General features: G+C 53.1%; 40 protein-coding genes (1 of these 40 running past the window's edge). 13 read left to right on the top strand and 27 right to left on the bottom strand.

Annotated elements, in window-relative coordinates:
* Positions 1–324 precede the first annotated feature (324 nt).
* From SynSYN20_RS14330 to SynSYN20_RS14315, 4 genes are all read right to left on the bottom strand, one after another.
* Entirely contained in the window at positions 325–1,323 is a 999-nt protein-coding gene (locus SynSYN20_RS14330) for a hypothetical protein (protein ID WP_186524214.1), read from the bottom strand.
* A gap of 96 nt (positions 1,324–1,419) precedes the next feature.
* Positions 1,420–2,478 (bottom strand): threonine synthase, encoded by a 1,059-nt coding sequence (gene thrC, locus SynSYN20_RS14325; RefSeq protein ID WP_186525723.1) that lies wholly within the window; start codon positions 2,476–2,478, stop codon positions 1,420–1,422.
* Between the two features lie 113 nt (positions 2,479–2,591).
* Complete coding sequence (locus SynSYN20_RS14320; protein ID WP_186524213.1) at positions 2,592–3,161, bottom strand: alpha/beta hydrolase; 570 nt, start codon at positions 3,159–3,161, stop codon at positions 2,592–2,594.
* A gap of 22 nt (positions 3,162–3,183) precedes the next feature.
* Complete coding sequence (locus SynSYN20_RS14315; RefSeq protein WP_186524212.1) at positions 3,184–5,049, bottom strand: AarF/ABC1/UbiB kinase family protein; 1,866 nt, start codon at positions 5,047–5,049, stop codon at positions 3,184–3,186.
* A gap of 74 nt (positions 5,050–5,123) precedes the next feature.
* Between SynSYN20_RS14315 and recN the strand changes: the two genes are divergently transcribed.
* From recN to SynSYN20_RS14295, 4 genes are all read left to right on the top strand, one after another.
* The gene (gene recN, locus SynSYN20_RS14310) at positions 5,124–6,812 is read left to right on the top strand and encodes a DNA repair protein RecN (RefSeq protein ID WP_186524211.1); all 1,689 of its coding nucleotides are present in this window, start codon (positions 5,124–5,126) and stop codon (positions 6,810–6,812) included.
* Positions 6,813–6,858: 46 nt separating this feature from the next.
* A complete protein-coding gene (gene uvrA, locus SynSYN20_RS14305; protein WP_186524210.1) occupies positions 6,859–9,852 on the top strand; it encodes an excinuclease ABC subunit UvrA in 2,994 nt (997 codons plus the stop codon).
* Positions 9,849–11,363: an alpha/beta fold hydrolase gene (locus SynSYN20_RS14300; RefSeq protein WP_186524209.1), complete on the top strand. Its 1,515-nt coding sequence runs from the start codon at positions 9,849–9,851 to the stop codon at positions 11,361–11,363. Before uvrA ends, SynSYN20_RS14300 begins: the two co-directional genes overlap by 4 nt.
* Positions 11,364–11,627: 264 nt before the next feature.
* On the top strand, positions 11,628–13,778 hold the full coding sequence (locus tag SynSYN20_RS14295) for an HAD family hydrolase (RefSeq protein ID WP_186525722.1): 2,151 nt from the start codon (positions 11,628–11,630) through the stop codon (positions 13,776–13,778).
* Here SynSYN20_RS14295 and purT read toward each other — a convergent pair.
* Positions 13,763–14,932, bottom strand: coding sequence for a formate-dependent phosphoribosylglycinamide formyltransferase (gene purT, locus SynSYN20_RS14290; RefSeq protein WP_186524208.1), 1,170 nt, complete (start codon positions 14,930–14,932; stop codon positions 13,763–13,765). The two genes, SynSYN20_RS14295 and purT, sit on opposite strands and share 16 nt — an antisense overlap.
* Before the next feature lie 45 nt (positions 14,933–14,977).
* Between purT and SynSYN20_RS14285 the strand changes: the two genes are divergently transcribed.
* Positions 14,978–15,139, top strand: a complete 162-nt coding sequence (locus SynSYN20_RS14285; protein ID WP_006854947.1) for a hypothetical protein — start codon at positions 14,978–14,980, stop codon at positions 15,137–15,139.
* Here SynSYN20_RS14285 and SynSYN20_RS14280 read toward each other — a convergent pair whose 3' ends face one another.
* Positions 15,140–15,403: a hypothetical protein gene (locus tag SynSYN20_RS14280; protein WP_186524207.1), complete on the bottom strand. Its 264-nt coding sequence runs from the start codon at positions 15,401–15,403 to the stop codon at positions 15,140–15,142. It lies immediately after the preceding gene.
* 332 nt (positions 15,404–15,735) lie between these two features.
* Here SynSYN20_RS14280 and SynSYN20_RS14275 point away from each other — a divergent pair, with 332 nt between their 5' ends.
* Positions 15,736–16,458 (top strand): MauE/DoxX family redox-associated membrane protein, encoded by a 723-nt coding sequence (locus tag SynSYN20_RS14275; protein WP_186524206.1) that lies wholly within the window; start codon positions 15,736–15,738, stop codon positions 16,456–16,458.
* A gap of 281 nt (positions 16,459–16,739) precedes the next feature.
* Here SynSYN20_RS14275 and mraY read toward each other — a convergent pair whose 3' ends face one another.
* Together mraY and SynSYN20_RS14265 are read right to left on the bottom strand one after the other, a co-directional pair.
* Positions 16,740–17,852: a phospho-N-acetylmuramoyl-pentapeptide-transferase gene (gene mraY / locus SynSYN20_RS14270; RefSeq protein WP_370586689.1), complete on the bottom strand. Its 1,113-nt coding sequence runs from the start codon at positions 17,850–17,852 to the stop codon at positions 16,740–16,742.
* A 23-nt stretch (positions 17,853–17,875) separates the two neighbouring features.
* Entirely contained in the window at positions 17,876–18,139 is a 264-nt protein-coding gene (locus tag SynSYN20_RS14265) for a DUF3134 family protein (RefSeq protein ID WP_186524204.1), read from the bottom strand.
* Positions 18,140–18,201: 62 nt separating this feature from the next.
* Here SynSYN20_RS14265 and SynSYN20_RS14260 point away from each other — a divergent pair, with 62 nt between their 5' ends.
* Positions 18,202–18,447, top strand: a complete 246-nt coding sequence (locus SynSYN20_RS14260; RefSeq protein WP_255476299.1) for a hypothetical protein — start codon at positions 18,202–18,204, stop codon at positions 18,445–18,447.
* Complete coding sequence (locus SynSYN20_RS14255; protein ID WP_186524202.1) at positions 18,447–19,652, top strand: argininosuccinate synthase; 1,206 nt, start codon at positions 18,447–18,449, stop codon at positions 19,650–19,652. Before SynSYN20_RS14260 ends, SynSYN20_RS14255 begins: the two co-directional genes overlap by 1 nt.
* Positions 19,653–19,654: 2 nt before the next feature.
* Here SynSYN20_RS14255 and SynSYN20_RS14250 read toward each other — a convergent pair whose 3' ends face one another.
* From SynSYN20_RS14250 to SynSYN20_RS14235, 4 genes are all read right to left on the bottom strand, one after another.
* Positions 19,655–19,969 carry a hypothetical protein gene (locus tag SynSYN20_RS14250; protein WP_186524201.1) on the bottom strand — a complete coding sequence of 105 codons (315 nt, stop codon included), beginning with the start codon at positions 19,967–19,969 and terminating at the stop codon, positions 19,655–19,657.
* 41 nt (positions 19,970–20,010) lie between these two features.
* Positions 20,011–20,376, bottom strand: a complete 366-nt coding sequence (gene rpsF, locus SynSYN20_RS14245; RefSeq protein ID WP_186524200.1) for a 30S ribosomal protein S6 — start codon at positions 20,374–20,376, stop codon at positions 20,011–20,013.
* Between the two features lie 78 nt (positions 20,377–20,454).
* Positions 20,455–20,919 (bottom strand): Tic20 family protein, encoded by a 465-nt coding sequence (locus tag SynSYN20_RS14240; RefSeq protein ID WP_006854938.1) that lies wholly within the window; start codon positions 20,917–20,919, stop codon positions 20,455–20,457.
* 38 nt (positions 20,920–20,957) lie between these two features.
* Entirely contained in the window at positions 20,958–21,851 is an 894-nt protein-coding gene (locus SynSYN20_RS14235; protein ID WP_186525720.1) for a shikimate dehydrogenase, read from the bottom strand.
* A 131-nt stretch (positions 21,852–21,982) separates the two neighbouring features.
* Between SynSYN20_RS14235 and dnaK the strand changes: the two genes are divergently transcribed.
* Positions 21,983–23,896, top strand: coding sequence for a molecular chaperone DnaK (gene dnaK / locus SynSYN20_RS14230; protein ID WP_186524199.1), 1,914 nt, complete (start codon positions 21,983–21,985; stop codon positions 23,894–23,896).
* 88 nt (positions 23,897–23,984) lie between these two features.
* Here the strand turns inward: dnaK and pstS are convergent, their stop codons facing one another.
* The 3 genes from pstS to psbQ all read right to left on the bottom strand — a co-directional run bounded on the left by pstS (position 23,985) and on the right by psbQ (position 26,650).
* Positions 23,985–24,989 carry a phosphate ABC transporter substrate-binding protein PstS gene (gene pstS, locus SynSYN20_RS14225; protein ID WP_186524198.1) on the bottom strand — a complete coding sequence of 335 codons (1,005 nt, stop codon included), beginning with the start codon at positions 24,987–24,989 and terminating at the stop codon, positions 23,985–23,987.
* 81 nt (positions 24,990–25,070) lie between these two features.
* Positions 25,071–26,177, bottom strand: coding sequence for an FAD-binding oxidoreductase (locus tag SynSYN20_RS14220; protein WP_186524197.1), 1,107 nt, complete (start codon positions 26,175–26,177; stop codon positions 25,071–25,073).
* A gap of 14 nt (positions 26,178–26,191) precedes the next feature.
* A complete protein-coding gene (gene psbQ, locus SynSYN20_RS14215; protein ID WP_186524196.1) occupies positions 26,192–26,650 on the bottom strand; it encodes a photosystem II protein PsbQ in 459 nt (152 codons plus the stop codon).
* Between the two features lie 100 nt (positions 26,651–26,750).
* Here psbQ and purU point away from each other — a divergent pair, with 100 nt between their 5' ends.
* Together purU and SynSYN20_RS14205 are read left to right on the top strand one after the other, a co-directional pair.
* A complete protein-coding gene (gene purU / locus SynSYN20_RS14210; RefSeq protein ID WP_186524195.1) occupies positions 26,751–27,605 on the top strand; it encodes a formyltetrahydrofolate deformylase in 855 nt (284 codons plus the stop codon).
* On the top strand, positions 27,602–28,897 hold the full coding sequence (locus SynSYN20_RS14205) for an O-antigen ligase (protein ID WP_186525718.1): 1,296 nt from the start codon (positions 27,602–27,604) through the stop codon (positions 28,895–28,897). Before purU ends, SynSYN20_RS14205 begins: the two co-directional genes overlap by 4 nt.
* On the opposite strand, the gene SynSYN20_RS14200 is transcribed toward SynSYN20_RS14205, so the two are convergent.
* The 5 genes from SynSYN20_RS14200 to SynSYN20_RS14180 form a co-directional block, all read right to left on the bottom strand.
* On the bottom strand, positions 28,833–30,437 hold the full coding sequence (locus tag SynSYN20_RS14200; protein ID WP_255476434.1) for a radical SAM protein: 1,605 nt from the start codon (positions 30,435–30,437) through the stop codon (positions 28,833–28,835). The two genes, SynSYN20_RS14205 and SynSYN20_RS14200, sit on opposite strands and share 65 nt — an antisense overlap.
* 193 nt (positions 30,438–30,630) lie before the next feature.
* Positions 30,631–34,332, bottom strand: coding sequence for a S8 family peptidase (locus SynSYN20_RS14195; protein WP_186524194.1), 3,702 nt, complete (start codon positions 34,330–34,332; stop codon positions 30,631–30,633).
* 810 nt (positions 34,333–35,142) lie between these two features.
* Entirely contained in the window at positions 35,143–36,525 is a 1,383-nt protein-coding gene (locus SynSYN20_RS14190; protein WP_186524193.1) for a ClC family H(+)/Cl(-) exchange transporter, read from the bottom strand.
* A gap of 19 nt (positions 36,526–36,544) precedes the next feature.
* Complete coding sequence (gene acnB / locus SynSYN20_RS14185) at positions 36,545–39,127, bottom strand: bifunctional aconitate hydratase 2/2-methylisocitrate dehydratase (RefSeq protein WP_186524192.1); 2,583 nt, start codon at positions 39,125–39,127, stop codon at positions 36,545–36,547.
* Positions 39,060–39,242, bottom strand: a complete 183-nt coding sequence (locus SynSYN20_RS14180; protein WP_186524191.1) for a hypothetical protein — start codon at positions 39,240–39,242, stop codon at positions 39,060–39,062. The genes acnB and SynSYN20_RS14180 overlap by 68 nt, the downstream gene beginning before the upstream one ends.
* On the opposite strand from SynSYN20_RS14180, the gene SynSYN20_RS14175 reads away from it, so the two are divergent.
* Positions 39,241–40,299 (top strand): 3-deoxy-7-phosphoheptulonate synthase, encoded by a 1,059-nt coding sequence (locus SynSYN20_RS14175; protein ID WP_186524190.1) that lies wholly within the window; start codon positions 39,241–39,243, stop codon positions 40,297–40,299. The two genes, SynSYN20_RS14180 and SynSYN20_RS14175, sit on opposite strands and share 2 nt — an antisense overlap.
* Positions 40,300–40,320: 21 nt before the next feature.
* Here SynSYN20_RS14175 and SynSYN20_RS14170 read toward each other — a convergent pair whose 3' ends face one another.
* The 5 genes from SynSYN20_RS14170 to SynSYN20_RS14150 form a co-directional block, all read right to left on the bottom strand.
* Entirely contained in the window at positions 40,321–40,932 is a 612-nt protein-coding gene (locus SynSYN20_RS14170) for a diacylglycerol/polyprenol kinase family protein (protein ID WP_186525711.1), read from the bottom strand.
* A gap of 43 nt (positions 40,933–40,975) precedes the next feature.
* A complete protein-coding gene (locus SynSYN20_RS14165; protein ID WP_186524189.1) occupies positions 40,976–41,998 on the bottom strand; it encodes an RpoD/SigA family RNA polymerase sigma factor in 1,023 nt (340 codons plus the stop codon).
* A gap of 192 nt (positions 41,999–42,190) precedes the next feature.
* Positions 42,191–44,320, bottom strand: coding sequence for a polyphosphate kinase 1 (gene ppk1 / locus SynSYN20_RS14160; protein ID WP_255476298.1), 2,130 nt, complete (start codon positions 44,318–44,320; stop codon positions 42,191–42,193).
* 60 nt (positions 44,321–44,380) lie between these two features.
* Positions 44,381–45,604: an MFS transporter gene (locus SynSYN20_RS14155; protein WP_186524188.1), complete on the bottom strand. Its 1,224-nt coding sequence runs from the start codon at positions 45,602–45,604 to the stop codon at positions 44,381–44,383.
* 19 nt (positions 45,605–45,623) lie between these two features.
* Positions 45,624–46,697 carry an anthranilate phosphoribosyltransferase family protein gene (locus SynSYN20_RS14150; protein ID WP_186525704.1) on the bottom strand — a complete coding sequence of 358 codons (1,074 nt, stop codon included), beginning with the start codon at positions 46,695–46,697 and terminating at the stop codon, positions 45,624–45,626.
* 515 nt (positions 46,698–47,212) lie between these two features.
* Here SynSYN20_RS14150 and cynS point away from each other — a divergent pair.
* Positions 47,213–47,653 carry a cyanase gene (gene cynS, locus SynSYN20_RS14145; protein WP_186524187.1) on the top strand — a complete coding sequence of 147 codons (441 nt, stop codon included), beginning with the start codon at positions 47,213–47,215 and terminating at the stop codon, positions 47,651–47,653.
* Positions 47,654–47,707: 54 nt separating this feature from the next.
* Here the strand turns inward: cynS and SynSYN20_RS14140 are convergent, their stop codons facing one another.
* Together SynSYN20_RS14140 and SynSYN20_RS14135 are read right to left on the bottom strand one after the other, a co-directional pair.
* Positions 47,708–48,421 carry a HEAT repeat domain-containing protein gene (locus SynSYN20_RS14140; RefSeq protein WP_186524186.1) on the bottom strand — a complete coding sequence of 238 codons (714 nt, stop codon included), beginning with the start codon at positions 48,419–48,421 and terminating at the stop codon, positions 47,708–47,710.
* An 11-nt stretch (positions 48,422–48,432) separates the two neighbouring features.
* A protein-coding gene (locus SynSYN20_RS14135; RefSeq protein WP_186525702.1) for a formate/nitrite transporter family protein crosses the window boundary here: on the bottom strand, positions 48,433–48,734 show its 3' end. The gene runs 586 nt beyond the window's last position; 302 of the gene's 888 nt are visible here — the last part of the coding sequence; its start codon lies beyond the right edge, outside the window; it ends in the stop codon at positions 48,433–48,435.

The raw sequence follows: 48,734 nt of genomic DNA, 5'->3' as shown, positions 1-48,734 counted from the left end.
CAAACCCACCCCGCACTCACTGTTTTTGAAGCCGGTAGGTTGTGGAACTCAAGGAGAGCGATGGGGAGAATTGATCCGTTTCCCCAGTCCCCACAGCCTGGGGAATACCCGCAACTATTGAAGGGGGTGAGTTGTCCCTGGTTTTCCACGATTTAAAAGCAAGACAATTCGCGGATTCCTCAGGCACTTTGTGATCTGAACTCAGCGCATTTGCTTGCTATCGAAGGCTCAACGAGAGGATCCACTCCTCCTTTCGTCGTGAGCGCATCAGTCGCTCTTGGAATCTTTTCTTTGAAGTCTTTTGGGAATTCATCCGCCGCCGAGTCAAATCAGAGTCTGAATACCAAGCGCAACCCCGAGGCTCACCACAAGGCCGACGAAGGCCTTCCAAAGGTCGTTACCAATGATCCTGCCGAGGTTTCCGCCCTCACGATTGGTGAATACAACCTCAAACTCTTTTTCCTTGATCCGTAGGGCAATCTCTCGGCCACCGATCAAACCCAGAAACACCCATGTGGTGCTGAGGGGGAACGAGGACAGGAACGCTTTATAGAGAAGGCAGAGACCAAAGAAGAAATCAATCACCGTGGCTGACCTCAAATCGGAGGTGTTGGTTTTGGTGCGTAAGACGGCCTGGAGCGGGCCGCCGCCGGTGGCAACCAACACACACAGGCCCACGCAAAGCACCGCCGTGCAGATGGCCATGGGGAAGAACTCAAGTTGGCGAGGTAGGAAGACAAAAATGTTGGCGAGGTCCTGCACCAGCCACATGCTCCAAAGAAAACCGGTGGAGAGCCACTGCAGGCCAAACCAGATCCTGTTGATCTCTTTGCCTTCCTGCGTGCGCCGAAACACCCAGCGCTCCAGTAGCCACATGCCGAGGCCGTAGGCGATCAGACCAACGCCAAACGCCACCAAGTAACCCGTAAGAGAGCTGTTCAGCAGCTGTCCAATATTCGTTGGATGGAACGAGGAGAGCACGAGAAAGGATGTACTCACGGGTGCACCCCACTGAGTCAGAGCCAGCACGGCAAGGGGAGGAAGGATGTAGACCCAGGTGAAGGGTTCAGGAAGCGGAAACTCTTTACCGGGAACACTGAGTCGACCCCAGGCCGGATCACCGTTCTTGAGAAACCAGCCGAGCATCAGCACCGCAACCGTGATCGTGCAGATGAAGAGCATCTGGACCCCTTTAGGGCTGCGTGTCTTGTTGGAAGAGATGTAAGTGCCGAGGGTTTGAAGTGAGTCGTTGGCAACAACCGAATAGGCCGCCAATAAGAAGCCAACGATCATCCAGGTGTTGACATCCATGAATCCACTCATTCCGATGGCATCAACCTCTTTAAAGGGCTTTTAGACCCTATGAAGGTGCTGCAGACAACCACAGCCTGTGGTGTGGATCTTCCATGGAGCTCCGATTTAAAAGCCCATCACCTTGGCGACGGTGCTCAGATCGGGATCAAGATCGGCGTAGAAAGAGGCGTCGTTGTTGTTGATGGCGCAGTCCGGATCTTTGAGACCATTTCCGGTCAATACACAGACCACCGTTGCTCCGTCCGGAACCTCTGCTGCACGTTTGATTAAGCCCGCCACAGAGGCTGCACTGGCGGGTTCACAGAAGATTCCTTCTTGGCCACCGAGCAGTTTGTAGGCCTCGATGATTTCCGCATCGGTGACATCCAGGAAAGCACCTTTGCTGGCCTGACGGGCTGCGATGGCTTTCTCCCGGTTCACGGGATTGCCGATGCGAATCGCGGTAGCGATTGTTTCCGGATTGCTCACGGTGGTTTCATTCACCAGTGGAGCGGAGCCACTGGCTTGGAAGCCCATCATTCGCGGCAAACGCCGGCTGCGACCAGCTTGCTGATATTCCTGGAATCCCATCCAGTAGGCCGTGATATTTCCAGCGTTTCCCATCGGGATGCACAGCCAGTCGGGAGCATCTCCTAGGGCATCGACGATTTCAAAGGCAGCGGTTTTTTGTCCCTGTAGTCGGTAAGGATTTACCGAGTTCACCAAGGTGATCGGGTATTTCTCAGCTGCTTCGCGAACGATGTCGAGAGCACGGTCGAAATTGCCCCGGATCGCCAGCACTTCAGCCCCATAAACCAGAGCTTGCGCCAATTTCCCTTGTGCGACGTATCCGTCTGGGATCAATACGAAGGCCCTCATTCCGCCACGACGGGCATAGGCGGCAGCGGCAGCACTGGTGTTGCCCGTGCTGGCACAAATCACCGCTTCACAGCCGGCTTCTTTGGCCTTGCTGATCGCCATGGTCATTCCACGGTCTTTGAAGGATCCAGTGGGATTAAGACCGTCGTACTTCACGAAAACCTTCACTCCGCGGCCAATGCGTTCCGCCACAGATGGGACCGGAATGAGTGGCGTTGCACCCTCGTGCAAGGTGATGACTGGAGTGGCAGACGAGACGGGAAGCCAAGATCGATAGGCCTCGATGAGCCCGGGCCAGTCCTGCATGACCGGTTTGGCCGTGAAACGCCGGCGGAGGTTCTTGAGTACGGACACCCGCAGAGAGCAACAACTTCAGAAATCTATGTGTCTGGACCGAGTGGTCGGGTTTTGCGAACGCTTTATTTCAACCCGTCGAGTGGTGAATCGGAGAAGAATTTCACTAAGCCAGCAATGGATTCAGCTTTTTCGATCAAACCGAGCAGAGCAGGAATATTCACTTCCATGACGTCTGCCGGATAGGCATCCAGAAAATTAATCACTGTGAGGCCACCTTCCTCTTTTTGTAAACCATTAATCACGCCGGCTCGGATTGCAGGAACACTCACTGAGGGATCAGGCACTTTGAGGGGATAAATAATCGCTGCGACACGGCGAATGATGACGTCTCCAATGCGAGTGGACATCAATCGACTGGTTAGAACTAAAGGAAGATCAAGCTTCTGATTCAGTAATTTGGCGACCTCTTTGGGATCCTGTTTTCCGAGGCGAAGAACATCCGAGAGAATGCCCCTGGCTTTGCCAGTGTCTGCAAGATAGACAATGTCACTGACAGAGATTGAGCGTTTGTAGGCCCCGCTTACGAGAGCAACATCCTTGGCTGCAAGGGCCGGTTGCAGCGCAGATGAGATACTGAGACCGATTGCGGCACCAAGCGCCAGGATGGTTTGGCGGCTGGATCTGCGGAGCATGAACTTGATCTTTTGCAAGAATCTAATTCGGACTTCCTGCAGCTGCTTTAACGAGGCGAACAACTCCGCGTTCGGCTAATCCCTGCGCTAAGGCAACTCCCATTTGTCTTGCATCCCGTTCACGAATCAAGCGAGGAAGTCGACTAAACACAAGATCAGGATTGAAACCTGGCAATTGCTGTAAAACGCCGATGAGTTGCCGGATTGGCTCCAGGTCGAGATAGCTGTCTTCGTTGAGGGATGGGCTGGCATCAAGCAGCAGCGTTGGTTGAAGAGGCCGCGGCAAGCGGCGCCCGAAGCGTTGTAGGGCTGTCCAACCAATGGCATCCAAACGATCCGCTACTGCCTCAACCAATTGATTGCGGAGCATGCCGCCGTTGGCTGAAAACAAAAAGTCGAGCACTTGATCGAGCAATGACTCGAGATCTAATTGGCTTTGACTCCCTGCACTTGCAACAAGACCTTCCAATCTTGTCCAACGGAAGGCATCACCTTCGAACAACATCTCTTTCAGACTTTGACGCAATTGAGGATCAGGATCTTCCATCAAACGTCTGGCGAAATAAGGGTAAGCAGCACCCAGGATTTTGAATTCCGAATCCACACTGAGCGCGATGCCTTCAAGGGTGACAAGAGAGCGGAGAATTAGGGCGTAATAAGGAGGAACGCGGAAGGGAAATTTGTACATCACTCCGGACATATCGTCGGTGACACTTTTAAAATCCATGCGATTCACGCCCATCTCGATGGCTTGACTAAAAACGGATTCAAAAGCAGGCACGATCGGCTCCAAATTCACGTCTTCTGCTAAAAATCCGAGCGTGACGAAATCTTTGGAGAGTTTTCCGAAATTGCGATTGACAAGATGAACAACAGCTTGGATCAGTCCAGTTCTGGATTCACGGCTGACTTCACTCATCATTCCGAAATCGAGGTAGCAAAGTCGACCATCGGCCATGGCTAGAAGGTTTCCAGGATGGGGATCAGCGTGGAAAAACCCGTGTTCGAGGAGCTGTTGCAAGCTGCAGCTCACTCCCACTTCAACCATGTCATTGGGATCAATTCCTAACTCCCGAACAGCTTCGAGGTTGGTGAGTTTGACACCATCAATCCATTCCATTGTGAGCACCCGTCTACTGGTGGCATCTTCGAAAATTTCAGGAACGGCAATCCGTGGATTTTGTTTGTGTAATTCACGGAATTTATTTGCATTAGCCGCTTCATTTAGATAATCCATCTCTTCAAACACTCGGCTCCCTAATTCATCGATTAGTGCAACAAGATCGCTACGAATAAGGCCGATGTTTGTATTAAGCCATGCAGCAATGTTGCGAACGATATAAAGATCAAGCGTGATTTGTTCTCGTAAACCAGGTCGTTGCACCTTGACGGCGACTTTTTGGCCGCTCTTGAGATACCCCTGGTGCACTTGGCCAAGAGATGCTGCGGAGATCGGTTCTCGATCGAGTTCCGCATAGATGCTGTCGACTGGTGCACCGAGGTCGTCCTCGATGCAGGCCATGGCAAGGTCGCTATCGAAGCCAGGAAGTTGATCCTGGAGTTGGGCCAGTTCCTCGAGCAGCACAGGAGGAACGATGTCTGGACGCGTGGAAAGCGCTTGGCCAGCCTTGATGAATGCAGGACCGAGATCAACGAGCAAATTGGCACATTCCCTGGCTCTCGTGCGGGCTCGCTCTTGATTGCTCAGCAGTCCTAGGAGTTTGTCAACACCAACTCCGAGCAGTAAAAGCCCTATGGGGACAAGGGTTTGCCAGAGGCGGCGTAGTAAGCGCTGCGGATGGCCGGCATAGATCCGCGTGATCGCAGCCGGGTCGTACTCGAGCAGACCGGCGGCCTCAATGAAATCTCCTAACTCGTGTTGTGCCACACCGCCACTGCGTTGGTGATCCCTTCTAAACGACCGAAGCCGTCGCTACGGTTTGTTGAACCTTGGGGTTCGCCGTGCTGACCGGTCTGAGACTGGACAACATCGCACTGATCGAGCGCTTGGAGCTGGCGTTCGACCATGGTTTTTCTGTGCTAACTGGTGAGACAGGGGCAGGCAAGTCGCTGTTGTTAGATGCCCTCGATGCCCTCCTTGGTGGCATGCAGGGAACGTCCGCGGGTCGGTTGGTGCGGACGGGTTGTGATCGCGCCGTGATTGAAGCGACCTTCACTCCGGACGATGCCGCGCGGCGTTGGCTTCAAGAGCATCAACTGGACGATGACGGGGGTGATTTGATCTTGTCGCGGGAGTGGCGGCGTCAAGACGAACGCTTGAGCAGCCGCTCAAGACTGAACGGCACTGTCGTGAACCGGCAACAATTGCTTCAGCTCAGGCCTTTGCTGATCGACCTCACGGTGCAGGGTCAAACCCAACAGCTTGCTTATCCGGGTCAGCAACGACGTTGGATTGATCGACTGGGCGGTGAGCAATTAGCGCAGTGCGCACAAACCGTGCGTGAGTGTTGGCAGGTTTGGCAGAACTGCCATGCCGAGGTTTTGAAGGTGGAGACCGATCGTCTTCGCCTTCAAGAACAGCAAGAGGAACAAGACGCGTTCTTGATGGAACTCGAGGCCGCCTCGCTAGACGATCCCGCTGAAATTCAACAGCTGGAACAAGAGCAAGACCGCTTGGTTCATGGTGTGCGTTTGCTCGAAGGTCTTGCTGCGTTGATTGGCAGGCTTCAAGACGGCGCTGAACAGGCTCCATCAGCTTTGGATCACCTCACGGCCTGCTGCCATGAGTTGCAGCAAATGCAGATTCTTGATGCCTCCCTTAGCTCTTCTGCAGAGAAATGCCTGGATATGGAGGCTGGTTTATTCGATTTGATTCGGGGCCTTGAAGCCTATGGAGCGTCCTTAGAGAGCGATCCAGAGCGATTAGGTGTCTTGCAGGAACGGCTCGCTTTGCTGAAACGCTTAGAGCGGCGTTATGGGGTTGAACTCAAGGTCTTAATAGAGCGGCGCGATGTGCTGCGTGATCAACGGGCAGCGGGTGGTGCGGACGCGGCTTTGGAGGCGTTGCGCCACCGGGAGCAGGAGGCTCGCCAGCATCGAGATTCCTGCAACCAGTCACTCACGCTGTTGCGACAGGCTTCCGCAGCTTCCCTGGAGGAGCGATTAATGACCCATTTGCGGCCGATGGGTCTTGAAAACGTGCGTTTTCAGGTGGATTTCTCTGCCGTTGAGCCGATGGATCTAGGCGCCGATGCCATCTGTTTTTTGTTTTCGGCGAATCCAGGCCAGCCCCTTGCTCCTCTAGCTGAGGTGGCATCAGGAGGGGAGATGTCGCGTTTTCTATTGGCGCTTAAAACCTGCCTGTCGGATGTGGATGGATCCAGCACCTTGTTGTTTGACGAGATCGACAGTGGTGTGAGCGGTCGCGTGAGTGGAGAGATGGCCAACTTGCTGCGAACCATGGCCAAGCATCGCCAGGTGTTTTGTGTGACCCATCAACCGTTAGTGGCTGCAGCAGCAGATCATCACTTCCGCGTCAGTAAGGAGGTAGTGGACGGAGAAACCTGCTCGCGAGTGTCCCATCTGCGGGACACTCAGGCCAGACGCCAAGAGTTGGCTGAATTGGCTGGAGGGGATTTTGAGGATGCTCAAGCCTATGCAGCAAGTTTGTTGGAGCAAAGAGCAGCCTGAACAGCAGCAGTCTCCTTAGACTTCTTGGCTGCTGAACACACTCCGTATGGGGCGCCCTGCTCCGACCGCAAAGGATGATTCCGCTTCGACGAAGGCTGCTTCGACGAAGGCTGTGAATTTGAGTGGGGGGTCCCTAGAGGAGGTGATTCGGGTGCGAGGCGCCCGTCAGCACAACCTTAAAAACGTGGACGTCACGATTCCGCGCAACAAATTGGTGGTCTTCACCGGTGTTAGTGGCAGCGGTAAAAGCTCGTTGGCATTCGACACGATCTTTGCGGAAGGACAGCGTCGCTACGTGGAGAGCTTGTCTGCGTATGCCCGTCAGTTTCTTGGTCAGGTGGATAAACCTGATGTGGATGCCATTGAAGGGCTTTCACCTGCGATTTCGATTGATCAGAAATCAACGAGCCACAACCCTCGCTCCACCGTTGGCACGGTGACGGAGATTCAGGACTATTTGCGATTGTTGTTTGGTAGGGCAGGAGAACCTCATTGCCCGCAGTGCAATCGAGCGATTCGACCTCAAACCATTGATGAAATGGTCGATCAAATTCTCACGCTTCCGGAAGGGACCCGTTATCAGCTTTTAGCCCCGGTGGTCCGTGGCAAAAAAGGAACCCATAGCAAATTGATCAGTGGGTTGGCTGCGGAGGGTTTCGCTCGCATCCGGATTGATCGTGAGGTGCGTGAGCTCGCGGACAATATTGAACTTGATAAAAACCATCTGCACAGCATTGAGGTTGTTGTGGATCGTCTTGTCGCTCGCGAAGGAATTCAGGAACGGTTGAATGATTCTCTGCGTACGGCTTTGAAACGTGGAGATGGTTTGGCGATTGTGGAAGTGGTTCCTAAAAAGGGTGAGGGATTACCAGAGGGAGTGGAACAAGAGCGACTTTATTCAGAGAACTTTGCTTGTCCAGAGCACGGATCTGTTATCGAAGAGTTGTCGCCGCGCTTGTTTTCATTTAACAGTCCCTATGGGGCTTGTGATGATTGTCATGGATTAGGTCATCTTCGTAAATTCACACCAGAGCGCGTGGTTCCAGATCCATCCCAACCGGTTTACTCCGCTGTTGTTCCATGGGCCGAAAAAGATAACTCCTATTATTTTTCGCTTTTGTATTCCGTTGGTGAAGCTTTCGGATTTGAAATCAAGACTCCTTGGAAGGATCTCACTGATGAACAAAAAGATATTTTGTTGAATGGAAGTCGCGAGCCGATTCAAATTCAGGCAGATAGCCGTTATCGAAAGTCTCAGACTTCCATGAGACCTTTTGAGGGGATTTTGCCGATTCTTGAGCGTCAACTTCGTGATGCCAGTGGAGAGGCGCAGCGGCAGAAGCTTGAAAAATTCCTTGAGCTTGTTCCGTGTGCCAGTTGCGCAGGTCTGCGCTTGAGACCCGAGGCGCTTGCGGTGAAAGTTGGTCCGTTTCGGATCACTGAGCTCACGGCCGTCAGCGTCGGTCAAACTCTTGAACGGATTGAGCACTTGATGGGGGTGGGCAGCCATGAAGGTTCCGAGCCACTCCTGAACTCTCGTCAGATTCAAATTGGTGATCTCGTGTTGAGAGAGATCCGGATGCGCCTGCGCTTTTTGCTCGACGTGGGTTTGGACTATCTGAGCTTGGACCGACCGGCGATGACACTCTCAGGAGGAGAAGCACAGAGGATTCGTCTTGCGACTCAAATTGGTGCAGGGCTCACGGGTGTTCTTTACGTGCTCGATGAACCGAGCATCGGCTTGCATCAGCGCGACAACGATCGCTTATTGGCCACGCTCGAACGTTTGAGGGATTTAGGCAACACCTTGGTGGTGGTTGAGCACGACGAAGATACGATCCGCGCTGCAGACCATCTTGTCGATATTGGCCCTGGAGCCGGAGTGCACGGTGGTTATATCGTGGCGGAGGGATCGATTGATGACTTATTAAGCGCTGAAGACTCTCTAACTGGTGCCTATTTAAGTGGGAGGAAGAGTATTCCGACTCCAGCAGAGCGGCGTAATCTTGGTACCCGGAGTTTGAAACTTCTCGATTGTTCCCGCAATAATCTTGAGGGATTAAATGTGGAGTTTCCGCTAGGACGACTGGTTTCAGTCACTGGTGTGAGCGGTAGTGGAAAGAGCACTCTGGTGAATGAACTTTTGCATCCAGCACTGGAGCATGGACTTGGCCATAAGGTTCCTTTCCCACAAGGGTTGGGTGAACTTCGTGGTCTCAAATCGATCGACAAGGTGATTGTGATTGATCAGTCTCCGATCGGTCGTACCCCCCGCTCGAATGCGGCTACATATACCGGTGCTTTTGACCCTATTCGTCAGATTTTTGCTGCAACGGTGGAGGCAAAAGCCCGTGGCTATCAGGTTGGACAGTTCAGCTTCAATGTGAAGGGTGGCCGTTGTGAGGCTTGTCGTGGCCAGGGCGTGAACGTTATTGAAATGAATTTTTTACCTGATGTTTATGTGCAATGTGATGTCTGTAAAGGTGCTCGGTTCAATCGCGAAACGCTTCAGGTCACCTACAAAGGACACACGATTGCTGATGTTCTGGAAATGACAGTGGAACAGGCTGCTGATGTGTTTTCTGCAATCCCCCAGGCCGCTGATCGACTCTGGACTTTGGTTGATGTTGGTTTGGGGTATGTGAAACTTGGTCAGCCAGCTCCCACCCTTTCTGGAGGTGAAGCTCAGCGCGTGAAACTTGCGACTGAACTCTCGCGTCGAGCAACCGGAAAAACGCTTTATTTAATTGATGAACCAACCACCGGACTCAGCTTTTATGACGTCCATAAATTGATGGATGTGATGCAGCGTCTTGTGGATAAAGGAAACTCAATCATCTGTATTGAGCATAATTTAGATGTAATACGTTGTTCCGATTGGATTATTGATTTAGGTCCAGAGGGTGGTGATAAGGGCGGTCATGTGGTGGTGACTGGAACGCCTGAGAAGGTAGCCCAGCATAAAACCAGTCATACCGGCCGCTACCTCAGCAAGATTTTGGAGCAACATCCACCTGAATCCATCGAGGTGGCGGCATGACTTTTTTCTCTGATCGTTGGAGTGATGGTGTTCGTTCCGCTGCGTTGGCGTCCGTACTCAGTGTTTCATTTGCTGGATCCGTTTCAGCAGTCGAACGACTCACGATTGATCTGCCACTTTTGGATGTGAATGTCTCTCTGAATCTGAAGGGGGCACGCACAACGGTGGAGTTGATTGAGGCCAACCCTGATCTGCAGGAATTAGATCAAGCGGGCGATGGTTCTGTGTCCCGCTTGCTTGGCCAGTTCCTTACTGCACCACTTCCCCAGCGCACATTAAGCGTGTTGGAACAATCGGTGGGCCATCCACTGCTTGAGCAAGCTTTATTGACGGCCTCCCAGTTGGTGAAGGTGGAGGGTTTGCCGGCCGATACCAGCGGACAAGTGTTGTCGGATGCTCTGCAAGCCGCCTATCGCGATGCAGAGCCCAATTTGTTGGGCTTGCTTCGTCGCGTCCCGGGTGAGTCGTTATCCATCGACTTTCAGTCCCTGGCTTTTAACGCCAAACGCTTACGGGACAATCAGGATGATGCCCGCGCACTGGTTCAGAAAGGAACAGCGATGACCCCAGCGCCAAAGTCGTTGGCTGAATCAGGGGCTGAGGGTTGGACACGGGCAGAGATTCGCTTTCCTGTGGCCCATCGCTCTGAAGCTCTTGACATCACTGTTTTGACGCCAGAGGGAACCTCGAACGGGAAGCTTGTGGTGATTTCCCATGGCTTGTGGGATGAGCCAGAAAGTTTTGAAGGTTGGGGCCGCTTGCTTGCTGCCAATGGATACACCGTTTTATTGCCGAGTCATCCTGGGAGTGACGCTGATCAGCAAAAAGATCTCCTCAGTGGTGCTGCAGCACCACCAAATCCTGAGGAGCTACGGTTCCGCCCTCTGGATGTCTCAGCTCTATTGGATGGAGTGGAGGCTGGAACTCTGTTGGTGGGAGAACAGATCGCTATTGATGACGTAGCGGTTGTCGGTCATTCATGGGGTGCCACGGCAGCGATGCAATTGAGTGGTTTACAAACCACAAGTCGGAAGCTGAAAACGCGGTGTCAGGATCTTCGTGATCCAGCTCGAAATCTCAGTTGGGTGTTGCAATGCAGCTGGTTATCGGGAGCTGATCAGGGATCATTGGCTGACCCTCGGGTCAAGGCAGCCGTCGTGGTGAGTCCACCCATGAGACTTCTTTTTGATGAGTCGAGCGGCCCCTCCCTTCAGGCCAAGGTGTTGTTGGTGAGTGGAACCAAAGACTGGGTGGTTCCCTCCGATCCTGAGGCTGTGGAGCCATTGAAGGGAGGGAACCCACTGGCCAATGGGCATCGCCTTGTGCTCGCCTCAGGTGGCACTCATTTCAATCTATGGGCGCCTGTGGATCAGAAGGAAGCCCCGATTCTTGGGCCGCTCATTTTGGCTTGGATTAACGAACAGCTGACTGTTCCCTCCTCCCATACTTTTAGCGGCGGTGGTTGGGGCCATGCGTCCGTCCCCTTGGTGGATGTCACTGGACAGCTCTAAAAACCCCCTTTTCTTAAAGCGTTGTCTTCAAATGATCAGAACAAGCTGATCGATCTCCACGATGCTGCGTTGCATTTCATCATCAGTTTGCATGGTCTTGTTGCTGCGTTACCAGCCAAAGATCCTGACTCAGCCAGGCTTTTAACCGAAGCAAATGCTTCTAGCTGCTGATTTCTAAGGATCTCTTCAGTTTTGAACGTGTTTGAACGCCTTAACCCTTAATCAAGACATGCATCTGATGTCTTGTTCCGTTGAGGGTTGATTGTGGGTTTTCGGCTTCTTCATCTCCATCTTCATGGACTGTTCCGCTCCCATGATCTGGAGCTGGGAAGGGACGCCGATACCGGAGGTCAAACCCTCTATGTGCTCGAACTGGTGCGCAGCCTTGCGGCTCGGGCTGAAGTGGATCGCGTTGACGTGGTGACGCGCCTGATTCAAGACCGGCGGGTTTCAGCTGATTACGCCCAGCCCGTTGAAGCGATTGCTGCCGGTGCAGGCATTCAGCGTTTTGCCTTCGGTCCTAAGCGCTACCTCCGCAAGGAATTGCTTTGGCCCTATCTCGAGGATCTCGCTGATCAGCTTGTGGTGCATCTTCAGAAGCCTGAACATCGACCGGATTGGATTCATGCGCACTACGCCGATGCTGGTTATGTCGGGGCCCTGCTGAGTCGTCGTCTTGGCATTCCCTTGGTGTTCACAGGCCATTCCCTTGGTCGTGAGAAGCAGCGTCGACTCTTAGCTGCAGGTGGGGACCATCAACAGCTCGAGCAGACCTATTCGATCAGCCGTCGCATTGATGCGGAGGAATTAGCACTGGCTCATGCCGATCTGGTGATCACCAGTACGCGCCAGGAATGTGATCAGCAGTATTCCCGTTACGGCGGATTTCGTGCTGATCGGGCTCAGGTGGCTCCTCCCGGTGTGGACGCACGCCGCTTTCACCCTGGTTCGGTGGACGCAGAATTGAGTGACGTTGAGGGACTCTTAACGCCTTTCTTGCGTCAGCCTGAGCTTCCACCGCTGTTGGCGATTTCTAGGGCTGTTCGTCGCAAGAATATTCCCGCTCTGGTTGAGGCGTTCGGCCGGTCTGCTGTCTTACGGCAACGCCACAATTTGGTGCTGGTGCTGGGCTGTCGGGAGGATCCCCGGCAGATGGAGAAGCAGCAGCGCGATGTGTTTCAGCAGGTGTTTGATCTTGTTGATCGCTATGACCTTTACGGCCGTATTGCCTACCCCAAGCAGCATCGTCGCGATCAGATTCCTGCCATTTATCGCTGGGCTGCCGAGCGCCGTGGCCTCTTTGTGAATCCTGCGTTGACGGAGCCGTTTGGACTCACCTTGTTGGAAGCTGCTGCTTGCGGACTGCCGATGGTGGCGACCGATGACGGAGGTCCACGGGACATCCTGGCGCGTTGTGACAACGGCCTACTGGCCGATGTGACGGATCGAGAGGCCCTTCAAGATGCACTGGAGTGTGCGGGTTCTGATCTCCAACGCTGGAGCCGCTGGAGTGACAACGGCGTGGAGGCGGTGAGTCGCCATTTCAGCTGGGATGCCCACGTTTGCTCTTACTTGGCCTTGATGCAGGAGCGTCTGAAGGCGGTGACCCAGCCAGTTGCGCTTCCATCCAGTCCGACCTCCTCCATTGGAGGTTTCCAGCCATTGGGCGATCGCTTGCTGTTGCTTGATCTCGACAGCAGTTTGGAACAGCCCGACGGTGATGCGCTCAAGCTTTTGCGTGCGCAGCTCGAGCGCTGTGCTTTAGGGATCCTGTCAGGCCGTTCGTTGCCTGCTGCCAGACAACGTTTTGCGGAGTTGTTGTTACCGGAACCGAAGGTGTGGATCACTGGGGCTGGTACGGAGATTCACTACGGCCAGGAAAGTGAGCCTGATTTGTTTTGGTCGGCTCAGATTGGCGTGGATTGGGATCGTGCAGGCGTGGAACGTGCATTGGCAGACCTCACCGATCACATCGAATTGCAGCGACCTGAGCAGCAAGGTTCGTTCAAGCTGAGCTACACGATTCGCGATGCTGGAGAAGAGATCCTTCCCTTGATCCGGCAACGTCTGCGCCAGCGACACCAGGCCGCGCGTCCCCAGCTTCGCTGCCATTGGTTTCTAGATGTGCTGCCCCTGAGGGCATCCCGCAGCGAAGCAATCCGTTTTCTCGCTCTGCGCTGGGGGCTTCCCCTGGAACAGATGTTGGTTGTCGCCAGTGAACAGGGAGATGGCGAGTTGGTTTGTGGTCGACCCGCCACCGTTGTTTTGGGCGATCACGATCCTTGTTTGGATGATTTTCGACAGCAACAGCGTGTGTACTTTGCGAGTCGCTCCCAATTGCCTGGCGTGCTGGAGGGCATCCAGCACTATCGGTTTTTGGGCGGACGAGCCCGGCATGATCAGTCCTTCACCTGAACCTTCACTGCTGCTGCGCAGCGATCTGCCTTAGCTAAAGCTTCGTTGAGATCAGTGCCGCGGGCCAAAGCCACGCCCATCCGACGTCCTGGCCGAGCCTCTTGTTTGCCAAAGAGCAGAAGGTTGGTCTCTGGCTCCGAGAGGGCTTGTTCCACGCCACTGAATGCAACCTCGTTTCCCTGGCTCTCGGCCAGGATCACGCGGCTGGCCGCAGCATCGGCAGCAGTGATCGAGGGGATGGGAAGCCCCAACACGGCACGGAGATGCAGGTCGAATTCGCTTAAATTTTGGCTAATCAGAGTCACGAGACCAGTGTCATGGGGTCTTGGGGAGAGCTCGGAAAACACCACCTCATCGCCGCATAAGAAAAACTCCACCCCAAATAGACCTACGCCGCCAAGGTTGTCTGTGACAGTGCGGGCCATCGTTTGCGCTTGTTGCAGTTGGCTTGGCGAAATTGACGCGGGTTGCCAACTGCATTGGTAGTCGCCATTGGCTTGTTGATGACCGATCGGTGGGCAAAACAGGGTGGTTCCATCGCGTTGACGGATGGTGAGCAGCGTGATTTCAAGATCAAACTCAAGAAATTCCTCCACGATGACCTGGGCGGAGCTGCCTCGTGCTCCTGCCATGGCAATCTCCCAGGCCTGATCTAATTCAGCAGCGGAGTGAACCACGCTTTGGCCTTTCCCTGATGAACTCATCACTGGTTTGACGACGACAGGCCAACCCAACGGTGCGGCGGCACGGTGGAGCTCCTGCGCATCGGAGGCATAGGCAAAGCGTGCGGTCCGTAGCCCGAGTTCACCAGCAGCAAGATTTCTGATTCGGTCACGGTTCATCGTTACGGCAGTGGCCCTGGCGGTGGGAATTACGCAGATGCCGTTGTCTTCCAGATCTTGTAGGGCGTCCACGGCCAGCGCTTCGATTTCCGGGATCAGCACATCCGGCTGATGTGCGTTCACAACAGCCTTTAGGGCGTTTGGATCGGTCATGGTCAGCACCTCGGCCTGATCTGCGACCTGCATGGCTGGCGCACCCGCATAACGGTCGCAGGCGATGACATGGCAACCCAATCTCTGGGCAGCGATCGCCACCTCTTTGCCCAGTTCGCCGCTACCGAGCAGCATCACTGTCTTTGGGAAGTTCGACATGGGGGGTTTCAAGGCAGCATGGCTTGATCCTCTCGCTCTGCCCTCATGCCTTTGCCGCTCGCGTTTACAACGGCTGGAGACGCGGCCAATGGTCTGCTTTTTGGTTGGGAGATCGCCACCGTTCAGAAGTGGGCCTTGATCTACCTGGGGTTGTCTTCCTTTTTGTTTGTCCTGGTGTGGGTGATCGGTGGCTTTCGCCGTAGGTGATTAAGACCCGGGCGACTCGGTGGATGGATCGCTGATCAAGGTGAGCTGGCGGAAGGCAGGTTCTTCATTGACAAAACCCCAAGATTCAAAGACGTCGGCATCGCTGTGGGTGATCTGTTGTTGACGTCCTTTTGCGTTGAGCTCAAAGCCCTGTTGTGCCATTCGGCGCATCAGGCTGGCTGCTTCTTCAAAGCGGGAGGCCATCGCTTCAAGGCTGGTGCAATCACGCGTGAGACCAGCTTCTTTCCAAGTGAAGTAAGACACGTATGGCTGTGGGCATGGTATCGGTCAAAGATTTAGCAGAGGATTGAAATTGCTTTAGAGATGCCTCCTGGTTGATGTAGAAGCATGTTTTTAATTGTCTTGGATTTAAGCTAATCAATTGTTGTGTTGATTTTATGGTTGTCGCAAGTGAAATACTTAATCAAATTGTTGAAGATCTTTGAATACAGGAGATTTGTGTAACAGTGAACTCTTGGTGATTGGAATTGCTAATTGCTATTCATCCGAAGGATAATCTCTAAATTGTTTTTCCGCAATAGTTGTAGTCGATTTGAAAAGGTATGGCTACGATCTATACAGAGTCTGGATCAGTGATGTCTTCTCAGTTGTTAAGTGATGTTCAACTTTATCGAATGTCGATGCCAGATCATGAATGTCCATGGGGTCTGAAAGCGATTGAGTTGTTGCAAAAGCGACAGATCCACTTCGAAGATCATCATTTGACCAGTCAGGAACAGGTTGATGCTTTTAAGCAGCGTTATGGAGTCCCTACGACGCCACAGATTTTCAGTGGTACAGAACGAATTGGTGGTTACAGCGATTTAGCAGCTTTACTTGGTGAGGATGTGCAAGGGGTTGATTATTCCTATACACCGGTGATAGCCGTCTTTGGCACGGCTTTGCTGATGGCCATTGTTCTTGGCGACAGCGTGATCCAGCACTTTATGGGTTTTTCCATCTGTGCTTTAGCGATGCTCAAGCTGATGGATGTTGAATCCTTTGCCAATAGTTTTGTGAAATATGATCTTCTCACCCAGCGTTTACCCATATGGGGAAAGCTTTTCCCAGGGGTCGAGTTACTCATTGGTTTAGGATTTTTATATGAACCTCCCCTTTTGATTGCAGGTTGGGTTGCTTTTATTGTTGGTGTACAGGGAATGGTATCTGTTATAAAAGCTGTTTATATTGATAAGTTGGCTTTGAATTGTGCTTGTGTAGGAGGTAATACCAAAACACCCCTTGGAATTGTAAGTTTTACAGAATATGCGATTCAGAGTGTAATGGGTTTCATTGTGGCCTTTCAAATAGTATTCTGAGATGTTACGGTTTAAATTGTTTTTCGATTTTAGTGTTGTTGGGTAATAATTTCTCGGTTTCTTAGGTTGTTGTTTTGTGATGTTTAGATGTTTAGTTGGATTGTTTTCGTGGATTTTGGTGTAGTTTGGGTGTGAATTTTAAGTGCCGATATCTTTTGATTGTTTTTAAGGTATAAAAAATAATGAATTCTCTGGCTGTTCTAAATTTTATTTCACCTTCTGTTGGCTTGTTGATGGCTGGCTGAATTGTGATCTGAATCGCAACCACTGGATGCAGACCATCACAGAGGTCGAAGCATGATTCCGATGAGGACAAGAGCCGCTGTTGCGATCCAAAATCCAGGCACCACGAGTTGCTCTGGTGTACCCCCTAATTCGAAGTGGTGGTGAAGGGGTGACATGCGGAATACTCTTCGCCCAACTCCATCAGCACCTTTGGTTGCTTTAAAAACCCACACTTGAATGATTACGGAGAGAGATTCCGCCAGGAAGACTCCACCCATCACCAACAAAGGCCAAAGGCTGTTTGTCAGCAAGGCCACAGCGGTGAGAGCCGCTCCCATGGCCAGAGACCCGGTGTCTCCCATGAACACTTTGGCTGGATTGCGATTGTGCACAAGAAAACCAAGCCAACAGCCCGCCATGGCCATGCAGAACCCAGCAAGGCTTGGATCTCCGCTGTTTCCTCGCAGTGTGAGCTGAAGTGCCATCCCGGTGAACACCAGGGCCCCGCAGCCGGCAGCAAGACCATCCAAGCCATCGGTGAGGTTGGTGGCGTTGCTTTCAGCTAAAAACACAAAGACAGCAAGCGGCCAAATCAACCAGCCCAAGGGAAGGGTGATATCAAACGGCAAGGCCACATCACCACTGATCCAACCGCGCATTCCGGCCCAGATCAGAAAGATCACGGCCGCCAAGGCTTGAAGAAGTAATTTGCCGCGTGGCGTTAAACCGGTGTTGGTGTGTTTGGTGAGACTGCGCCAATCGTCAATTCCACCCACCACCATGTAGGCGAGCGTGATGAACGCCACAGCTAAAAGTTGTTCAGCGGCTTGACCGCTCCAGCTGATGAGGCTGCCTACGATCACGCCGACCGGCACCACCAGGAGTCCGCCCATCGTTGGGGTTCCAGATTTGCTGAGGTGGGCCTGTGGTCCCTCTTCTCGAATCACTTGCCCGAGCTTTAAGCCTCGAAGCTTGGGCACACCCCACCAGGTCACTATTGCAGCGATCAGCGCTGCAATCAGTAAGGGGAGGCTCAACAGGCTGTTGGGGATCCAGCGGTCTGATGCAAACGCTGCTGCAACCACAACAACGGCAAGTACACCAGCAGAGACTTTCCCCTCTAGGGGTGTGGAAGTCTCTTGTGCGTCGTTCACGTCCCGTTCCTTCAACGGCTTAGGGCAGGGACCTTAAATCAATCTTCCCAATTCTCTTCTGTTTGCTCATCGGCAGCGTTGTAATCCTCTTTTTCGCCCATGAGTGCAGAGAGCTCTTCTTCTTCCACCGTGCTGACTTCAGCTGTGCTGGACTCTTCGTCTTCCACAAGCCGACCGCTGGTTTCAAGCCAGCTCAGCAAATCGGGCTCTTCGCGCAAGGGCAACACCGGTGCGAGTTCTTTCCGCCCGTAACGCGTGAGAGCTGGATTGATGTTGTCGAGGGCGCTCAACTCAGACGACACTGTCCAGATCCGTAATCGATCATCATAGGTGAGTGCAGTCCTGAGGACGTCTTTTGGTCAAGGTGTGGCTGCTTCTCTCTGTGTGGGGCGGGGCTTTGTTGCTGAGTTTTGGTCTGTGGAAGTGGGGGCGCTTGCATCCAGATCCGTTGGTGGTGTCTACGGTTCCAGTGCTTGTGCTGTTGTTTGTTCCTGCCTTTTTAATGGCGCTTTGGCTGTTTTGGCTTGCTCGGCTGGCTCCACAGCCGCTCCAGCGGGCCGGCGGGAGTGGAGAATCAGTGCAATCTGATTCAGAGCAGGAGTCCACCTGATGGGACGCGCAACCAAGGTCGTTCTCGCCTATTCCGGTGGGGTGGACACCAGCGTCTGCATCCCTTACCTCAAGCAGGAATGGGGTGTTGAGGAGGTGATCACCTTCGCCGCTGATCTCGGTCAGGGCGATGAACTGGAACCGATACGACTCAAAGCACTCGAGGCTGGAGCCAGTCAGTCTTTGGTTGGTGATCTGATTAAGCCCTTCATCGAGGACTTTGCCTTTCCGGCGATTCGCGCCAATGCTCTTTATGAGGGTCGTTATCCCCTCTCAACCGCCCTTGCTCGCCCCTTGATTGCCCGTCGCCTAGTGGAGGTGGCACGGGAGGTAGGAGCTGATGCTGTGGCCCATGGTTGTACGGGCAAGGGAAACGATCAGGTGCGATTTGATGTGGCGATTGCATCGCTTGCCCCCGACTTAAAGGTCTTAACCCCAGCCCGTGAATGGGGCATGAGCCGAGAGGAAACGATCGCTTATGGCGAGCGATTTGGCATGCCGTCTCCCGTGAGCAAAAAATCTCCTTATTCGATCGATCTCAACCTGCTCGGGCGCAGCATTGAAGCTGGTCCCTTGGAAGATCCGATGGTGGCGCCACCAGAAGAGGTCTTTGCGATGACCCGTTCCGTGGATCAAGCCCCTAACGATGCCGAGGAGATCGAGATCCAGTTTGAAGGCGGTAATCCTGTTGCAATCAATGGCAAAGGGCTGGATCCCGTTGCGCTGATCCGAGAAGCCAACCGTTTGGCAGGCACCCATGGCATCGGTCGTCTCGACATGATCGAGAACCGTGTGGTGGGGATTAAAAGTCGGGAGATTTACGAAACGCCTGGGTTGCTGCTGTTGATTCAGGCGCATCAGGAGTTGGAGAGTCTCACCCTTGCTGCCGATGTGTTGCGGACCAAGCGACAGCTTGAGATGCAATGGGCAGATCTCGTGTATCAGGGCCTTTGGTTTGGCCCTCTTAAAGAGGCTCTTGATGGCTTTATGGATCGCACCCAGATCCATGTGAATGGGGTCGTGCGCCTCAAGCTTCACAAGGGCAATGCCACGGTCACGGGGAGAGCTTCTGCAGCCAACAGCTTGTACGTCCCCGAGATGGCTTCATACGGCAGCGAAGATAAATTTGATCATCGTGCTGCAGAAGGCTTTATCTACGTTTGGGGCTTACCCACACGCTTGTGGGCCGCCAAGCATCGGCGTTGAGATCAGGCTGCGATGTTGTTCCTTTGGCCTTGTCGATCGGCTCGTAAGGGCAAAGGAACGATTTCGGCTTCCGGCGGTGCTGCCCTTAATTGCTGAGCCTGAGCTAGCAACCGATAGCGCTCCAACAGCGGTTCCAATCTCTGTTGGAATTTGCGTTCAAAGAGGTCGGGGAGTTCGCTCAACAGCGCTTCGTAGTCCCTGACCTGCTCTTCCAGTTCATGCACCCTTGCTTTGAGTGATTGGAGGTCACCACTTGGTGGCCTGGCGGCTCTCCAGATCGGTGGAGGTGAGCAATAGTTGGAGTCCTGATCGGCCATGGGCGGACCTTATCGCCCGTCCATGGCTTGCACAATGGCCGTCAGGCAGGAGCAGCAGCTTCAGGTTCGGCTGGTGCTTCTGTTCCAGGTGCGACGCGAGGAGCAGGCAATGGGCCTTCTTGCTTCACGGTGAGGTAGCGAATCACGTCTTCACTGAGACGCATTGCTTTTTCGATCACGCCCACTTGTTGGCCATCACCGTTATGGCTCAGCTGCACGTAGATGCCTTCTTTGTGCTTGGCAATCGGATAGGCCAGACGACGCTTGCCTTTCATTTGGTTGTCGAGAACCTCGGCACCCGTCTCAGTCAAGATGTCGCGGTATTTGGTCACGTGAGACTCAACTTCCTCTTCCGGGATGTCCGGACGGAGGATGTACATGGTCTCGTAGTAAGGCTGTTGGGTCATGGAGACAGATCCGACGGGGACTGAAGGCTCAGTGAATGAGCGACGGATCTACCACCATATCGCCTGGTGTTATTGGAATCAGTACAACTGCATGCGAACCGCTTGACTTAAGCCCGGTAGGTCGGGCTCACGGCCTCGAGAACACTCGATTAGGGCAAAGATCACAACCGCCAGAACACCCACCACAACAGTGCTGGAAAGGGTGCGCATCATCAGTCCGCCACCGATAGGCAGGATGGCGAACGCATAGCTAATGATCACCACAATGATGTCAACCAACAGCGCTTGCAAGGTGTTGAAGCGAATGAAGTAGGGAACGTTTGGATTCCTCACCACCGCCAAGAACAGCAAGAAAAACACCAGAAGATTCCCAAGACCGAAAGGAATACCCCGTTCCAAAATGAACAGAGGCAAGGCCGGCAGGGTCAGCCACTGCAACACAGGGAACTGAATGAGCAGATGTTGGCCGATGGGGATGGCATCGCTCCATGGCAACACGTAAACCAACAAACCAAGCAGGCGCTGCCAGATGGGGATGGGCACAGGTTGAAGCTGATGAGTGCTTTAAGGCTAGGCGGCGTTTAGGGATGGCTCAGATTTTTGAGTGCTGCTTCCCGCATCGCGTCTACTGGAACCTCATCGATGCCGCTCCAACGCCGCAGAGCGGCGGCTCCTTGCTGCACAAGCATTTCCAAGCCGTCATAGGTGCGGCAGCCCAACCTCTCCCCGCGCTCTAACCATGGCGTGGGCCGTGGTGTGTAGATGAGGTCGTAGAGCACGGTCTGAGCGTTGAGCTTGTCCCAAATGTCCACGCCGAGCGGCAGGGCGGGACCTCGATCAGGCTGATGGCTGCTCATGCCAACTGGGGTGGTGTTGACCACCAGATCTGCTTGCTGAATTCGGGTTTGAAGGTGCGGGTCAGTGTCTAAAAGTGGTTGTAACAGAACACTGTTGGCTGGTCGGCCTTGCTGGAGATCGTTGCAAAACGGGTGGAGCGTTTCAGCCCGACGCCCCACGATTGTGATGTCGCTTGGGTTTAAGTCCTGCAAACCCGCTACAACGGCTCGGGCGCTGCCGCCACATCCCAACACCACAGTTCGTGTTCCGCTCCAGTTCGCGTTGTTCTGTAGGAGCGGGGCCAAAAAACCTTCTACATCGGTGTTGTGTCCGTGCCAGCCACCATTAACCAATGGAGTGAGGGTATTCACGGCCCCGAGTCGTTGAGCAAGCGGACTGAGTTCGTCACAGAGCAGGGAGACGGCCTGTTTGTGGGGGATGGTGACGTTGAGGCCACGGCACCCCATGGCCTCCAATCCCTTGAGCACGGTGGCGAGATCATGAGCGCTGCAGGGCAGGGCCATGAAGCTCCAGTCGAGCCCCATCGCCTTCAGGGCTGCGTTTTGCATCACCGGTGAGAGTGAGTGGCTCACTGGTTGTCCCAACAGTGCGACCAGTGCTGTGGTTCCGCTGATCATTCCTTTGTTTGGCAGTCCGTGACCAGCGTGCCGTTCGGGCTGTTCGGGAACCACACCTCGCCTCTTGGTGATGTCTCTGACGAAGATGCACGAGTTCTAGTCACACTTTTTCGAGAGATAGGAGGGCACTGATGGGCAAGGTTGTCGGCATTGATTTAGGTACCACCAACAGTTGTGTCTCGGTGATGGAGGGCGGCAAGCCCACCGTGATCGCCAATGCTGAGGGCTTCCGCACCACTCCATCGGTGGTGGCCTACACAAAGAACCAGGATCAGCTGGTCGGTCAGATCGCGAAGCGTCAAGCGGTGATGAACACCGACAACACGTTTTATTCTGTCAAGCGCTTCATTGGTCGCCGCGTTGATGAGGTCAACGAGGAATCAAAAGAGGTGAGCTACTGCGTTGAAAAGGCCGGCTCCAATGTGAAAGTCAAGTGCCCCGTTCTCGACAAGCAGTTCGCCCCTGAAGAGGTGAGTGCCCAGGTGCTGCGCAAGCTGGCCGAAGACGCCGGTAAGTACCTCGGTGAAACCGTGACCCAAGCGGTAATTACCGTTCCCGCTTACTTCAACGATTCGCAGCGCCAGGCCACAAAAGACGCCGGCAAGATCGCAGGCCTGGAAGTGCTGCGCATCATTAATGAGCCAACAGCTGCGGCGTTGGCCTACGGCCTTGATAAAAAGAGCAACGAACGCATCCTTGTGTTCGACCTTGGCGGCGGCACCTTTGATGTTTCTGTGCTGGAAGTTGGAGATGGTGTGTTTGAAGTGCTCTCCACTTCGGGTGACACGCACCTTGGTGGTGATGACTTCGACAAGGTGATTGTTGACCATCTCGCCAACAGTTTCAAATCCAACGAAGGTATCGATCTCCGTCAGGACAAGCAGGCTCTGCAGCGTCTAACCGAAGCTGCTGAGAAGGCGAAAATTGAGCTGTCGAGTGCGACCCAGAGCGAAATCAATTTGCCCTTTATTACGGCGACCCCGGAAGGACCTAAGCATCTTGATCTCACCCTGACGCGCGGCAAGTTTGAAGAGTTGGCTTCCACGCTGATCGATCGTTGCCGGATCCCGGTTGAGCAGGCTCTGAAAGACGCAAAGCTCTCATCAAGTGAGCTTGACGAGATTGTGATGGTGGGTGGCTCCACCCGGATCCCGGCTGTGCTCGAGCTTGTGAAGCGCACCACTGGCAAGGACCCCAACCAGACCGTGAACCCTGATGAGGTGGTGGCGATCGGTGCTGCCATTCAAGGTGGTGTTTTGGCTGGTGAAGTCAAAGACATCCTGCTGCTGGATGTCACGCCCCTATCCCTAGGCGTCGAGACGCTTGGTGGGGTGATGACGAAAATGATCACGAGGAACACAACTGTTCCAACCAAAAAATCTGAGACGTATTCCACTGCTGTGGATGGTCAAACCAACGTTGAGATTCACGTGCTCCAGGGTGAGCGCGAGATGGCCTCAGATAACAAGAGTCTTGGCACCTTCCGTCTCGATGGCATCCCAGCTGCCCCTCGTGGTGTGCCTCAGATTGAAGTCACGTTTGACATTGACGCCAATGGCATCCTCAGCGTGACAGCGAAGGACAAGGGCAGCGGCAAGGAGCAGTCGATCTCGATCACAGGAGCCTCCACCCTCTCTGACAATGAAGTCGAGAAGATGGTGAAGGATGCCGAGAGTAATGCCAGTGCTGATAAGGAGAAGCGCGAGAAAATTGACCTGAAGAATCAGGCTGAAACTCTCGCGTATCAGGCTGAAAAGCAGCTTGCTGAACTCGGCGACAAGGTTGATGCCGATGCCAAGGCCAAGGTTGAAGAGAAGGCCGCCAAGCTCAAGGAAGCGACGGAAAAAGAGGACTTTGAGTCGATGAAGACCCTCCTTGAGGAGTTACAGCAGGAGCTTTACACCGTTGGTGCATCTGTTTACCAACAGGCTGGTGCGGAAGCTGCAGCTTCTGGGGAAGAGGGCGCAGCTGCGGGTAATTCTGGTGATGGATCTAGCAATGCTGGAGATGATGTCATCGATGCTGAATTTACAGAAACCAAGTAATTCAAGCCTTGATTTTTGATTCAATCAGACTATGAAAAAAGGGGGACTTTAGTCCCTCTTTTTTATGTCTTCATTCCGCGGATTGCTGTTACTCCTTAATCGTATTCGCTGCTGCTTTGGCTTGAACGATCACCTCTGGGGGAAGAGAGACGTAGCCCAGTTCGGGTGCTTTCGCTTGTGATTCCTCCGATAACATGTAATCAAAGGTTGATTTGAGTACATCTGTGTTGCTTCCGTTGCCATTGGCGTAAGCAAGCACCCAGGTGAACGTCACGATCGGATAGCCGTGCGTTGGGTTGGCATTGCTTCCGATGAGATCGGGGCCAAGGTCGATCGAACCAAGGGCTCGATTCGCGGTGGCATTGGTTGGTACCACCTTGTCTCCGGAGCCGTTTTGAATCGCCGCCGCCTTTAGATCCCCTTTGACATAGGCCAGCTCGACATATCCGATCCCGCCATCAATCTGGGTGAGTTGGGCGGCTACACCCTCGTTGCCTTTGGCACCTACACCTGTAGGCCATTGCACGGATTTACTGGCGCCTACAGCGTTGCTCCATTCCGGACTGATGGCAGAGAGGTGCTTGGTGAAGTTGTACGTGGTGCCAGAGCCATCGGAGCGATGCACCACCTTGATGGCTTTGGCTTTGCAACCCAATGCGCTGTAATCACGAATGGTGCCTAAAAAGATTCCAGCGAGTTGCTCTCGCGTGAGCTTCAATTCACAGCCTGGATTGTGGTACGCCACTGCGATAGCGCCTGCTGTCATCGGGACCTGGACGACGCCGCGACTCACTTTGGCAATGGCCTCGGCCTGCATGGGCTTGTCAGAGGCCCCGAAATCAACGGTGCCAGCAGTGAATTGACGGACTCCCGCACCTGATCCAATGGATTGGTAGTTGACCTGGATTCCTTCAGGCGCCAGATCTTGGAACCAGCGTTGGTAAATCGCAGCTGGGAATGATGCCCCTGCGGCTGATAGACGGCCCTGTTGGTTGCCAGTTCCCTGATCGCTCGACGCGCAGGCAGCAAGACTGAAAGCTGCTGCAACACCGATCAGTGTCGTGCTGGAACGGTTCAAGGAATGGCGACGCATGAGGCCAAATGAGCGTTTTACTTGCATGTCATCTCTACATCTGAGGTGTCAAAGACCAATAACGATCGAGTTAAGACAGGGTCAGGAGGCTGGAATCTTCGTTGTAGACATCATTTGCTGACCAACCCAGTCTGCCGTAGCAGGTGCCAAAAGAACGCCGTTTCGATAATGACCGCTGGCCAAAATCAAGCCTGGTTCCAACACCTCAAGCAATGGAGCTGGCCGTCCCGAGGGTCTGGCCCTGAGGCCCTGCCATTGATCAACGACCCCAGCCTGTTGCAGCCAGTTCGGTGCCAGGCCATCCAATCGGCGCATGATTGAAGGTTCCTCCGGGGAAGGTTCCTCACCTTGTTCGAGGGTTGCGCCAAGCCAAAGCCTGTTGTCTCCATGACGAATCAGATTGATTCCGTTGCAGACCAGCACTGCTGGCCAGTGATCCCAGGCCTTGCTGGTGGCCGACACTTCAAGGTCCAGAACCTGGCCTAGCACTGCTTCCATCGGGAACTCGTGTCCAAGAGGTTGCAACAACTGTGCACTGGCTAAGGCTGTGCAGATCACAACAACGTCGCAGTGGATGTTGTGGCCTGTGTTCAGGTCCAGGCGCCAGCGGTTTCCATCACCTGGATTCGGGCGATGGAGCGTCGTCACGCGAGCCGGCAAAAGAGCCACCTTTTCGGCCTTGAGGCTCCGTCTTAACGCCCGTTGCAGGGCCAAGGGATCAATCCGTCCGTCGTTTTGGGAACGCAATCCTCCGTGTCCAGGATTGGGCCAGGGAATCTGATCGGACGTTTGCAGAGCCTCTGTGCTCTCTGCGCTGAAGCTTTCGAGTCCAAGCTCGCGGCGTTGCTTGGCAAGACTCTGCATGCGTTCTGATTCCAAGGGGCTAGAAGCCAGCTGGATCAGTGGAGTGTCGAGCCGCAGGGGTGACTCGGGATGGTTGAGCCTCTCTACCCACTGAGGCCAGAGTTCCATGCTGCGTTGACGCAGCCGCCAAGCACGTCCGCTGGATCGACGAAACACGTTCCCCATCAAGACGCCAAGTGAAGCAGCCGTGCCATTGAGGGCTTGGTCATGGCTGTTGCTGCGCTGAAGAGGTGCGTCTAATGACGGATCAATCAGCGTGACGTCGTGTCCTTGACGGGCTAGATGCCAAGCCGTGCCGGCGCCGACGGCACCAGCACCAATCACGGCAATCGAGATAATCAGCTCAGAGCGTCAGCGGGAATAACGCGAGCGTAATTAGCAAAACCCGTTGCAACGGATGTGTAGGACTTTTGCAAGCGTGTTCCATCTTGGAGACGGGCGGCCTCATCCACATCAGCGAGAGCTTCTTTGAGCTTTGTTGCCAGTTTGTTGGCTTCGGCGCGATCGTTTGGAAGGAGGCGTTGATTGATGTACAACATCTCGCGACCGACCTCTTGCATGGGTCCGTGAATCAGGTTGCGGGTAAAGGTCCAATCGCGATGATTGACGAGGGCTGCGAGATCTGGAAGACGTTCCTGGGCTTGCGTGAATCCCTCAGCCTGCCTGCGGATGACTGCCATGTCTTCAGGGCTAATCGTTGCGGGCTTGGCATTGCCATTACCGCTGCAGGCCGCGAGGCCGAAGCAGAGGCACACGCAGAGGCAAAACGCAGCGATGCGACGCAGGGCGCTCAGCATGGGGAAAGGGAAAGAAGGGAGAACGCGAGTTTACCTGCGTTGTTCCGATCCCTGAGCACAGACTGCCAAGAGAGAATGAACTTGTGAATTTCTGCTGCGCGTGAACGGGTCAACGGTCATTCTTCAACTGATCTGTCCTGATCGGTCAGCACTCGTCAGTGAGCTGGCTGGATGGGTGGCGGCCAATGGTGGAAACATTCGTCACGCTGACCATCACACCGACTCGGGTGCGGGGTTGTTTTTAAGTCGGATTGAGTGGGAGCTTGATGGCTTCGGATTGCCTCGGCATGCCATAGAGCCAGCGGTTCGTGCCCTCGCAGAGCGTCTTGGTGGGGAGGCACAGCTTCACTTCTCCGATGCGTTGCCCCGTGTTGCGATCTTTGTGAGTAAGCAGAGCCACTGTTTGCTGGATTTGCTCTGGCGCTCTCGCAGTGGTGAATTGCCGATGGAGGTTGCTTTGGTGATCTCCAATCATCCCGAATTGGAACCACTCTGTGGTGACTTTGGGGGGCGATTTGTTCACGTACCGGTCACGCCCGCAACCAAGCGGCACGCTGAAGCCCGAATTCTTGACCTCTTGGAAGAGCAGGACATTGAGCTCGCGGTGTTGGCGAAATACATGCAGGTGCTGAGTGGCGACTTTTTAAAGCGCTTCCCCGAGGTGATCAATATCCATCACTCGTTCTTACCGGCGTTTAAAGGCGCTCAGCCGTATCACCGCGCCTGGGATCGGGGCGTGAAACTGATTGGTGCGACGGCGCATTACGTCACCGAACAGTTGGATGATGGTCCGATCATTGAGCAGGCCACCCTTCCTGTGAGTCACCGCGATGAGGTGGAGGATTTGATTCGCAAGGGTCGGGATACGGAGCGGTTGGCCTTGGCCCGGGCTCTGCGCTTGCATTTGTGCCGTCAGGTCATGGTGTATCGCGGTCGTACGGCGGTGTTCGCGTGATCGAGCGAATCGATGCGTCCCGCCCGCTTGAAGCATCGCGTTGGGGTTGGCGATGTTTCCAGATTGGCTTGTTCTTCCTGCCCTCTTCGGCACTGCTGGCCAGCCTGTTGTTGTTTCCTTCTCTGCTGATGAGCAGTTGGAGGAGCGAGCGACCGTTTTGGCGTGACCCTTGGAATGCGCCCTTGTTTTTGGCGTCGTTGTTGATGGTGGTCGGATGCTTTGGCTCCTATTCCGGATCCCTCGCCTGGGTTGGCATGGGGAACTGGTTGCCGTTCTTTTGGGCGTTTTGGGGCTTTCAGCCCTACGTCAGCTCGGCTGAGGCACGCCGTCGCTCTGCGCTTTGGTTGGTGGCGGGTAGCTTCCCAGTGGTGTTGACGGGTTTGGGGCAACTTTGGTGGGGCTGGCAAGGCCCCTGGCAAGTCCTGGGCGGATCGATTATTTGGTTCATGACCCCTGGTGGCGAACCAGAAGGACGTCTGTCCGGACTGTTTGATTACGCCAATATCGCCGCCGCCTGGTTGGCACTGGTTTGGCCTTTGGCGCTTGCAGCACTGATTCAACCGGGCCTGAGCAAGCTGCGGCGGGCTGTTGTTCTGGGCCTGGTGGTCGCTTTTGTGACGGCCCTCGTGCTCACCGAGTCGCGCAATGGCTGGGGCGCCTTGGTGCTGGCCCTCCCGATTGTGTTGGGTCCGATCAGCTGGCCTTGGCTTGTACCGCTGTTGGCGGTTGGCCTTGGGGTGTTGATTGTGTCTGTTGTGCCTGGGATTCCGTTGTTGATTCAGGTCCCCGCACGGTCGCTGGTGCCAGAGGGGATCTGGGGCCGGCTCAGTGATAGTCAGCACGCTGGTGAGCGCGTTCTTGCGTCTACGCGCCTGAGTCAGTGGGGTGTGGCGGTTCAGTTGATTGCTGAGAGGCCGTGGCTGGGATGGGGGGCAGCGGCTTTTTCGGTGATTTATCCACTCAGAACAGGGACATGGCATGGGCATGCTCACAACCTTCCCCTTGAACTGGCCATTGCCCATGGCTTACCGGTGGCGGCTTTGGTGGCGGGGTTGGTGCTGGCCTTGTTGGTCGTGGCGCTTCGTCGTGGGTTCAGACGGTTGTTTGACCGTGCTTGGTGGGCTGCAGTGCTCACCTTGTTGGTGTTGCACGGCACCGATCTGCCGTTTTTTGATAGCCGAGTGAATATTGCTGGCTGGATTTTGTTGGCGGGACTGCGCTGTTTGCTCAGACCGAGTGAGGAGCGTCGTCAGGAGCGTTCTCTGGACTCAGCGCTTGGCGTTGATGCTTGAGAAGCGTTTCGTTGGGAAGGGGACCATCCAGATGGCACCAGGGAAGAATGTGGTCGTCTGACCAGGTTTCATGCACAACTTCCTCCCAGGCGGGAGGGCGGGGCAAAGGCACTCCGGCAGAGCTAGCAGCTGGTAATTCTTCCGCTCGTGCTGCGCGATAGGCCTTTTTCCAGCCACCAAGACTCTCTTGAGAGCCCCTCACTGCGGCAATCACTGGTGCGAGTCGACGATCACTTCGGGAGAGCAGGGCTTGGATCACGCTCCAGCCGTAGCTTTCCGGTCGCAGTTCCACACCCTTTGGTTTGAGCCGTTTGGCGAGTCGTTTGAGGCGTTTGTCGGCTTCTGGCCTCACCCCTTGCCACTGAAATGGTGTGTGGGCTTTTGGCACAAAGGTGCTCACCCCCAAGGTGAAGCGCAGGCCTGGAGTTTGTTTTTTTAGATCCAAAAGCAGGTCGGCGGTGGCTTCGATGTCTTCGTCTTGCTCCGTGGGGAGTCCCACCATTCCGTAGAGCTTGAGGCTTTTCAGTCCTCCTTCTTTTGCATAACGGGCTGCGGCGCTGATTTCCTCCCGGCTGAGTTTCTTATTCACGACGCGCCTCATCCGATCACTTCCGCTTTCGATGGCGATCGTCACCGACTTGCTTCCGCGGCGACTCAAGGTTTCAGCTAACTGAGGTGTCACGGTGGCAGCGCGCACGGAGCTGACACTCACGCGCAAGTCATCAAAGCGGTCTTGATCCAGCCACTGCAGCAAATCGCTGAACTGGGGATGTTGGGTCACCGAGGCACCCAATAATCCGAGACGACGGGTTGCTTTAAGCCCTTTCTCAACCGCAGGAATCAGGCCGTCATCAAGAGATGGGGTTCGGAAGGGCAAGGTGAGGTAACTCGCCAAGCAAAAGCGACAGAGTTCTGGGCAGCTGCGCACCACCTCCACCATGTGAATGTCGGGCCATGCGGCTTCGGGGGTGATCACTGTGGAGTGGCTCAGGGTGTTGCCCCTCCAGGTTTGTTTCGCGATGCGCTCAGGTAGATCTGCCTCTCTGGGTTTGATCCCCACAAAGGCACCGTCGGCACTGAATTGTGGAGCATGCAGATCGGGCACATAGATGCCAGGGATCTGCGCTAAATAACGAAGGCGCTTCTGACGGGATTCGTCTCGCACCTGCTGCAGGGCGTCGATGAAGGCGGGCAGCAGCTCTTCTCCATCACCGAGCAGCACAACATCAAAAAACGGGGCTAGCGGTTCGGGGTTGGCCGTCAGAACGGGACCGCCACCGAACACGATTGGATCCTGATCACCACGTTCATGGCTCCAAAGGGGAATCCGTTTTTGTTCCAGGAGATCCAAAAGAACAGGCCCATCCAGTTCCCAGCTCAGAGAGAGGCCAAAAAGATCACAGCGGCGGTGTTGAGGATCCCCTTGATCTGTAAAGAGCCTCCTGACATCGAGATCGGAGCGCATGGCCAAGCTGGCCCATACGAGCTGGTAGCCAAGGCTGGTGATTCCAACCGTGTAGGAGCTAGGGAACGCCAGCACCGCGCGAAGGGCGCCGGGCTCAGGGACGGCCGGATCGAAAAGTAGGGTTTCTTTGTTCAGTGCTTCCACGATGAGAAGGGACCATCATGGATGCTTGAGGAGCTTATTGAATGTAAATATGCAGTTAAGCTTGTATCGGCATAAGAGTATGAAGTTGTTAATAATGATGAGTCGCTAAAATCTCGATTATTATTTAAATCACTGGCACGATATTATTTATTCCTGTGATGGCCACGTTGTCGAAAAATGCATCTTCATTTCCTCGATTTGCGGTACCAGTGAATCGCAAATTAAGAAAACCAGTGCTTTCAAGATTGAAATCATTAATTAAATTATTTACTCTAAAAGTTTCGTTTCTGAAAGGATTTCCTCTGGCCTCGTCGATATTGCCACGAAGTCTTTTGATTTCAGCCCAACTCGATCCATTGTCAGTTGAGACTTCAAATGCAAGGTAGTCACTAGTGTCGTAATTCCTCTCAATTAGCCAATCAAAATTAATGATCGTATCTTCATAATTGCTGATATCGATTCCTTGGCGCATGGAAATCGAAGCACCAGAAGCTAGACCATCCACCTCAGCTGAAAATTGACCACCATTTGCTGACCTTTGTGATGTAATTCGCCAGTCGTTCTGACTATCTTGAATCCAATAACTTCCGGCACTAGCACCTTCAAAATTGTCCCAAAAGAGGTCTTGTTGAGTTGGAGCGGGCGCAGGCGATTGCACTTCATTATCTTCATTGATAAGAATGAAACTCTGTTGAGGCAAAATGTGGTATTTTTCGTCTGAGCTATTTGAATTAAAGAAAATAGTATAAGCCTGATTGCCGTCAAGATCTGTGTCGTCGGCGCCCGTTACAGTGACTGTCTGAGCGCTATTCCAGTTTCCAGGTGTGAATGTGATCGTGCTTGAAGAGGGATTGCCTTCTGAGTTGTCTGACGAGGAAATATTAATAACAACATTGCCGGTAGGTTGTGAATTTAATTTGACATCAAAATGAGCTATTTTTTCTCCACCCTCACTTGTGTTTAGTTCAGAAGATGGCGTTATATTGATAGCTGCTGTGTCGTCGTCTATATTGATATAGTTGATTGATTCAACTATTAAGCCATTATAGCTAATGTCAGATGATCTAGATGATAGAAATTCAACTTGGTAAGATTGATCATCATCGTCAACAGCGTCATCTTGCCCTAAAACACTTACACTTTGTGGAGTGTCCCAATTGTTAGGAGTGAAAATGATTGATGAAGTAGATGTTTTCCCTTCAGTAGAATTAGATGATCGAATTGGAATGGTGACATCGCTGGAAGGCGCTTTTGTAAGAACAATCTTAAAAGACGATGATGCACCATTTTCAAATGTTTCAGATGGACCACTGGTAGCAATTTCTATCCCCGCAGTTGGTGGTTTCGATGGTAATCCAAGAAGTCTAATATTATCAACAAAGGCATCTTCATTGCTGCGATTTGAACTCGCCCTAAAACGAATATTAAGTGATGATCCGCTAAGCCCTAAGTTTTCTTGAAGTGTTTTGAGAGTGAATGATTCTGATTGAAAGGGATTACCCGCATGTTCATCAATATTCCCCTGTAGGCGTTTGACTTCCGACCAAGTAGATCCATCGGCAGTCAAAATGTCAAATGCAAGATATTCATTATTGTCAAATGTCGTCTCGATCATCCAATCAAATGAGATTTCAACATCTCCATAATTCTGAATATCTATAGCTTGTGTAAGCCCGAACCATGCATTGCTCGCTCTACCGTCAACTTCTGCAGAAAATAATCCTGTGCCAGCTGATCGCTGTGATGTGATAGCCCAATCTAGCTGACTGTCTTGAGACCAGAGTGCATCTGTGTTAGTACCTTCGAAGTCTTCGAAAAGTATTTCTGTCGGTTTCAGAGGTATGTCGTTATCCAGATTGATGAGTTCTAGCGATGATGTCAATTGATCGTATTCGACATCTGAGCTGTTAGATGTGAAGATAATATTGTATGGAGAATTGCCATCTTCTTGTGAATCGTCTTGGCCAAATATAGTAATAAATTGAGGGGTATTCCAGTTGATAGGCGTAAACGTAAGTGAGTTTTCGGAGGGCCTCCCTTCTAATGTATTTGAGGATTCAATTTGAATATTGACATCATCGATTGGGGCACTTGTTAGCATTAAACTTATTGAAATGAAATCACCATTCTCAGATGTTTGTGGAATTCCTCCTTCTGCAAGACTTATTTCAAGGCTTGGTACTTTTGATGCAGATTTTAAAGCATTTATAGCGCCGATGATGTTGAGTCGCTTTCCATCGATTGCTGAAGATAATAGTGAGTTGTCTCGATCTGCACCTGCATACAGAGCAGCTAATAACTCTGATCCAGTTGCATGCGGGTTAACGCTTGCCAATAAAGCAAGAGATCCGGCGACGTGAGGGGCGGCCATAGATGTACCTGAGTAAAAGTCATAACCCCCACCAGGTACTGTTGATCTAATGTTGCTCCCAGGTGCTGCAATATCTACTGAGATAGTTGGACCAAAATTAGAAAAGCTTGATAAGAGACCAGTTTGATCTGTGGAAGCGACTGATATGTTGTGATCAATCCCATTTACAACCGCTTCGTAGTTTCCGGGATATGTGGCGTTGTGGTCGTTATTGCTGCTGTTGTTGCCTGCTGCACTTATAAAGATATTTCCAAGATTTGCGCTTGTTTCAATTGCTAAGCCGAAACTATCGAGCTTGCCTCCCCCTCCATAAGAGTTGTTGGTGCCAACATAGCGATTTACTCCATTAGGGTTTTGAAGTGAGTCATATTTAGCGCTCGCTTCAGTAAAGTAATTTAAGGCAAGTTCAGCATCTGATGTGAATCCTCTTCCGAGATCGTCGAGAAATTTTAGTGGTACAAGTTGGATGTTCCAGTTAATTCCAGTAACTCCTTCTCCGTTATTGCCCATCGCGCCTATTGTTCCTGCCACATGGGATCCATGGGAATTATCGTCAAAAGGGTTGTTGTCGTTGTTTGCAAAATCCCATCCAATTATGTCATCTAAATATCCATTTCCATCTGTATCTTGCCCGTCAATCCAAGCAGGATGCTGCAGAAGGTCTCCTGCATCAATATAGCCATGGCCAATAGTTCCTTCGGGATCTTTGTCTTCAGCGAATAATGCATTGAGTGGATTATTAAGATCATTAAAAGTAATCGTACCGTCCTTGTCTGTATCGATGACTCCTATAGGTACTTCTCCAGGGTTAATCCATATGTTTCTGTATAGGTCAGGATGTGTATAGTCGATGCCTGTATCAATGACTCCCAAAACGACGTTCGTAGATCCGATAATATTCTGGGACCATGCTGCTTCTGCGTTGCTGCCAGCATAAGTATTCGAAAGTCCCCATAAATCATTATTGGTGAAACTAGGGTCGTTAGGAACAATGCTTATAAATTCTCTGTTGTTTAATCCGGTAGCCCCGTCTTTCAGGGATGAATCAAAAATATTGGTTGAATATGTCGTCCTCTTTTTGGTTATTGGGGGATGGCTGTTATGCGAAGAGTCGCTTATTACTTTTAAATTAAGAGAATTTTCTAGTGCAAATGTTGTTCCTAGCCTGTTTGGGCCAAAAATGTAGGCCAATTGGTTGATTGATTCTTGTTTGTGTTTCCCCTCTTGATGCTGATAGCTGTTTGACGCTAAAGAATGTTGGCTCTGTATAGGATTAGGGTTATCTGCTGTGGAGTATTTATAAAAAAGAGATTGTTCTTTTCGAAAAATTGTGGTGTCTGAAATGAATGATTGTGATTCTTCAGGCTTGAGTTTGATGTCAGCTGACAGTCCAGCCCACCTGGATTTGAAAAAAACATCTTGCAGGAAATTGAAGCTTCGCGACTTAATGTTCATTTCGGTTGAAATGCTTCTTTCAGTTTATGCGCATGGGGTCCTTTTTTTTGTTACGACTTAGTGCTCTTCATGAAGATTGTTGTTGTTTCATTTCTGTTGTTTTGTTTTAGATTGGCGGAAGATTAATATTGCAATTCGCCTTTAATAACCAGCGTGATAATTTTTGCGCTTAAACAGCAATAGTGTAGGGATTTAGTGTTTTTTAGCTCAGTAGTTTCATGTTGGACGACATTATTCTCTGGTGCATTGATTGTTGTTCGTAGTTATTCTTATGTGTGCTGATATTGGCGGCGCTGCTCTAACGCCTGGATTTTCAGGTGACCCATTGATGGGGTGCAGATTTCTCGAGGCTGAATACTGCAGAATTTGTGTTTCTTTTCATGCGATTGGTCTATGCGAGCTATTAAGTGTTGCATTGCGCGCTCTGCTTTTTCTCGAAACTGTTGAATTTGGTGAATTATTTATATCTCTCAGGCATCGTCTCTAACAACCTGGTTGAAGGATGAACTTGCGTAAACACTTCTTTCAGTCCAAGAACTGATTTATTTCTATAAATGAAATTGTTATTTTTGTGCGTAATGCGGATTTTGCCAGTGTTCGCGTCCAGTAAAACTTCTGTTGCCATGCCCCGGCAACTTCATCGTCCTATTAGAAGAGCGGTTGTGGAGTTAGCACGATTCCTGGAGATTATTGAATTTTGCTTGCATATGTCAGATTTGCTCCTCTAAGGTGTTATTTAGGATTTAAATGTGTAGACGTTGTATTCATTCAATTCGGTCTAAGTGTTTTCTGCTTATAGTCCTAGATTTTTCATTTAGAGCTAGTTCTTTTTTCTTCTCCTAACAGTTCAACTCCCATTTGACGCTCGTAGATCGAGCGGTGATCAAACAGGCGTGCAATTAGAAAACTCGCTAAGCAGGCCACTAAGATTGGTTTTAAGACCAACAAATCCTTGGTTAAAGCGAAGGCTAAAAACATGGCCGTAATCGGTGTGCGTGAGCAACTGGCCACGAATGCTCCCATCCCTGCAAAGACATAGGTGCTTGGGACGTGCCCAGTGAGAGCTTCCACCCAAATCCCACAGGCGAGGCCGATGGCACCGCCCAGGGTCAGCATCGGGAAAAACAAGCCTCCGGGCGCACCGGACGCTGCTGCTAATCCCGTACTGAAAAACAGCACCACAAAGGTGCCGAGCGCCATTGGGATATCAGCTTTTCCATCAGCGATGAGGTGTTGCAGGCCCTCCAAATTGTGGAATGCGGAGGGAAGGCAGGCATACACCCCACCCAGTAGTGCTCCACTGATCACCATGCGCAGAACGAGGCGGTCGCCGAACCAGCGATGCCCTTGTTTCTGCATCGCGAGGACGTAGCGGCAATACATCTCGGCCAAGACACCTACAACAACGCCCAGTCCGATCAGGTATCCCAGATCGATGGGTAAAAAACTCACCAGTGGTTCGTATTCCTTCTCCAGCTGAAACCCAAGGGCCGTGTCCAGCCCGCCGCCACCCGTACTTAAACCCGCTAGCCCCAACACATCCGCCCAGGCATCTGCCAAAAAGGTGGTGACGATCACCAGCAGCAGTACGACTGGCCTTACGGAGTGCAGTAGTTCCTCAATGGCGTAGAAAAATCCGCCAATCGGAGCGTGAAATACGGCCGCGATCCCTGCTCCACCGCCCGCTGCGACGATCACGCGTCGGAATGCCGCAGGTGCTCTTAGCCAACGCGCGAGTTGCCAGGCGACCGACCCCCCCATCTGAACGGCAGGACCTTCCGGCCCGAGGGGGAAGCCACTGCCGATGGCGACGATCCCGGCAATCAGCTTGACCAAGCCCACCTTGAGCCCCATCGGGACGGCCCGATGGTTCAGGAATCCCATGATGTGGGTGATTCCGGATCCACCTGCTGATGGTGCCAGCCGTGATACCAGCAATCCAGACACCAAACCACCTGTTGCGCCTAAGCAAGGCAGAACGGCCCAAGCAGGGAGGTCTGCCATCAGTTCCAGGCGCCAGCCACCTAAAGCTTTGATGCCCACCTTGAACAACACTCCCGTGAGGGCTGCGCCAAGCCCCGTGAACATCAAGGCGAGCACAACAACCAGCCAGCGGCGTTCCAGCAGCCGGCGAATGCTCCGACTCGAACCGGATGGATCTTGTTTTTCTTTTTGGTTGTTAGCTGCAGTCATGGCTTTAAGCGGGCGCCGTTCAGGCGCCGGCCATGACCTCCGCTTGTTCCGAAGCGCTTAGCACCCGACCCTGTTCAACGAAGTTATCGATCTGGTCGAAGTTGAGGTAGCGGTACAGCTCTGCGGAAAGTGGGTCGATCTTTTCAGCGGCGATCCTTTGGTACTCCTCGGGTGTGGGAATGCGCCCAAGTAGGGCGCAAACAGCGGCTAACTCGGCGCTGCCCAGGAAAACCTGTGCCCCTTTGCCAAGCCGGTTGTTGAAGTTGCGGGTGCTCGTGGAGAACACAGTGGTGTTGTCATTCACCCGGGCTTGATTGCCCATGCAGAGCGAGCAGCCAGGCATTTCCATGCGGCTGCCGGCCGCTTCAAACGTGGCGTAGTAGCCCTCTTGCTTAAGCATGTCCTCGTCCATGCGTGTGGGCGGGCAAACCCAGAGCCTGGCGGCGATGTCGCCGGCCTCTTCAAGAACTTTGGCCGCGGCGCGGTAGTGGCCGATGTTGGTCATGCAAGAGCCGATGAAGACCTCTTGAACGGCTTCGCCAGCCACTTCGCTGAGCAGTTTCACGTTGTCGGGATCGTTCGGGCAGGCGAGGACGGGTTCGGTGAGCTCATCGAGATTGATCTCAATCACTTCGGCGTATTGAGCGTCGTCATCCGCCTGAAGGAGTTGGGGGTTGGCCAGCCAGTCCTCCATCACCTTGATCCGTCGCGCCAGGGTGCGGGCATCGCTGTAGCCGCGCGCAATCATGTTTTTGAGCAGCGCCACATTGCTGCTCAGATATTCACTCACTGTGGCTTCGGACAATTTGATGGTGCAGCCTGCGCAAGAGCGTTCTGCCGTGGCGTCTGTGAGCTCGAAGGCTTGCTCCAGCTTGAGATCTGGCAATCCTTCAATTTCCATGATCCGGCCATTGAAGACATTTTTCTTGTTGGATTTCTCCACGGTGAGCAGACCCTTTTGGATCGCCACCCAGGGGATCGCATTCACCACATCGCGGAGTGTGACCCCCGACTGAAGAGAGCCGCTGAACCGGACCAAGACCGATTCGGGCATGTCGAGCGGCATGGCACCGATGGCGGCAGCAAAGGCCACAACCCCGGAACCTCCTGGGAAAGAAATACCGAGCGGGAAACGGGTGTGGCTGTCACCCCCTGTGCCCACGGTGTCGGGCAAAAGCATGCGATTGAGCCAGCTGTGGATGATGCCGTCACCGGGGCGAAGGGCGACACCGCCGCGTTGGGCAAAGAAATCAGGTAGGTCCCTCTGGGTCTGCAGGTCCACTGGTTTGGGGTAAGCAGCGGTGTGGCAGAAGCTCTGCATCACCAAATCAGCGGAAAAGCCAAGGCAGGCCAACTCCTTCATTTCGTCCCGGGTCATGGGCCCGGTGGTGTCTTGACTGCCAACGGTGGTCATCAGAGGTTCACAGCTTGTGCCGGGACGGACGCCTGGAAGACCGCAGGCTTTGCCCACCATCTTTTGAGCCAAGGTGAAGCCTTTTCCGGTATCGGCAGGAGCGCTTGGACGGATGAAGGTTTCAGAAGGGGCGAGTCCAAGTTGGCTGCGCACCTTGTCGGTGAGAGCGCGGCCAATCATGAGTGGGATGCGACCGCCAGCACGAACTTCGTCGCTGATCGTGCTCGGCTTGAGTTCAAAACGGCTGATCACCGTGCCATCGCGTTCGATCGTGCCGGCGTAAGGGCGAATCGTGATCACATCACCGGTGTTCAGATCGCTGACATCACACTCAATCGGTAAGGCGCCTGAATCTTCTGCTGTGTTGAAAAAGATGGGGGCAATCTTGCCGCCAATAATGACCCCGCCGGCTCGCTTGTTGGGAACATGGGGGATGTCATTGCCGGTGTGCCAAAGCACGGAGTTGATGGCGCTTTTTCGAGAGCTTCCGGTGCCAACTACATCACCCACATAGGCCACGGGATGACCTTTTTTCTTGAGGGTTTCGATGGTGTTGAGTCCCTCGGGATCACGGGTTTCCAACATCGCCAGGGCGTGCAATGGGATGTCTGGACGTGTGGTCGCGTGGGTGGCTGGTGAGAGGTCGTCCGTGTTGGTTTCGCCGTCCACCTTGAACACAGACACGGTGATCTCTTTGGCGAGCTCATCTCGCCGGGTAAACCATTCCGCTGCGGCCCAGCTCTCCACCACCTGTTGGGCGTAACGGTTGCTCGCTGCCAGCTCCATGACGTCATTGAAAGCGTCGTAAACCAGGAGGGTGCGGCTCAGACCTTGAACGGCACAGCTCGCAAGTGTTTCGTTCGGATGCTTCAGCAGTTCGATCAGTGCGGCAACGTTGTATCCACCCACCATGGTGCCGAGCAGTTGCACCGCCTCCAAAGGGGCCACCAATGGGCTGGATGCTTTGCCTTGGGCGACGGCACTTAACCAGGTTGCTTTGACATAGGCCGCTTCATCGACGCCGGGTGGAATGCGTTCGCTCAGCAGGTGCAGCAAGGTTTGATCTTCCCCTGCTGGTGGTTGTTGAAGAAGTTCCGTGAGGGTCTTGGTCTGAGCGGCATCAAGAGGGAGCGGTGGGATGCCCTGGTTTCCCCGTTCCTCGGCGTTCTCGCGATAGGAGCTCAGCATCGTTTTGGCGGCGCAGACAGCGATACACACCATTGTTGTTGGTCAGCGTTCCACCCTGTTGTTTGTTGGGGTGGATCGACTTGCGTAATCTGAACTGAATTTCAGGCCAAGGCATGACCACCACGCACGATCTCCATGTGGTGGACACCCGACCACTGATCCCTCCGGCTCTGTTGCATCGCGATCTGCCAATTGATCCAACGGCTTTAGAGACAGTGGTGACGGCTCGCAGCCGCATTCAAGCCATCCTGAGTGGCTTGGACCGACGGCTGTTGGTGATCGTTGGTCCCTGTTCTGTGCATGACGTGGATGCGGCTCGCGACTACGCCCGTCGCTTGGCGCCTTTGCGGGAGAGACATGCCGCTGAGCTGGAGATTGTGATGCGGGTGTATTTCGAAAAACCTCGTACCACCGTGGGATGGAAGGGGTTGATTAACGATCCCCATCTCGATGGCTCTTACGACATCAATACGGGGCTGCGGATGGCCCGTTCGCTGTTGCTTGATTTGGCTCAAGAAGGAATGCCTACAGCAACGGAGCTTTTGGATCCTGTTGTTCCTCAATACATTGCGGATCTCATCAGCTGGACAGCGATTGGTGCACGCACTACGGAAAGCCAGACCCATCGTGAAATGGCTTCAGGCTTGTCGATGCCCATTGGCTACAAGAACAGCACTGATGGCAGTGCCACGATTGCGATCAATGCAATGCAAGCTGCAGCTAAGCCCCATCATTTCCTGGGCATCAATCGTGAGGGTCATGCCTCGATCGTTAGCACCTCTGGAAACCCAAATGGGCACTTGGTTTTGCGTGGTGGCAATCGTGGAACGAATTACCACCTGGAAGCGATTCAGGAGTCAGCTGCCGAGCTCACGGGTGCTGGGCTGCCGGATCGCTTGATGGTGGACTGCAGCCATGCCAATTCGAGCAAAGACTTTCGCCGTCAGAGCGAGGTGTTAAAGGCAGTTGCCTCTCAGGTTGACCAGAAGTCGGACCATGTCATGGGAGTCATGATTGAAAGCCACCTTGTAGAAGGCAATCAAAAGTTGTCTGCGGACAGGAGCTCTCTGACGTATGGGCAAAGTGTGACTGATGCATGCATCAGTCTTGAAACCACTGGTGAATTGCTTGGAGAGCTCGCTGCTTCTGTCGCTCGGGCAAGGTTCAGCTAGGCGCCGCTCTTGTGGATTTGATCAGGTCGTCATCCAGGTCCAACTCAAGGCCACTCCAAGGGGGACGGTCAGGTTGTCGATGCCCCAGAGGCTCAGTTGTTCGAGTCCCACAGCCAACGTGCAGACCGCTAACAGCCGCAGTGGTGTGAGTTGACTTTGGGTGATCAGCACTAAAGCGAGCAACACCACAGCACTGGTGATGGCCATCGTCGTTGTGCCGACGATGGACTTGCGCTGGTCTAAGAGCGTCCAGTTGGGGGAACGAACGGCGCGTCCAATCAGACCTGCCAGTCCATCTCCGAAGGCCATCACCAGCACTCCAGCACAGGCAGCAGCTGGATTGTCAGCCCAAAACAGGATCAGAAGCAAACAGATCGCGAAGCCATAGGCAACGGTCCCGTAACTGTTTCGGCCCACATCTTCCACTGCGGGTAGCAAGTTCCAGCGGTGATTGATGAAGGCGATCAGGGTGACCACCACAGCACAAGGAACCGCGATGGAGGCAGGCACCTGAAGAACCCAGGCGAGCGGCAAAACCGGGCCGGTGCCGATATGGACAATTTTTCGACTCAACTCGCGTTGGTTGGGCCAGCGTTGACGGCAGGCCAGAGCGCTGCCGAGAACACCAGCCATCCAGAGGGCGATGAGCAACAGAGATGGCAGGGGCAAATACGACTCAGGCAGCCTGCTGATGATTGGTCATCGTGCGCAATTTCAAAATGGCTTTGGATTCGAGTTGGCGTACCCGTTCGCGCGACACATTGATTTGACGACCAATTTCGGCAAGGGTGAGCGGCTCTTCCCCACCAAGGCCAAACCGTAAACGCAGGATTTTTTGTTCGCGTTCATTGAGCTGGGAGAGCCAGCCGCCCAGATGCTCCTTCTGAATGCTGCGATCCATGCCTTCCATCGGCTCATCGCCGTTTGGATCTGGGATCAGTTCTCCAAGGGTGCTGCGATCTTCTTCGCCACGGGCGTGAGCATCCAGGGAGGCACAGGGAGCACTTTGAGCGATGAGCTCTTCTAGATCTCTCGGTTCAATGCCCATGGCATGGGCCAACTCCAAGCGGTTCGGTTGACGCCCGAAACGATGGGAGAGCTCCCGGGTGATCTTGCGCATTTTCGACAGCTTTTCACTGATGTGAATCGGCAGGCGGATCGTGCGCGCACTGTTGTCAATCGCCCGTGTCATGCCTTGACGAATCCACCAGTAGGCGTAAGTCGAAAACTTGTAACCCATGGCTGGGTCAAATTTGTCGACAGCACGCTCAAGTCCGATGGCTCCTTCCTGAACGAGGTCGAGCAGTTCGAGGCCTTGGTTTTGGTATTTCTTGGCGACACTCACCACCAACCTGAGGTTGGCAGCCATCATCCGATCGCGTGCTCTCTTCCCCATCCGGATGCGATGGCGTTGCTTAGGTGTGCGGTCTTCTTCTTGAATGTCAAGCAGTGCTTTCATGGCTTGCACATGGTGTGCAAGCTCAATTTCTTCGGCAGCTGTTAGGAGTGGTACACGCCCAATACTGCTTAAGTAATGACCTATTGAATCTGTGGCTAAACGTCCACTTGAACGATTCCCTTTGCTCGAAGTTGTGCCACTTGAGCGATTGGCTGCACCGCGACGACTAGCCGCTGGCAATAAAGGTTCCAGAGAAGTGCCCATAGAGGCATCTTTTTTGGACTTCAGAGGGATCCCCATCACCCTGATCTCCTAATTAATTTGGCTGAAACTTAGCACTTGGTCGAGAGATGGACTTCCTCAATGCTGAAGCCTTTGTGAAGGCTTTCTGAGAGCTTTCTGAAATTCATGATTTTGATCAAATGGGGGTATCAAGTGCTACGAAGATTTAAAATTATTTTATTATTTGTTTTGATTTGATTTTAAAAATGGCTAAGAATTTAGTCGAACTAAAGCGCTTCCTTTCCAGTCATCGATTAGCTGCAATTGGGAGTTGCGCTCTTCTCCTTCGGGATTCCGCTGAATGAAAGATCCGTCAGGCTGCATGTCCCATGCCCCTCTGTTGTCGCTTAAGTAGCGCTCAAGTAGGCGCTCGAGCTGTGCTCTTAGCTCTGGTTCTTCAATGGGCACAACCGCTTCGACGCGTCGGTCAAGATTGCGTGGCATTAAGTCGGCGCTTCCGATGAAGACCTCCGCTTCGCCGCCGTTGTTAAACCAAAAGATGCGCGAATGCTCTAAGAAGCGGCCAATGATGCTTACCACTTTGATGTTGTCGCTAATGCCTTCAAGGCCGGGGTAGAGGCTGCACATCCCTCTGATGATTAATTGGATCGTGACTCCGGCTTGAGATGCTTCATACAAAAGAGCAATGATTCCGGGATCCACCAGAGAATTCATTTTTGCTTTGATCGATCCACCACGTCCCTGTTGGGCATGTTCGATTTCACGCCGAATCAATTGCTCCATTCCCTTTCTTAAGGAGACAGGAGCAACAAGTAGTTTGCGGAAGCTTTGTTGTTTGGAGAAACCGGTTAGGTAGTTAAACAACTCCACAAGGTCTTGGCCGAGTTCTGGTCGTGCTGAAAGCAGGCCTATATCGGTGTAAAGACGAGAGGTTTTGGAGTTGTAGTTGCCAGTTCCGATATGGACGTAGCTGCGCAGGCGTTCTTTCTCTTTGCGAACGACCAGAACAATCTTGGTATGTGTTTTGAGGCCAATCACGCCATAAACCACATGCACACCTGAGCGCTCAAGATGCTTGGCCCATTGAATATTGTTGTCTTCATCGAAGCGGGCTTTGAGCTCTACCAGGGCCATCACCTGCTTTCCATTTTCTGCTGCACGGATGAGTGCTGCGATGATCGGGGAATCTTTGGACGTGCGGTAGAGGGTCATCTTGATCCCCATGACGAGGGGATCGTCTGCCGCTTGATTGATGAATTCCTCTACCGATGTGGAAAACAAGTCGTAAGGGTGATGGAGGAGAACATCGCGGCGACGCACGACTGAGAAAATGCTTTCGAACTCCTCTTCCTTGATCGAGCCGTCTTCCAACATGCCTCTTTGAGCGCGGCTGAGGACGGCGGGAGTTTGACCTGAATGGGTGGCGTCTTTGAGGTGAGGGAGCGGCAGGCCCATCAAGCCGAAGAGATCATCGAGGCCCAGAGGTCCATTCACTCTGTAGAGGTCTTCTTCAACAACAGACATGCCGTCCATCAACATCTCAATGACGTCTTGCGGTGTGTCGCCAGCAACCTCTAGGCGGACCACTTCCCCCCCCATCCGTCGCTTTCGCAGGCCTTGTTCGATCGCGATCATGAGATCGTCGGCTTCAAGGTCTCGTAGCTCCAGGTCTGCATCCCTGGTGACCCGGAAAAAGTAATGGCCTTCGATGCTCATTCCTGGAAAGAGCAGGCTGAGATTGAAGGCAATCACCTGTTCAAGAGGCACTGCCGTATGCAACGGCTTGGCATCAGGGCCGCTCAGCTCAATCGGAATCGAGACAAAGCGAGGAAGGATCTTCTGGGGAACCTTCACACGAGCCAGTTGGCGTTGGCCCGACTCTGGGTCGTGGATCAGGGCGGCCACGTTGAGGCTGAGATTGCTAACGAAGGGAAAGGGATGGGCAGGATCCACCGCTAGGGGCGTTAAGACCGGAAAAATCGCCGTTTGAAAGAAGTTGTCCACCCAGTCGCGTTGGGCGTTGTTTAGTTGTTCGTAATTGAACAGAAACACTCCATAGTCTTCAAGGCCCACGCGGAGGTGGTTGAGGTAGTGCTTCTGCTGGGCTTCCAGCAGCTCTGAGAGCTGGTTGCGAATCTCATGGAGCTGCTCCCGAGGGGTTCGCCCGTCTTCACTCTGTTTGTCGATGCCGGCCTCAACCTGAGACTTCAAGGACGCCACGCGCACCATGAAAAACTCATCGAGATTGTTGCTGAAAATGGCGCTGAATTTGGCCTGTTCCAACAACTGCGTTCTTTGGTCGAGCGCTTGAGCTAAAACGCGCCTGTTGAAAGCGATCCAGCTGAGCTCCCGATTGATGTAGAGATTCCCGGGAAGCATGACGCCGCTTATCAATGGTCTAGAGCACAGTGCTCGCAATGGAAAGGTAGCAATCGTGCGTCAGCCTGTGGTGTGTTCAAGGGGACTGCGGGTCACCAAGAGCAGCACGACCACCAGCAATCCTGCGCTTCCAAAGAACGGACTGGTTTGACCAAGGAGGTCGTAGGCCACTCCAGCCAGCGGTGGTCCTAAAAAACTACCAAGACTCTGCAGTGCTTGCAGGCTGCCAAGAGCAGCGCCTTGTCCTTCATTGCTGAGACGCCGAGACACGAGGCTGCGAAGGCTTGGGGTGACAAGACCTGTGCCGCTGGCCAAAATCGCCACCGCTGTGAACACTCCGACCCTGGCTTGTTCTGGATTGGTGCTGGGGATCAGCAAGCAGCCGGCGATCACCAACCCGAGACCGATCAGCGTGAGTTTCCACTCCCCAAAACGTTTCACCAACGGACCGATCAGTCCACCCTGGACGACGGTGGCAACCACCCCCACAATCAAAAAGGCCGTGGTAGCGAGCTCTGGGCCCCAGTTGAATCGTTGCTTGAAATAGAGCACCAGGATTGCGGTGAAGCCATTGAAGGCAAGAAAAAATAGAAAAAAGCCCAAGGCCAGACGCCCGACGGCTGGGTTGCCAATCACTCGCGCGATTTGAGCGAAGGGGTTGAGCTCCCGTTTGCGGGGAAGAACGCGGCGCTCTGACACCGGATGGGTTTCAGGAAGCAGCGTGAGAACAACAACGAGGTTGAGGACGGCGAAGCCGGTGGCCACCCAGATCGGCACCGTGACGGCAATCCGGGCCAATTGGCCCCCGAGAAAGGGCCCGATAATGAATCCAAGGCCGAAGGCCACTCCGATCAGTCCGAAGGCGCGTGCGCGTTTCTCCGGTGGTGTGATGTCTGCGAGTACGGCGCCTGCCGTGGCGGCTGTTCCACCGCTTACCCCATCGATCAGACGGGCTCCAAACAGAAGAAAGAGGGGCAACACAGCACCAGCAGGCCAGTTATGGCTCAAGGTGATGGCGAAGACTCCTAGGCCCAGAACGGAACCACTCACGCAGATGGCGATCACGGGCCTGCGACCGAAGCGATCACTCAGGGCTCCGATTAACGGAGTTGCTGCAAATTGCGCGAGGGCGTAACTGCCAGCTAATAACCCAAGGGTGCGACCGTCGGCATTGAACGATGCCAACAGAAATGGCAGCAATGGAAAAACAATGCTTTCGCTCAGTCGGTCATTGAGCAGCGTGAGAAACGCACTTAATAACGTTGGAACGTGAGGACGGCGCACGTTCGATCGAGGCGGTTATTCACCTTCCCACAGATGCTCGCCACGCGATCAGTTTCTCTAGGGCTGTGGTGCCTACTCCATTGGATTGCATGGTTTGGGCTTTCTCCACGCCGTCCTCCAAGCTTTTGCTCAGTCCGCTTAACCAGAGGTAACAGCCTGTGTTCCAACGCAAAGACTGAGCCATGGGCCCTCGCCCTAGAAGTGCCTCTTTGGCGTGCGTAGCCCAGGCCTCCTCCGATTCCCAGCGGGGGTCATCTCCGAAGCAGCCATGGTCCCGGGGATGAACGATGTGTCGTTCGGGTTCCCCTGAGTTTTGGATCCGAGCCGTGATTCCGGCTCGACTGACAGGGAGGTCTGTTCCGCCTTCTAAGCCTTTTACGGTGATGACGTCCTTTTCTCCGGCTAGTTCTAAGGCTTGCCAGGCTCGGCTTTCCGTTGGCGGATGCACAAAGCCACTGACAAGGAGGTGGTGTCCTTGGTGTGCGGTCCAGAGCAGCTCGGCGCTTGCTAGTGGAGGGCGTTTCCCGAGATCATCCCGAGCGGGCAGCAGAGCCTCTCCGAGGGGGAAGTGTTCCGGTTGATAAATGAGGGCAAGACCATGCCGGTTGAATCCTGTTTGAACATCGTTGATGGAGAGTCCGTTCAGGTTGAGCCCGATGGAAGCGAACAGTTCTAAGGCTGTAATTCCAAATTTCACCGGCATTCGCTTCCCACCCTGCAAGACCACAGGTTGTCCCGACCCCACCAACAACAAGGTGGTTAAGGGGTAAATCGGTGCCGTGCGAGATCGACCGTCAAAGGGCATGCCAAAACAGATCGGCCGGCGTTGATCGGGTTCACTGAGAAGACAAGGCCCGAGACGTTTATAGGTGTCGAGCATTCCGGTGAGCTCTTGAGGCTCAGGCCGGCGAATGCGATGGGCGATCAAAAAGGCGCCAATTTGAACGTCTGACGCTCCTCCCGTGAGCATCAACTCCATGGCCTCATCGGCTTCGCTTCGAGTCAACCCTTTGCTGGTGTGCTCTCCACTGCCAATTTTGCGTAGCAATTGCTTGAAAGATGCACGCTTCTTGGCTTCTGGAGACATTTCCATTGATATCACCGGAACCGAAGGAGATCGTTCCGCAGAATTATCCCCTTCGGCGGTAGTCATTGATACCGGATCTTTTTATTTAACTCGAGGTTTGGCTCCTGCATAAGCCTGCATAGCTTCCATGGAGTGGGTGGGATGGATGCTGTCGCCCTTCGGCGTAATAGAGACGTTCAATGAGCAGGTTTGGAAATGTTTGACGAACAAAAGCTGGAGTCACTGACAAAGAGTCGCTCACTAGGATGCCATTAATACTTTTAAAGACTTGATTCAGGAATTGATTGAACCGATTCGCGAAAGAGGATAGAAACATGAGTACGACCTAGCCATCAACTCTTCAATGATGCGCTCTTCCTCTCATTCGTTCTGTCACCGATGCTTCTATTGGTTGTTCTGGGATTAAGAATTGGTAGCCAATGCATCGGTTTTGGGTCTTGATCTTGTAGATGATCCACTCACTGCTGAGTGGCTCCGTAAGGCTTGCTGATCTCTAGTAGTTCATTTATTCTTCTTTTTACATGACAACGACGGTTACTGCTTCGCTCATGGCAGCAAAAAAGGCTAAGGGGCTTTCTTTTGCTGATCTAGAAGCGGCCCTTGGGCTCGATGAAGTTTGGATTGCTTCCCTCTTTTATGGACAGGCCACCGCATCCCCTGAAGAAGCAGAGAAATTAGCAACTTTGTTGGCTCTAGATCCAGCCATTACCGCTGCACTGCAAGAGTTTCCAACGAAAGGAAGTCTCGATCCCGTCATTCCTGTAGATCCATTGATCTATCGCTTCTATGAAATCATGCAGGTTTATGGAATGCCCATGAAAGATGTCATCCAGGAAAAGTTTGGCGATGGAATTATGAGTGCTATTGATTTTACTTTGGATGTGGATAAGGTTGAAGATCCAAAGGGTGATCGGGTGAAAATCACGATGTGTGGAAAATTCTTACCCTATAAAAAATGGTGAGTTTTTGATCTCATTTAAGTAAGAGCCCGGCACGATCGGGCTTTTTTATATCCTTTAATATTGCTGTTGAAGCTGACGCCTCGCTTGCGTGCGTCGCTCTGGGTTGGTGAGTTCTGCGCTCAGTAACTTCAATGCAAGTTTGCTGTGAGTTGTGGCCATGCATCCTAAGGCTCTTAAAGCAGCCTCAGCAGCTGCATCGGATCCTTCTTGGACCAAAGTTGTTAGCCTGTCGCTAATAATAATGTCGTCTCGTCGCTGCAGTAAACGTATGCAAGCGATGACGACAGGATCACGCCAATCTTGCAGAGCGGGTTCACATAACTGCAGCAATTCAAGCGATTGAAGTTGATGAGATTTGAAGCCAAGAAGATTAAGGCCTGCGAGCCGTTGTGCTTGGCCAGGTAATTGCAAAATATGCTCAAATTGAGACAGAGTGAGTTCTGCACCCCAGCAACTCAGTGCGTTGAGCAATAAGGCATCAGGATCATTGGATTGATTCAGTTGTGTGAGCAACCAATCCTTTGCTTCAGGTTGATGACAGAGCCCGGCGGCATGGATTAATTCAGGACGAATTCCGTAGTGTTGGATCAGGGTTTGGATGATTGGCCAGCCTGTTTCCGCCAACATTCCTAAACGCTCAGCCACCGCAAAACGGAGTTCATCAGAAAGGCTGGGAGAGAAAATCTCTCCCAGCCAGGTTGGATTCAAGGGAATCTTCCGTGCATTGGCTAGCCGATCCCAGAGGGTGGCTTCATCAATGGCACTCATGGAGTTCAAAATTAGCGGGCACCAAGCTCAGCAGCCAGTTCACGTTCCAGTTTTTCGTCATGCTCTGTGGGAAGCACATCGGAAATTTTGGTGCGGTGAGTGCTGTAAAAGAGCATGCCAATAAATACCATACCTCCAACAACATTCCCCAGCGTGACTGGGAGGAAATTCCAGAAGATCACTTTGTAGAACGGAACGCCTGAACCGAGGATTGGTCCAGCTGTATGCAGGAATTGATTCACAACAATGTGTTCCATGCCCATTGTTTGGAAGGCCGTAATCGGCAACCAGCAGGCCAGCAATTTGCCGGGAA

The organism is Synechococcus sp. SYN20, assembly GCF_014279555.1.
In the GTDB taxonomy this organism is placed as follows: Bacteria; Cyanobacteriota; Cyanobacteriia; order PCC-6307; family Cyanobiaceae; genus Synechococcus_C.
Note: the sequence above shows the minus strand (reverse complement) of the source record. Positions and strands in the feature narration are given on the sequence as shown.

Coding starts and splice junctions, on each gene's coding strand:
- cynS (WP_186524187.1), top strand. CDS start 47,213: ATGACAACGACGGTTACTGCTTCGCTCATGGCAGCAAAAAAGGCTAAG.
- thrC (WP_186525723.1), bottom strand. CDS start 2,478: ATGCAGGACTGGCCCGGGCTCATCGAGGCCTATCGATCTTGGCTTCCC.
- SynSYN20_RS14195 (WP_186524194.1), bottom strand. CDS start 34,332: ATGAACATTAAGTCGCGAAGCTTCAATTTCCTGCAAGATGTTTTTTTC.
- SynSYN20_RS14170 (WP_186525711.1), bottom strand. CDS start 40,932: ATGGCTGGTGTTCTCGGCAGCGCTCTGGCCTGCCGTCAACGCTGGCCC.
- SynSYN20_RS14150 (WP_186525704.1), bottom strand. CDS start 46,697: ATGGAAATGTCTCCAGAAGCCAAGAAGCGTGCATCTTTCAAGCAATTG.
- acnB (WP_186524192.1), bottom strand. CDS start 39,127: ATGCTGAGCTCCTATCGCGAGAACGCCGAGGAACGGGGAAACCAGGGC.
- SynSYN20_RS14140 (WP_186524186.1), bottom strand. CDS start 48,421: ATGAGTGCCATTGATGAAGCCACCCTCTGGGATCGGCTAGCCAATGCA.
- purT (WP_186524208.1), bottom strand. CDS start 14,932: ATGTCGAACTTCCCAAAGACAGTGATGCTGCTCGGTAGCGGCGAACTG.
- SynSYN20_RS14300 (WP_186524209.1), top strand. CDS start 9,849: ATGACTTTTTTCTCTGATCGTTGGAGTGATGGTGTTCGTTCCGCTGCG.
- SynSYN20_RS14255 (WP_186524202.1), top strand. CDS start 18,447: ATGGGACGCGCAACCAAGGTCGTTCTCGCCTATTCCGGTGGGGTGGAC.
- SynSYN20_RS14175 (WP_186524190.1), top strand. CDS start 39,241: ATGACCACCACGCACGATCTCCATGTGGTGGACACCCGACCACTGATC.
- SynSYN20_RS14235 (WP_186525720.1), bottom strand. CDS start 21,851: ATGATCAGCGGAACCACAGCACTGGTCGCACTGTTGGGACAACCAGTG.
- rpsF (WP_186524200.1), bottom strand. CDS start 20,376: ATGACCCAACAGCCTTACTACGAGACCATGTACATCCTCCGTCCGGAC.
- SynSYN20_RS14320 (WP_186524213.1), bottom strand. CDS start 3,161: ATGCTCCGCAGATCCAGCCGCCAAACCATCCTGGCGCTTGGTGCCGCA.
- SynSYN20_RS14180 (WP_186524191.1), bottom strand. CDS start 39,242: ATGCCTTGGCCTGAAATTCAGTTCAGATTACGCAAGTCGATCCACCCC.
- psbQ (WP_186524196.1), bottom strand. CDS start 26,650: ATGCTGAGCGCCCTGCGTCGCATCGCTGCGTTTTGCCTCTGCGTGTGC.
- uvrA (WP_186524210.1), top strand. CDS start 6,859: ATGGGGCGCCCTGCTCCGACCGCAAAGGATGATTCCGCTTCGACGAAG.
- SynSYN20_RS14190 (WP_186524193.1), bottom strand. CDS start 36,525: ATGACTGCAGCTAACAACCAAAAAGAAAAACAAGATCCATCCGGTTCG.
- dnaK (WP_186524199.1), top strand. CDS start 21,983: ATGGGCAAGGTTGTCGGCATTGATTTAGGTACCACCAACAGTTGTGTC.
- ppk1 (WP_255476298.1), bottom strand. CDS start 44,320: ATGCTTCCCGGGAATCTCTACATCAATCGGGAGCTCAGCTGGATCGCT.
- pstS (WP_186524198.1), bottom strand. CDS start 24,989: ATGCGTCGCCATTCCTTGAACCGTTCCAGCACGACACTGATCGGTGTT.
- SynSYN20_RS14275 (WP_186524206.1), top strand. CDS start 15,736: ATGTCTTCTCAGTTGTTAAGTGATGTTCAACTTTATCGAATGTCGATG.
- SynSYN20_RS14165 (WP_186524189.1), bottom strand. CDS start 41,998: ATGGGGATCCCTCTGAAGTCCAAAAAAGATGCCTCTATGGGCACTTCT.
- SynSYN20_RS14330 (WP_186524214.1), bottom strand. CDS start 1,323: ATGAGTGGATTCATGGATGTCAACACCTGGATGATCGTTGGCTTCTTA.
- SynSYN20_RS14285 (WP_006854947.1), top strand. CDS start 14,978: ATGCCTTTGCCGCTCGCGTTTACAACGGCTGGAGACGCGGCCAATGGT.
- SynSYN20_RS14250 (WP_186524201.1), bottom strand. CDS start 19,969: ATGGCCGATCAGGACTCCAACTATTGCTCACCTCCACCGATCTGGAGA.